The sequence below is a fragment of the Prosthecobacter vanneervenii genome (assembly GCF_014203095.1).
GTDB lineage: Bacteria > Verrucomicrobiota > Verrucomicrobiia > Verrucomicrobiales > Verrucomicrobiaceae > Prosthecobacter > Prosthecobacter vanneervenii.
This window is the reverse complement of sequence record NZ_JACHIG010000007.1, coordinates 285,663-343,333: the sequence shown is the minus strand read 5'-3', so window position 1 is coordinate 343,333 and position 57,671 is coordinate 285,663. Positions and strand designations below refer to the sequence as shown.

The window sequence follows — 57,671 nt, the reverse complement described above, 5'->3', positions numbered from 1 at the left end:
AGCGTGGGCGGTACACCTGCCAACCGGATGATCCATCAGGAATCAAAGCAGCTTTTCATCGGACCTTACATCATCGATGCGGAGCGGCAGGTGCGGGTGATCCCACCGAGCCGGATGCCGGGGAGACTCACCGGCAATGCGCGCCATCTGACCGACCCTGCGGGCAAGATCTACTACGCCACCATGGAAGAGGGGCTGTATGAGGTGGATGTAAAGTCGCTGGAGGTGACCTCATTAATCCGTGACGGCAATCCACTGAAGAAGGACTTCAAGGTGACAACACCGCTGACCAAGCTGGAGTCCCAGCTGCCGGGCTATCATGGCAAGGGGCTGTACTCCAGCCAGGGCCGGTTGATCTATGCCAACAACGGTGACCGCGACAAGCGTGTGCTCACCGACCCCACCACGCCGAGCGGAGCGCTGGGAGAATGGCGCAAGCCTGGCGATGACTGGCTGCTGGTGCGACGCAACCAGTTTACTGAAGTGACCGGTCCCGGCGGCATCCAGGGCAGCGCCCCGGACGCGCCGGTGTGGAGCATTGGCTGGGATGCGAAGTCTCTGATCCTGATGCTGCTCGACGGCGGCAAGTGGCAGTCCTTCCGCCTGCCCAAGGTGAGCCACAGCTACGATGGCGCCCACGGCTGGAACACGGAGTGGCCGCGCATCCGCGACATCGGCGAAGAGGATCTGCTGATGACGATGCACGGCGCGTTCTGGCGCTTTCCTCGCAGCTTCTCCGCCGCCAATACAAACGGCATCCGTGCGCGCAGCGCGTACATCAAGGTGATCGGGGACTTCTGCCGCTGGAATGACCGGCTTGTCTTTGGCTGCGATGACTCGGCGAAGTCGGAGTTTCTCAACAAGCGCAAAGTGAAGGGCGGGATCGACAGCGTGGGGCAGTCGCAGTCAAACCTGTGGTTCACCAGCCCCGAGACCCCGGGGAATCTGGGTCCTGCACATGCCAGCGGCGCGGTTTGGCTGCATGAAAGTGTGACGGCAGGCGATGTGGCCGATCCTTTCCTGGTCGCTGGCTGGAAGCACCGCAGCCTGTGGCGCGTGGATCATGCCGCAGGCACCGCAGTGCGCGAGGACATCAGCGGCGATGCCGAGTGGCTGAAGATGACAGCCCAGAAGGACAGCAAGGACATGAGCGTGGTGATCACGCTGACAAACGGCGACGCACGCGGCACGGAGGCGGATGCGATGTTTGAGGGCGTGGCACGCATCGAAGATGACCAGACGCAGACGGGCATTTTCCGTGCAAGAGGGGAGAACAAACGGACGCTGAGCTTTGCCGCCGATGCGGGCTATTATGAACTGGATGCGGAGCTGAAGCTGCGCCGTGTGGAGGATGCCAAGACCGAGGAGTTTGTGAAAACGAAGGTGGCCATCCCGCAGCGCGTGATCACGCTGGATGAGGCCAGTGTGCTGGTGGTGGATGATCGTGGCCGCCGCTGGCGCCTGCCACGTGCCAGCAAGGCGTATGACAGCGCCACCAACGCCGGTCTGCTGCGCGTGTGCCGCGAGGTGGCCACCGAGCGCGACATGCTGAATGTGTGCGGCACGTTTTTTGAGCTGCCTGCAGAAAATGCCGAAGGCTTTGCAAAGATCCGGCCCATCTCCTCCCATAACCTACGCGTGACCGACTATGGCGGCTACCGGGGGCTGTTTCTCATGAGCGGTATCAAGCCGGACGCACCTGCTGGAGAGCACATCCTGCGCAGTGACGATGGCAAGGCCGCCCTGTGGGCTGGAGCCGTGGATGACCTGTGGAAGCTGGGCAAGCCACGCGGCGAAGGCGGCCCTTGGCTGAAGACCAAGGTCAAGGCCGGGCAGCCGAGCGATCCCTACCTGCTGTGGGGCTACGACAAACGAACGCTGACCCTGAGCCAGAGCGGCGCAAAGTCTGCAACGCTCAGGGTGGAGCTGGACCTGACCGGAACGGGTCTGTGGGTCAGGTATCACGAGGCAAAAGTGGAGGCAGGAGCCAAGCTCAAGCTGGAGTTCCAACCAGAGGTTCAGGCACGCTGGCTGCGTGTGACTGCTGATGCGGCGTGCACGGCGACGGCTCAACTGCGATACGATTGACCCTTCAGTCAGTCTCAACTCTACGACTGACCGCCAAGTTCCGCCGCGGCTTTTTCGAAGTTGCCAGCAAATTGATGATAAAAAAATTCATCGCATCCGGGGGCGGAGGTGTCACACTTGTCGCACCCCAACCCCACCATGCCTGCTACCTTTGGACAGATGCTGACCGCTGCGCGTGAAAAGCGCGGTCTGACCATCGAGGATGCCGCGCACGAGACTCGCATCCCGGCGCAGCGTCTGCGCTATCTGGAGTCAGGAAACATCGCTGCATTTGGCAGCATGACCTATGCGCGTTCGTTCATCCGCCAGTACAGCGAATTTCTCGAGGTGGACTCCACCTCCATGCTGGAAGGCCTGCCCGAGGGAGTACTGGGAGGAGAGCGTGATTACCGCTATCTGACCCAATCTCAGGGGCAGTGGCTGCGCGAGCGCGAAAAGCCCGTGGAACGCATCACAGCGCCTGCATCACGACGCGTCCGATCCATTAAATCTCCGCTGCCAGCAGGGATCGCGGTGTTTGTGGTTGTGCTGGCTGGAACCGCGATGTGGGGACACCACATGGCGGAAATGCGACGCAAAGTGGATCCTGCAGCACTGAAAGCCCTGCCAGTGGAAGATGTAGCCCCTGCCGCAGAAACCGCCTCCAAGGAAGGAATGGCGGACTTGAAAGCCAGGCATGTAAGCTTACCGGTAAAGAAGACGCCCTCCGTAAATTGAACTGCCATGTCCGAACCCGCCTCCCTTCCCTCCAAAGCCCCGTGGTGGCTCGAAACGCTGCTGTGGTCCCTCGGCATGGTGATTGCCGTGGGCGTGGCGGCTTACATGAATGAAACCGTACGCGAGGTGGTGGCACAGGGCCTGGGCTATTTCTTTGGATTTTTGTCCACTCCTTTCATCCTGGAGGCCTCCACCGCCCTGGTGGGACTTTGCATTGTTCTCATCATCAACAGCCGCCGCATCGAGCGCGAAGGAGACGGCTGGGTGATGATGGAGGTGAAAGACACCACACCTGCCGCCGGTGAATCCGGCCAAGAGCCTGACGTTGCGGACAAAGCATCGCAGACCTGAATGTAGCTGGCCTTTGGAGCGTTGATGTTTCACCTTTCGGCACCGCTCCGAAAGTGAACTGAACGCCCGAATGATCACCGCTCTGCCGAACGCCCAAACTCCACCCGCGAAGCACGGGCTGCGTGTGGTGGCTGCGGGCAAATTTCTACAGCTAAGTGACGGAACACCGCACATGCTGCGGGGAGTGAGCTACGGGCCATTCAAGCCCAACTCACGTGGCGAACCCTTTCCAGAAGATGACCAGCTGGCCAAAGACTTGCGCCACATCGCGGGGCTGGGATTTAACACCGTGCGACTGTATGAAGTGCCGACCGATGCCGTGCTGCGAGAGGCCGAGTCGCATGAGCTGCGGCTGATGGTGGGCATCCCGTGGAGCGAGCATGTGGACTTTCTGGCAGACAGGACGCTCTGCCGTGAGATCGAGGCCCGGGTGGCCTCAGCCTGTGCCCGACTGCGAGAGCATTCATGCATCACGGCTTTTCTGGTGGGAAATGAGATCGAGAAGACGCTCGTGCGCTGGATGAAACCCCGGCGGGTGCGGGCCTTCATCGAAAAGCTCATCGACACCGCGCGGAGCAACGCACCGCATACTCTGGTGAGCTATGCCACCTATCCCTCCACCGGCTATCTGGTGCCGAGGAATGCGGACTTTCTGGCGGTGAATGTGTACCTGGAGACGGCGGACGCCTTCCGCGCCTGCCTGTCACAACTGCAAAATCTGGCGGGGCACCAGCCTCTGATCCTCACCGAGCACGGGCTGGATGTGGCGGCGCATGGCGTGGAGCGGCAGGCTGAGACGCTGCGCTGGCAGCATGAATACCTGCAGCGCAGCGGCTGCGCGGGAAGCGTGTGGTTTTCCTACACCGACGAATGGTACCGTGGCGGGCGCGAGGTGACTGACTGGCAGTTTGGCCTTGTGGATCATGGAAGAAATGAGCGTGCCGCCTGCACCGTGCTGCGTGGTTTGCCCAGCCTCATGCCTGCACCCGATGTGCCTCCGCGCATCTCAGTGGTGATCTGCACGCGGAACGGCGCAGCCACTTTGAGTGCATGCCTGAGCTCGATGTCCGAGCTGCGCTACCCGGATTATGAAGTGCTGTTGATCGATGACGGGTCGCGGCAGCGGATCGCGGAGATCGCCAAAAGTTTCCCTCAAGTACGCTACCACTATCAGGAGCATGCGGGACTGAGCGTGGCTCGCAACACGGGCGCACGGCTGGCTAGCGGGAGCATCATCGCCTACACGGATGACGACTGCCTGGCACACCCGGACTGGCTGCTGCACCTGAGCCATGCGTTTACCGATGAAAACGTGGCAGCAGCAGGCGGGCCAAACATCCCGCCGCCGCCGCGCAACCGCATCGAGCGCGTGGTGGCCGCTGCCCCGGGAGCTCCGGCGCATGTGCTGCTGGACGACACAGAGGCCGAGCACCTGCCAGGATGCAATCTGGCCATCCGCAAAGAGGCGCTGGAACTGGTGGGCGGCTTTCAGGAAGAATTCAGAACGGCGGGCGATGATGTGGACATCTGCTGGCGGCTGCGCGAGACGGGGCGCAGGCTGGTGTTTGTACCAGGAGCGATGGTCTGGCATCACCGCCGCTTCAGCGTCCGCGCATATCTGACACAGCAGCATGGCTATGGCCGCGCTGAGGCGCTGCTGATGAAGAAGCACCCGGAGCGCTTTGGCTATCTGGGCGGCGCGCGCTGGCGCGGGGGCATCTATGGAGATCAAAATCCGGCGGATCATCCAGTGGAAGGCAGCATCTTTCATGGGCCGTATGGGCTGGGGGCATTTCAGGTGATTTATGCCTCCTCCAGCTTCCGCTGGTGGGAATGGCTGACAGGCGTGCTGTGGCCCGCTCTGCTGATGCTGGCGCTCGTCTTCCACCAGCCATGGCTGGCGCTGGGTGTGCTGGCCTTTGCCTGCTGGGCGGCATGGCAGGTGAGCGTGCGCAATGCGGCTGCGTCAGGCATCCATGGCGTGGCCAACCGGCTGCTTCTGTGGTGGCTGAGCTTTCTGCAGCCCGTGGTACGCGAGTGGGCACGGCTGCGCGGCATGCTGACGCTGGGCGCCAGACCCAGCCGGCATCCGCTGCTGCCAGACATCATTCCTCCGGTGAGGCCGCATAAGATCACCTTTAGCCTGGGTACGCTGCGCTTCTGGAGTGAAGACGGTGTGGGCCGCGAGCAGTGGCTGAATGAAATGCGCAAGTCCTTCCGCACGGCACATGTGATCTTCCGTGAGGATGATGGGTGGCGGTGGTTTGACTTTGAGGCCTGGCCCTGGGCGGAGGTTTCTCGGGCGTATATGAGCGTGACAGAATTTCATTCCGAGGGCCGCTGCCTCACTCGGGTGAAGCTGCTGCTGCGCATCCGACGCAGTCTGGGCTGGCATCTCATTCTGTGGCTGATCGTGGCGGCCATCCTGATGGCAGCGGGTCTGCACTCGCTGCTGGTGCTGGGACTGCTGGCGACTCTCGGCTTTGTGCTGCTGGTGCCTCTGGGTGTATGGTATGTGCGCCGGGAGATGCTCAGCATGACGCGTGCCGCAGCCATCAAAGCTGGAATGACGGAAATGCGCTAGCGCCTGAGAACTTTGGCAGCCGCCAGCCAGAGCAGGACCGGGACGATGGCGCTGAGGGCGAAAGCCCACGCGGGCTCGCTCTGACCCAGATGCCCGATGCCCGCAAAGACAAAACCGGTGGGCAGCGAGCCGCAGGCCAGCGCCGGCAAAAAGACGCGCCAGCGCATGCGGGCCAGCCCTGCCAGGCAGGCGATGGCCTCCGGCAGCACAGGCATCCAGCGCGAAAGCGCGACCAGCCAGCCGCCGCGCTGCTCAAAGACTTCTTCTCCTTTGCGCAGTCCATCCTCGCCCGCGATCCAGCGCGCAGCACCCCGGCCCAGCCAGCGGCACGCGGCATAGGCGATGATGCCAGAGAGCATGGAGCCAGCGGCGCTGATCAATCCGCCCAGCCACCAGCCATACATCCAGCCCAAGGCCGACATCACCACGGTGGAGGGCACTGGCAGAAAGATGTCTGCGATGAGCAGTACGATGCCCGCAGCCCAGGCCCAGGATCCATAACCTTCCATCCACGCACGGGCTCCTTTGAGGCTGAAGGCCTGATCAAACTGCGCCCCCCAGATCATAAAAGGCACAATGATTCCCGCCAGGATGACAAGGATCAGGATAAGGAGCGAGCGGCTGCCATGGGTCATACGGACTAACACAGCAGGCAATCAGCCTCAGGGCAAGAGCGGCGCGGCTTTCTCCACCATTCCGGCCTCGCGCTGCCCGGAGCCCCGGCGGTGGATGTCGCCGATGTCCGCGCGGGCTTTTTCCGCGAGCTGGGTGAGACGCTGAACCACGTCCGGATGCTGCGTGGAGACCTCGTTCTGCTCGCTGACATCGTGACGCACATCATACAAGGCCAGCGGTGAGGTTTCGGGCTTTCGGCTGAGGTTTTTGAATTTGCCATCCAGCGGCAGGTAGAGCTTCCACTCTCCCGCACGCACCGCCTGCAGCTGATCCATGTGATAGTAAAAGAAGCCGTCGGCATCCCAGGGCGAAGTGGTTTTGGCGGCGTCGAATAGAATGGCGGAGATGTTGTGGCCGTCGATTTTGTGCGGCGGGAGACTGCTGCCCACGATGCTGGCCAGCGTGGGCAGCAGGTCCATGGTGGAGCAGAGCGCGTCATTCACGGCACCAGCGGCAATTTTACCCGGCCAGCGCATCACGCATGGCATGCGCATGGCACCCTCGGAGGTATCGTAGCCAGCACCTCGATAAGGGGCATTGCTGCCCTGAGGAGGATTACGCCTGACGGCACCGTTGTCAGATGTCCAAATGACGAGGGTATTATCGGCGATCTTCAGCCTCTCCAGCGCGGCTATGATCTGGCCGGTGCTCCAGTCCAGCTCCTCCACGGAGTCGCCGTAGTCACCATTGGCGCTTTTGCCCCGAAAACCCTCGCTCGAAAAAGGATGGCCGGTGGAGCCGGGCATGGTGTGCGGCAGGTAGAGGAAAAAGGGCGATGCAGCATGCTGCTCGATGAAGCGCACGGCCTCTTCAGTGCAGCGCTTCACCAGGTGGTCGCGGTCAGCGGGCGCTTCGATCACCTTTTCTCCGCGCATGAGGGGAAGGTCGGGCCACACGTCCGGCTTTCTGTCCTTCGTCATGTCATCGCTGTAGGGGATGCCGAAAAAGTCATCAAAGCCCTGCTTCGTGGGCAGAAAGGCGGGCTGATCCCCCAGATGCCATTTGCCGATGCACATGGTGGCGTAATCCGCGCTTTTCAGAATCTCCGCGATGGTGACCTCGTCAGGATTGAGCCCCTTGTGTGCCAGCGGCTGCAGCACAGCGCCGCCGGTGTCGCTCACGTGCATGCCCACACGGCGCGGGTAGCAGCCCGTCATCAAGGCAGCACGGCTGGGCGTGCAGACACCGCTGGCCACATAGAAGCTGGTGAACTTGGTGCCCTCCGCCGCGAGACGATCCACATGCGGCGTTCGGTGCAGCTTTGAGCCGTAGCAGCCAAGATCGCCGCTGCCAAAGTTGTCTACAAAGATGACAATGACATTCGGCTTCGCGGCAAAGGCGCTGAGGGAGAACAGCAGTAGAAGGCACAGTGTTTTCATGGCACTGGTGCCTCCCAGACTACCACACCCATGTGATAGTGATCGCACTCGGGCGCGGACTTGGAATAGTAAGCCGTGATGATCTTTCCATTCGCAAGCTGAATGCTGGAAGGATAGCCGCAGTCACTCACCTCGCTGCGGGCGAGGCGGACGGGGGCGCTCCAGGTTTTGCCGTCATCACTGCTGAACTTGGCGCAGACGCCGTGGCGTCCTTCGATGCGGACCCCGTAGCTGAGGAGGAGGCGTTTGTCAGCGAGACGGGTGAGGTGGCCGTTGATCTCGTTGCGTTCGGTGACTTTAAGCGGCTGGCCCCAGGTGGCGCCATCGTCATCGCTGCGGAAGAGCTCCATCTGCGTGGTGCGGGCGGCGGCGAGCCAGCTTTTGCCGCCGAGAGGAAAGATGTCCGTCTCATTATGAGTGGGGCCAATGATGGACTGGGGCTTCCAGGTGAGGCCGTCATCATCGCTGCGGAAACACCAGGAGCGCCAGGATTTAGTTTTGAAAGACTTGGTCGGATCGGCGATCTGGCCCTGATAGCAGGAGGTGCGCAGAATGCCATCCTGAGCGATCCAGATGTCGCCAAAGGGGATGTGCTCGGTCCACTCATCTGACTCGGTCGCAGGAAAAGAATCGCTCTTGCTCCAGGTGCGTCCGGCGTCCTTGGATCGCATGATCCAGCTGCGCAGCACGGCATCGCGGAACGGGATTTGCTTGGGCCTGTTGGGCTGCTTCAGATTGGTCCATCCAGAGCAGAGCACGAGGAGGTCGCCATTCTTCGCCAGTCCTGCCGCATGGTTCATGCGGATGGTGTCCGGTTCATGCTGGGTGACGGTGCTGCGCTTTTCCCACTTGAGGCCATCGCTGCTGGCATAGCAGTCCACATCTCCCTGCAGGGTTCCATGACCGGGCTGATTGAAAAGGATGGCGATGAGGCTGCCATCCGGCATCAGCGTGAGGTTTGGCCAGGCGCAGACATTTTCCACGGCCACCACGCGCCGCAGCCCCACAGGCTCCGCCTCCTCAGCAGCGAGAGAAGCGAATGGGAACGTGAAAAGGCATGCTGCGGTGAAGAAAAGTTTCATGCCTCCCTCAAACGCCGCAATTGTGGTGTTCATTGCGGACGCTCAGCCACCATCAGCCGTGTGAAGGGGCCGTCGCTCACATTGTAGTAAATGCGGCGGCTGTCGGCGCTGAAGATGGGATGCGGGTGATTGCGCCGCCAGGATTTGGCCCCGCCATTCTGGGCAAAGCTGTGCAGCAAGACCCATTTGCCGCCGCACATGTCGGCGACCATGACGCCCCATTCGTCGCCTTTGCCGCCAGCATTGCGGCTCATGCCATCGGTGACCATGAGCGTGCCGTCTGGACTCACGGAAGGATGCGTGCCGCTAAGGTTCGGCACATCCTTGAGACGGGTGTATCGCGCTGGATTGTCAGAGATGTCGAAGCTGATGTTTCCCACCTCAAAGATGTGCTTTGAATCAGGCGTCCAGGCTGGATGACCCCATTGATTGCGCTGCCAGACGCACGCGCTTTTTTCAGTGTCATAGACCACCGTGCCCTGGCGATGGCTGGCGCCGCTGGACATGTAGTTGTCTCCACCATTGCCGGCAGCGACTTTAAAAAAGGCCTTCTTCAAATCGGGACTGAGCACGGGAAAGAAAACAGAGCAGGGCTTGCCTGCGAACTCCTTCTGCAGCCAGTCGCCGTATTTGGACTCGACCTCGCTGATCTTGGCATAGGTGGTGGTCTTGCCGGTGGCGGCGTCCCAGACTTCGAGGTCGCGATATGGCCCCGGATTCCAATGGCAGCCATACATGGGCAGCAGATCGCCCTCCGGCCTGCCGAAGCCGACCTGATGATCTTCGGCGACGATCGTCCTGGCCAGCGTGGCCACATCGACCACGACGACGCGCCATTTTTTGTCGATGACTTCATGATAAGCCACACGCTTCCCGCCAGACAGCCACTGCTGGCAGGCCACACGGTGGGCGTCCTCGGTGTGGATGTTGTCAGCCAGCACCGTCTCCTTGCCCGTGGCACGCTCGATCATGCGGACCTCCCCCACCTGGCCTTTGGGATCGGTGGAGGTGAAAAGCAGCACGTGCCTGCCGTCCGGGCTTTCAGGATTGGTGAGATAGTAGCTGTGCGTAGTGTGCCGGCCCTCCACGACGGACACCGGCTTGATGACAACATCCTTGGACCACGCGGCGACGGGGTCGGCATCTTCTCCATAGGCAAGAAAGCAGGTCAGCAAAAAGGTGATGGCAATGCGGAGGGTTGGCATATGGGACTGAACGATATCAGCGACCTGGCTTGATCATCAAATGAAGGCGGTCGTTTCATCAAACACGTCGGATTAAGGAAATCGCGTTGAACTGCGTCTGCTTCCTGCTCTTGGTAGCGACCGATGGTTCACACTCTCCGTCGCCTCCTGCTGGGCATCTTTTTGATCATGGCCGCTGCCAGCGTGCTGCTGCTGTCCGACCTCGGGTCGCGCGTGAAAAGCACGACGGCACCCAAGCCGGGTCGGACCATGCGCGTGGCGCTGCTTCAGCATGCCTCCCAGGCGATCCTGGACCAAGGGCGTGAAGGCATGATCAAGGGGCTGAAGGATCAAGGCTGGGAGCAGGGCAAAAACCTGGAGCTCAAGCTATACAACGCCGAGGGCGACAATGCGGTGTCACAGACCATCGCCAAAGAGATGGCCGGTGGCGGCTATGATCTTCTGATGACGATCAGCACGGTGTCTCTGCAGGCGGTGGCAAACGCCAACAAGGCGGGTGGCACGCCGCATGTGTTTGCGCTGGTGTCAGACCCCTCGGTGGCAGGCGTGGGCGTGAGCAAGACCAACCCGCTGGAGCATCCGGCGCATCTCGCAGGCTTTGGCACGATGCAGCCGATCTCACAGGCGTTCAAAGCCGCACGCGAGATGAACCCCGCCTTGAAAAAAGTGGGCGTCGTGTGGAATGCAGCAGAGGCCAACTCCGAGGCGCAGGTGAAGCTGGCGCGTGTGGTTTGCAAAGATCTGGGCATCGAGCTGATAGAATCCACGGTGGACAATTCCTCCGGCGTCGCCGAGGCGGCGTCGGCTCTGGTGGCACGCGGTGCGGAGGCCCTGTGGATGGGTGGTGATGTGACAGTGATGACTGCCGCCGAAAGCCTGATCGCCACCGCCAGAAAAGGCGGCGTGCCTGCCTTCACCGTCATTCCCCCAAATGTGAAAAAGGGCGCGCTGTTTGATCTGGGTGCAGACTACCTCGAAGTGGGCCGTCTGGCAGGCAGCCTCGCGGGCGAAGTGCTCAATGGCCGCAAGCCGGGCAGCGTGCCCATCGTCAATGTGATGCCTGAGATGCTGGCGGTGAATGCACAGGCGACCCAGGGATTGAAAGGATCATGGAAGATCCCGGAAGAGATGGTGAAGCGCGCGAAGATCGCCATTGATGCAAACGGCGTGGAGCATGTGGCCGCAGCCGCTGAGGTGCCAAACCCCAAAGGGAAAAAGTGGAAAATCGCCATCGTGAACTACATCGAGTCCGGCCCCTCCGAAGACACCTCTGCCGGCATGAAGGCTGCATGGAAGCGCAGCAAGCTGGTGGAGGGCAAGGACTACACCGTCAGCTATCGCTGCGCGCAGGGGGACATCGCCTCCCTGAGCGGCATCTTTGACGCGGTGCTGACGGAGAATGCCGACATCATCGTACCGCTCTCCACACCCTCCCTGCAAACAGCCGTGCAAAAGGTAAAGCAGACGCCCGTGGTGTTCTCGCTGATCGCCAATCCCATCGTCGCAGGCGCAGGAAAAAGCTACACGGACCATCTGCCCAACATCACCGGCGTATCCGTACTGGCTCCGGTGGAGGAGGCGATGGCGATGATCCTGAAAAACTTCCCACAGTACAAAAGACTCGGCACGCTGTTCTGCCCGGCGGAGGCAAACTCCGTCGATCTGAAAGAATCCTTTGAAAAGCTCTGCAAAGACCACGGCCTCACCCTCGAATGCGTGGCGGTGAACACTTCCAGCGACTTGGCCGATGCGGCTCTCTCTCTTGTGTCACGGCCCATTGATGCGGTGGTGCAGATCTCCGACAACCTGAGCAGCACCGGATTCAATGCGATCACCAAGGCGGCGCGTCAGACGCAGAAGCCGCTCATCAGCCTGAACAGCACCACCGTCCCGCTGGGCGCGGCGATTGCCATGGGCCGCGACTACTACAATACAGGCGAAGTCACGGTGGAGATGATCGAGCGTGTGATCCGTGGCGAGGATGTGGCAAAGATGCCCTTCATCCTGCCGCCGCGTGTGTTTTTCAGCACCAGCCCAGCCAATGCCGCCGCCGTGGGCATGACCCTGCCGCTGGAACTGCTCAAGCAGGCGGACAAAGTGAACCAGTGACTCATGGAAATCTCCCGCCAAACTTCCGGTGATCTGATCATCCTGCGCCTCGCGGGGCGGCTGGATGCCAACTGGTGCAACCACGTGGAATCCGCGCTCTCCGCCACCGTGCGCGACGGCGAGCACCGCCTGCATCTGGACATGAGCGCGGTCAGCTACATCAGCTCCGCAGGCATCCGCGTGCTGCTGGCCTGCCACAAGCAGCTGCGCGCCATCAACGGTCTCTTTGGCGTCATCCGTCCATCTGAGGCGGTGCGCTCGGTGCTGGAGCTTTCCGGTTTGCAGATGCTCATCACCTCGGAGACCGTCGCAGCAGCCACCGAGGATGCCGGTAAAAAGCTGGCATCTCCAAGCGCAGCGTATGAGCTCTTCCCGCTCGGGGGCAGCGGCATGAAAATCGAGACCGTGGGCGAGCCCGCAACGCTGGCCCGTGGCTGCGGCGGCGCACAGCCTACCACAAGACGCTTCGATGCAGCCACGGTGGCGCTCGGCGTGGGCGCACTGGGCGGCAGCTTCGCCGAAAACGCCGCGCGCTGTGGCGAACTGCTGGCGGTGGCAGGTGTGGCGGCCTTCCAGCCTGCGGACGGCTCCAGCCGCCCTGACTTCATGCTGAGTGAAGGTGCTCTCGTTCCAGAAGGGCAGCTCGTGCTCGGCCTGTCCGCTCAGGGTTCCTTCAGCTCCCTGCTGCGCTTTGAGGCCAATGACGAAGACCGTCGCAGCGGCCTCACCGAGCTGATGCAGACGGCGCTGGAATCCAGCGGTGCAAACGCAGCGGTGGTCGTGGCGGTGACAGAGACGGCGGGGCTCGTCGGCGCGTCTTTGCGTCAGTCTCCGGCATCTGAAGCAGGCGCAGCGAATGAGCGCTTCGGCTTTCCGCAGATCCGCGACTGGCTTTCCTTCACCAGCGAGCGGTCGTTCCGAGACAGCACCTCGCTCGTAGTCGGCGTGATCGCCAGGCCGGGTTCTGCTTTTGACGCACTGCTGCGTCCGTTGGCTCGTGGCACGGATCTGCTGGGCCATCTGCATGCGGCGGTCTTTCCCTACCGCCCGCTTCGCAAGGGGCGCATCGATTTGCAGCCTGCTGTGACGAGCCTCTTCGACGGGCAGGCTCTTCAGAGCGTGCTGCACCTGATCTCCGATCCGCGTGGATTCAACGGCGCAGGCGAAAGCGAATTCTACCGCGGCGCCGTCTGGACAGCACCCATCATCACCTGACGCATGACTCTTCTCATTGGCGCATTGATCATCGGCCTCAACCTGGCGCTTTTGGCGCTGGGGGTTCTGGTGTCGTTTCGCATCTTTTCTATGCCAGACATCACCACAGACGGCTCCATCACACTCGGCGCGGCCATCGCAGCGGTGCTGCTGGTCAAAGGAGTGAACCCGCTGCTGGCCACGATGGCGGGCGCGCTGGGCGGCGCTGCAGCAGGCGCGGTCACGGGCGTGCTGCACACCAAGTTCAAGATCAACTCGCTGCTCTCCGGCATTCTGGTGATGACCGCGCTGTACTCGGTCAACCTGCACATCATGGGTCGCAGCAATGTGCCGCTGATGCAGGCCACCACGCTGGCGAGCTACGGCGAGAGGCTTGGCGAATGGCTAGCAGGCGGGAAAACCATCCACATCCTCGGCTGGCCGGTGGCTGCGGCGGATGCAGCGGTGCTCTTCCTGGCGCTCGTCTTCAGCTCCGCCGCTGGCGCTGCGATGTTCGCCTTCTTCCGCACGCAGATTGGCACCGCCATGCGTGCCACGGGCGACAACGCCCAGATGATCCGCGCGCTGGGTGCCAATGTGGAGGGCAACATCATCCTCGGCCTGGCGCTCTCAAACGGCTTTGTGGCCCTCTCCGGCGCGCTGCTGGCGCAGTACCAGGGCTTTGCAGACGCGCAGATGGGCATCGGCATGGTGGTGTGGGGGTTGGCCAGCGTGATCATCGGCGAGGCGCTGACAGGCACACGCAGCCTCGGCATGAATATCATCGGCGCGATCATGGGCTCGGTGCTGTTCCGCCTGCTCGTCGCCATCGCGCTGCGCTGGGGCTTGAACCCAAACGACCTCAAGCTCATCACCGCGCTGTTTGTTTTTGCAGCGCTCGTGCTGCCCGGCTTCATCGAACGCTGCAAACGCAGGCCCACCTCCGCCACCTGACCCGCCATGCTCGCGCTTTCCGGCATCCGCAAAACTTTCCACACCGGCACGGTCAATGAAGTCCGCGCGCTGCGGGGTGTGGACCTGACCATCGAGCCCGGCTCGTTTGTGATCGTGCTCGGCATGAACGGCTCGGGCAAATCCACGCTGCTGAACGCGGTGGCGGGTTCCTTCTATGTCGATGAAGGCAGCATCGAGCTCGCAGGGCATGACGTGACAAAATGGCCGGAGCACAAGCGTGCGCGGCTGATTGGTCGCGTGTTTCAAAATCCCTTCAGCGGCACTGCACCGACGATGTCCATCGCTGAAAACTTTGCGCTCGCCTGCAGACGCGGGCAGTCACGCGGCCTGGGCTGGGCCCTGGCTCCGAATCTCATGCAGCCGCTGCGCGAGCGCATCGCCACCCTGAAGATGGGTCTTGAAGACCGGCTGGACAACGCCATCGGCTCCCTCTCCGGCGGCCAGCGTCAGGCGCTGACCCTGCTGATGGCCACGTGGCTGAAGCCCGAACTTCTTCTGCTGGATGAGCACACGGCGGCACTGGACCCCAAGAGCGCGGACCAGGTCATTCAGCTCAGCGATGAAGTGATCCAACGCGACAAGCTGACCACGCTGATGGTCACGCACTCGATGCAGCAGGCCGTGAGCCTGGGCGATCGCATCATCATGATGCACCGCGGGCAGGTGCTGCATGACATCCGTGGCGCAGAGAAAAAGCGCCTGCGGCCCGAGGATCTGCTGGACCGCTTTGACGAGGTTCGCCGCCGCGAGCTGCTGGATGAAAGCGCCGCCGCCATACTCAACGAGCTCTACATCTAATACCGCTGTGCCTGCGCCAACACAGAGCCTCACCATCGCCGCAGATCTCGCCGAGCTGGCACGGGTGATGACGATGATCGATGACTTCAGCACCCGCATGAGCATCGGCGCGACGGATGTCTCCGCGCTGCATCTGGCGCTGGAGGAGATCGTCACGAATGTGATCACGCATGGTTATCAGGGAAACGCCACGCGCTCGCTGAGCGTGCAGATCGAAGCCTTGGCCGCAGACCGCATCCGCGCCTCCGTGACCGATGCCGCCCCTGCCTACAATCCGCTGGCCAGACCCGAGGTTAACACCAGCCTTCCGCTGGAAGCACGGCCTGTGGGCGGGCTGGGCGTGCATCTGGTGCGGAAGCTGATGGACGTGTGTTTTTATGAGCACCGCGACGGACAGAATATATTCACCATTGAACGCCAGCTGGGACGTGCCGCCGGAGCCGCAGCCAGCATGAGCATCGCGGCCTCCAGACTGGCTGCCTCTGCCACGCTGACTCTCAGCGGCCGCCTGGATGGCCTCTCCAGCCCTGATCTGGAGCGGCTGGTCAGCGCGCTGATCACCTCGGGCGTGCGAACGCTCACGTTTGATCTATCGAGCTTGGACTACGTGAGCAGCGCCGGCCTGCGCATCTTTATCATCGCCGCAAAGAAGCTCAAGGCAGGTGGAGGAGAAGCACGCTTCACAGACCTCTCCCCCGCCGTGCACGAGGTCTTCCAAATTTCAGGGCTGCTCACAGCACTCGGCGTAGCGCCACGAGCGTGATGTCATCCGCCTGCGGTGCCTCGGCCTGATGCGCGAGCACCGCCGAAACGACACGCTGCACGAGCTGCGCGCTGCCAGACACAGCACCACCTGCCAGACACTGCTGGATGCCTGCACTGCCAAAGAGGGCATCCTTCGGATCCTGTGCCTCCGACACTCCGTCTGAATACACGAGCAGCGTTTCATGCAGTGCCAGCTTGCGCTGCTGCGTGGCATACACCGTCTCTTCAAACACACCCAGCGGCGCGGCGCGCGGCCCCTCCAGCCAGGCAAGGTCACCTGCGTCTGAAATGACGGCAGCCAGCGGATGCCCGGCATTAGCCCAGGTTAAATCTCCAGTGGCTGGATCAAAAAAGACCGCACAGGCAGTGACAAATTGCATGGTTTCATTGCGCTCGCACAGCAAGCGGTTCACCTGCGCCAGCAGCTCTCCGGGATCGCGCACCTCTCGTGCGAGAGTGCGTACTGCCATTGCCGCCAGGGCCATGAAGACAGCGGCAGACACCCCCTTCCCTGACACATCTCCCACAAGAGTGAAGAAACGCCCGTCCGGCAGGAAGAAGCCATCATAGAGATCACCGCCCGCCTCGCGTGCCGGTTGGATGAAGGAGGCAAAGTCCACTCGCTGCTGTTCAGCAGTGGTGAGCGGTGGCGGCAGCAAACTGAATTGAATCTGCCCCGCAATTCGCAGCTCGCTCTCGATGGCCTCACGCGCGGCGGTCTGCTGCTGCAGCGCGGCGATGTGCTCCTGCAAGCGGTCCGCCAGAAACTCCATGGCCTGCGCCACAGAGCCCACCTCATCGCTGCGCAGCGCCTCTTTGGCCACGCCAGAACGGTCCCAGCCGGTGGAGGAAAAATCGCTGGCTGCCAGACCGCGCAACGCATGCGCGAGGCGGGCCAGCGGCTGCTTGAGCTCCATGTTGCTGAAGACCACGCGCTCGGAGATGAGCGAGGCCACATGCCGGTGCAGCGCCACGGCCAGCTGCGGATGCAGGCTCTCCGCTTCTCGCAGCCGGGCCGCAGTCAGACGCCACAGCTTGACCGCACTGACCGCCTCCACCGTGGCAGTTCGCGGCTCGGAACGATACAGCGCCATCTCTCCCAAAAACTGCCCGGGCCCCAGCCTGCGCAGTTCGGCACGTCCCGCACCCTCCACCTCCAGCACCACCGCCAGCGTGCCTGACTCGATGAGAAACATCGCATCAGCAGCATCTCCCTTGCGAAACAGCACCTCTCCAGGCGCGAGCGTGAGCGTGTCCATGAACTCGATCCAGACACTCTGCTCAGACGCATCAGGCGCAAACGCAGCCAGTGATGCGGCAAGTGTGGAAGACAGGGCGGGAGTCACACCCATGTTTTCTCACGCCACCGCCCCCGCTGCAACCAGCGATGCAGCCGATGAAGGTCTATTCACGCCAGTAGAGCGACTCCTTGGGCACGGTGTATTTGACATCCAGCTCCGGAGTCTGGATGACCTCGCCCTTTCGATAGAGCGACTCTACGGCGGCAATCAGCACGCCCGAGGTCAGCAGCGTGCGCTCCACAGGATAAGGCGCACGATTCTCCAAAATCATGTCCTCAATATGATGAATCAGCGGATTGAAAAAGTCCGCCGTCGTGGAGCTGGATCCCGGCATAGGCAGAAACATCTGGCAGGAGGTAATTTGCCCGGTTTCGCTGTTGAGTCCCGCGTAGTTGAAGTCGCGCACCGGCAGCATGAAGAGCGTCGTATGGAAGCCGTCGCGATGCTCGATGAAGTAGGCAAAGGCATCCGGGAAAACCTTGCGCGCCCAGTCAAAGCTGACGGGCTCCAGCGGATACCCCTCCACAGGCCACGTGCGGCTGCGGGAGAGGGCAGCGGCTAGCAGGCGCTGCGTGTTCTTCCGCGTGGCCGCATGCGCCCACATTTTTTCTCCGCGCAGGGCCAGTACACTTTTGACGCCCACCTCGCCATCACGGCGGCGCTCAGACATGCACTGCGCCGTTTCGAGACCGTGGTAGTCGTATTTCTCGATGCCGCCGTAGCCGACTGCCACGCTCTCCGAGAGCGGCGTACCCCATGGAATGTCCACCGCAGGCAGGCGTCGCGTTACAGGCAATGAAGAACCCGCCAGGAAGGCAAAGCTGAGCCGCTTCGCATCGGCCACCATCTCGGTGCACTTGCTCCATTCGGTGGAGAGATGCTTGTCGTTGAAGACCGGCACGCTGCGACCGCTGGCCTCGAAGACTTTGACGATCTCTTTGAAGAATTCGTAGCGCGGGTAAAGCGTCTGCCCTTTTTCGTTTTCAGGATACTGGCCGTGTTCCCCGATGAGGACGACTCCATCCACAGCCAGCTTCCCGGTGCCAAGGGTCAGCGCTTCAGCGATGCTCGAATAAATGGGGATGTGGTAGCGCTCCGAACGCCCCCTCGCGAGGTCGGTCTCAGGAAATTGTGCAACATAGAGCGAGACGAGATCCGTGCGCGGCGGCAGCCACTCTCCCGCCCAGACATAGCCAATGGCAAGGCGGTCCACGAAGTGCATCGCATGCGAGTTCTTGAACATCACCGTGGCGATGAGCGCGATCTTTTTGCGGCCAGTTGCTGGAGCAGCATGGGCGGCGGCCGCTGCGGCAGCGCCTGCCATGAGAAAGGAACGACGGGTCCAGGATAGGGTGCTCATGAGGAGGATGAAGGTGTGTCAGATTTGCTTTCCCAAAACAGCCACAGCGGTACCACCGCGATGAGCGGCAGGCAGGAGGCCAGCATCAGCCCTTGATCAAACGAGTGCGTACGATCCGCCAGCCTGCCAAAGAACTGCTGCGCCTGCGCTGGCAGCATCCAGGCCACGACTCCAGCGATGCCGGTGATCTTCCCCTGATGCCGTCCCGACAGATCCTGCGTGAAGGCATGATAAAGCGGGAACACCCCCAGTGCACCGGCTCCCGCGAGCATGAAGACCGCCAGCAGGCCCCAGCCATGCGCCAGCCACGGCGTGAGAGCGCAAGAAACACAAAGCAGCCCACAACTAGCAAAAACGATCACGCGTGCGGCATGCACAGACATCCGGCCACGCCCCAGCCAAACAGCGAGCGCCCCAGCGCCAATGCAGCCGACATCCGTGGCAAGATACCACGCCGAGGTGAACCACAGCGTCTCCGCCTCAGAATAGCCACGCCCTTCCTGCAGAATTTTCGGCAACCATGCCCGCAGAATCTGCCAGGTGGTGTTGATGCAGGCGATGACCACAAAGACGATCAGCATGCGCCGGATAAAGACCGGGCTCCAAATTCCCGCGCCTTCTGCTTGCGCTGACTTCTCATCCCGCCCAGGCGCAGGCAGATCCGCACTGCGCACCAGCGCAAACCACAGCACCAGCCAGCCAAAACCGGTGATTCCCACGACCTGGAAAGCTGTGCGCCAGCTGCTGAGCTCGGACGTCATGAGCGCGCTCATGATCAACGGCGTGATGATGGCACCCACCGAGGTGCCGCTCTGCAGCACGCTGTTGCCAAAGGAGCGCTCCCGGGCGTCCAGCAGCGCACGCGTGGTACGTATGCCGCAGGGCCAGTGACCAGCCTCAAAGAAACCCAACGCCATGCGGCACCACAGCAGCTCCTGCTCAGTGTGCACAAAGCCCGTCGCCAGCCCGGCCAGCGACCACATCGTCAGCACGATGGCATACAGCCAGCGCACGGAAAAACGATCCGCCGCCCAGCCGAAGACGATAGACCCCGCCGCAAAGGCGTAGGCAAAGACAGCCTCAATGTGTCCATACTGCTCCTGCGAAAGACGGAACTCCTTCGTGATGCGCACCGCCGCGTTCGCCAGCGTCTGGCGGTCCATGTAATTGATGGCCGAGGCCAGCAGCAGCAGACCGCAGATGGTCCACTTCCAGACCGCCGAACGATGGAGTGGGTTCGGTGCGGCGGTCATGCGGGATGAGTGCTGAGCAAAAGACTAGGCCAGCAGTTGATCCACCACCTTCGCGCCCTGGTTGTCCGTCAGCGAGGCGGCGAGGCCGTTGCGCTTGTAGGTGAGCTTGGTGTGGTCGAGACCGAAGGTCTTGAGCAGCGTGGCGTGGTAGTCGTAGTGCTTCACTTCGTCGATGATGGCCTTGTGTCCAAATTCATCGGTCTCGCCATGCACGTAGCCTTTTTTGAAGCCGCCACCGGCCATCCACATGCTGAAACCGTAGGTGTTGTGGTCGCGGCCCCACTTCTCGCGTCCGGCGTCGTTTTGCAGCACCGGCAGGCGGCCCATCTCACCGCCCCAGTGGACGACGGTGGTGTCCAGCAGACCGCGTTGCTTGAGGTCGATGAGCAGCGCCGCACTGGGCTGATCGGTCGCCTCGCAGTTTTTTGGCAGGGCGGTGATGAGAGAGCCGTGCTGGTCCCACGACTGCCCGGCATTGAGCACCTGCACGTAGCGCACACCACGCTCCACCAGACGGCGCGCGATGATGCAGCGCGTGGCGTAGTCCTTGGTGATCGGATTGTCCACGCCGTAAAGTTTCCGGACGTACTCTGGTTCCTTCGAAATATCGAGCGCCTCCTTGGCAGCGGTCTGCATCTTGGCGGCGAGTTCGTAGCTGGAGATGCGCGCCTGCAGGTCGAGCTCACCAGGATGAGCCGAGAGGTGGTCCTCATTGAAAGCCCGCAGCAGATCGAGCTGGCGTTTCTGTGGCGCACCTGCAAGCGAGGCAGGAGGATCGAGATTGAGAATGCGCGGCTCCGTGGCGCGCACCAGCGTGCCCTGAAAGAGCGCGGGCAGCCAGCCATTGGTAAAATGCTCACCGCTGAAGGTGGGCAGACCACCGGGATGAGAGAGCACCATGTAGGCGGGCAGTTCATCCGTCTCGCTGCCCAGACCGTAGGTGAGCCAGGAGCCCAGCGCAGGGCGGCCCGCGGTGATGCGTCCCGCATTCATGGCATAGAGACCCTGCGCATGATTGCTCACACCGGAGGTCATGGAGCGGATGAGCGTGATCTCATCCACCACCTTGCTCAGGTTTGGCAGCAGCTCGCTGATCTCCATGCCACATTGCCCCTGTTTGGCAAACTTCCACGGCGAGCCAAAGCACTTCGAGGAAGCCTGCGCGAGGTTGTCATACTTGATCTCTCCAGGAAATTTCTGCCCGTGATACTTGGTGAGCATCGGCTTGGGATCAAAGAGATCCATCTGCGAAGGCCCACCCATCATGAAGAGGGAGATCATGGCCTTGGCGCGCGGCTCAAAGTGCGGCTTTTTCGGCGTGAGGTCGTACCGTGTCTCGCCCGTGATGCTCTCAGGCTTCACTGGGGCGGCGAGCAGGCCGTCCCGCTCAAGCAGCGAGGCGAGCGCCAGCGTGCCGAGGCTGTAGCCATTGGCGTGCAGGAAATGACGGCGGGAGCAGAGCTGGGGGCGGTTCATTATTCGACGTAGAGAAAGCGGTTTGAGCTGCAGAGGATCTGGCAGAAGCTGGCCATGGCCTCCTGCGGCGGATTGGGCACGACACCTTTCGGATGCTGGATGTCGTGATGATACTGCGTGAGCGCCTTGGTCTGCTCATCCAGGTAGGCGATGCCACGGGTCACATCGGCCTGCGACGCGGGCTTGCCAAAAAGCAGCTCCCACACGCGCTTGATCTGCTCCACACGGTTGCCAGGTGCCGCAGCCTCCAGCCGGTCTGCCAGACGGCGCGAGCTGTCGAGCACGAAGGTGTCATTCATGAGCAGCAACGACTGCGGTGCCACGGTGGTCTGTGCACGTAGCTCGCAGTTGGGCGTCATGATCGGCGCATCAAAGGTATCTAGAACGGTGACTGGCTTGCTGCGGCGCACCTGCACGTATATGGAGCGGCGGAAATCATCCGCACCACCGGGATCGACCTTGTTCACGGTGATGGTGCTCTTGTCGATGCCCGTGATGACTCGCCCCTGGGCATCGCGGCCGATGCCGCTGGGCGGGCCATAGCTTGACTGCACCAGCGTGCCGGTGACGGCCAGCATGGAGTCCCGCAGCGTCTCAGCATCGAGACGGCGCAGCTTGAAACGCGCGTAGAACCTGTTTTCGAGATCAGCCTGCAGCGAGGCCTGATTCACAGAAGACTGGCGGTACGCGCTGCTCAGGAGAATGAGGCGATGCAGAGGCTTGAGCTTCCAGCCGCTTTTCACAAACTCATCAGCCAGGTAGTCGAGCAGCTCCGGATGTGTGGGCAGCTCGCCCTGGCGGCCAAAATCTCCCGGCGTGTTCACGATGCCGCGGCCCATGTGGTTCATCCAGAAGCGGTTCACCAGCACACGTGCCGTGAGCGGATGCTTGCCGCTGGTCAGCCACTGCGCATAGGCCAAACGTCGGCCGCTGGATCCGCTGCTCACGGGCACCGGCTTGAAGGGCTCGATCTGCGGACTGGCCAGGATGCTGAGCTCTCCCGGAGTCAGCGCCTGCTTGGGCTGATCATGATCACCACGATTGAAAAGCTTGGTCGCCGGCACCTGCCCCTTCACTTCCGTCAGCGCCATCACAAAGCCCTCGACCGGTTTCGTGTCCCGCAGCTTTTTGGCCTCGGCCATCTTCGCGTCCACGATGTCCTGCTTCTTCTGATCGTAGAGATTCAGCGAATATGTGGCGAGCGCGGAGGGATATTTTTTGATCAGCGCTTTCTGCTCCGGCGTCTGCTTGGCCACAGGCGTGTCACGAGCCACCCGGAAGGCGGCCTGCTCGGCCTCGGGCACCTTCTTGATCTCGACCTCAAAGATCTCATCCAGGAACTTTTTGCTCATCGCGCGGGCTTCAGCCTCGATCTCCTTGGCCTTCACCTCGATCTCGGCGGCCTTGGCGCGCTCCTGCGGAGAATAGAGGGAGTAAAGGCGCTGAGCGGGCGCACGCCAGGCCTCCCAGTTGTAGGCAGGATCCAGCACGGCGCGCAGGCGGTAGTAGTCCACCTGGGTGATGGGGTCATAGCGGTGGTCATGGCACTGCGCGCAGGCCACTGTCAGTCCCATGAGCGACGAGGTCATGACCTTCATCTGCTCCGCGATGACCTGGTTCTTGGCCAGCTTGGCATCATCCGGTGCGTCCCCGGTGCCATCCGGAGCCATGCGCAGGAAGGCGGTGGCGATGAGCTGGTCGGTGCGATGCGGGTCCAGCACCGCCTGCTGGTAGTCTGCGTGCGTGGCGCCTGCCAGTTCATCTCCGGCCAGCTGCTCCTGGATAAACTCATCCCAGGGCTTGTCCGCATTCATGGCACGGATGACGTAGTCGCGGTAGCGCCAGGCCTGCGGGCGCACTGAGTCGGCCTCGGAGTAGCCGTTGGAGTCGGCGTAGCCCACCACATCCAGCCAGTGGCGCGCCCAGCGCTCGCCGTAGTTCTTGGAGGCCAGCAGCCGTTCCACCAGCTGCTCATAGGCCAGCGAAGATTGGTCATTCACAAAGGCCTCCACCTCCTGCGGCGTTGGCAGCAGGCCGGTGAGGTCCAGCGTCACGCGGCGGATCAGCGTGCGGCGGTCGGCCTCAGGCGCAAAGCTGAGCCCCTGCTTGGTCATCGACTTCAGCAGAAAGGCATCCACCGGCGTGCGCACCTTGCGGTTGTCCACGTCCTTGGGCACGGCGGGGCGCTTCACAGGCTGGAAGGCCCAGTATTCACGGTCATCGTCCGAAATAATCGGTCCCGGCGCGAGCGCCATCGGCTCCGGCTTGGCCGTCTTCGCACCCTGCGCGATCCATTTTTCGATGGTCTCCAGCTCCGCCGCGGAGAGCTGCTTGCCCTTCTTGGGCATCTCGCCGTTTTTGATCAGGCGCACGAGCTCGCTCTGCTCCGGATGCCCGGCCACGACGACCTGGCTGCCTCCATCCAGCTTCTGATCCATGAAGCGGCGCAGGCGTAGGTCCACACCGCCCTCTGGCTTTTCCTCCTCGCCATGGCAGTGGGTGCAGTGCGCCTTGACGATGGGGCGCACGTCTTTTTCAAACCTGAGCACACGCTCCGCACCGCGAGCGGTCACGGCGAGGGCGGAAAAAAGAACAACAGACGTCAGCTTCATCAGGGGGTGGCAAACCTACGCCCCCAGTGAGCCCGTTTTTGCCACCATTTCACTCAGGGCATGGTCACACGCAGCCGGATAAAGCGCCATGAGGACGCCGTACTGGCCACATTGTCACGCACGACCTTCATGCCAGCCGGGCTGCCGCCTGGAGTCACATCGGTGGTGTCGGTGGTCCAGGTCACCAGGTCTCCGGAGACTTCGGGAATGCACGTCACACCGCTCTGCTGGCTCGTGTAGGTCATTTCGAGATGAGATCCATTCAGCCGGCTGGTGGGAGCATTGGCCGAGGCCGCATTCCCTGGCAGACTGCCAAGCGCATATTCCACCAAATTCGCCAGCCCATCGTTGTCCGCGTCTCCAGCAGGTGCGGCCGTGGGCGCATTCGCTCCCGCCGCCCCCAGATTGGTGTAAAGCCAGGCGTTGAAAGGTGTCTCATTGATCGTGAGCGTCGCAGTCGTGGCGCCGCCCAGGCTGGCATACAGCGGGCTGCTCAGTGTGACGCTGAGGTTTTTGCTCGCTCCAATAGTCGCGGTATTGGCCACCGGGATGCTGATCGTTTTCGGCGCGGTATCGCCATCCAGCCAGCTCAGCAGACCGCTGACAGCGGTGTAGTCGGCACCAGCAGTAGCGATACCATTGGCGGTCGTGTAGCTCACCGTCGCAGGGCCCGTGCTGCCGCCGGTGCGCGTCACGGTCAGTGATGCGGTGCCTGCATTTTTCTGTGCTATGGCGCTGGGGCTGGCATGCTGCACGGCACCGGGCGGGTTGTTGCCCTTCCAGAAGTTCAGCAGATCAACGAGAGCCTGAGGGGCATTGGTCGGCACGCCGAGATTGTTGGCCTGATCCTTGGTGTTTACCCCATGGCACACCGCGCAGGTGCGCACCTCGCCGGGGGCAAAGTTGACCCAGTAGCGCTCCTTGATCACGCTCTTGGTCCCGGTGCCGTCCATGAGATGCCAGCTCACTGCGCGCCGCGCGGGCACCACCGCCGCCCACGAGCCATCCGTCCCCAGCTTCACCGCACCGCTGGGTGTCCCCTGCACCGTCGGCATTTCAGACAGGTTTTGGTGCAGCGGCATCGGCATGATGCGCCTCCCCGGCCAGCCACCAGCAGGCAAACCTGCAGGCTGGTAGCCACGGATGGCATCTGACTGCAGGATCTGCAGATAGCCGATGTCATAGATCTTATCCCCATTTTGATACGTGGAAGACAGCGTCTGCGTGGAGGACCATGAGACCTTCAGATTGAAAGGCTGCTGCTTGTCGGCGGCGTCACGGTGGGTGGAGTTGCGGTTTACCACCACGGCCAGGTTGCGCGTCTTGAGATAATTCTGAAACGTCGGCGCGTGCACGCCCACGGAGTCAAACACGCCCTGCTCCACACTGGCGATGGCGCTGTTTAGCTGCGCCGGTTTTGACGCGCTGCGGTTCAGCACCTCCACGGGGTCCAGCTCCCACAACGGCGCGCCCGAGTAAGTCAGCGTCTGCCCGTTCGCGATGTAGCTGAGGCTCACATTCGCCGGCGACGTGGGATTGTTGGAAGTATCCGCCACATACGTCGCGCCAGACAGGATCAGCATGCGCAGCCTGAAGCTATAGCGCGACTTCGGACTCGTGGCCGTACCGGAGTTGTTGTCATACTGGTCCGCCAGCGTGTGCACCGCCAGCAGCGTCCCGTCGCTCAGCGGCGTGGGATTGCGGTAAATGCTCACCGGCGAGCCCAGCGGTGATTGCCCCAGCGCGGTGTTCGGCACATTCACAAACGGAGTCACGAGATTCAGCGTCAGTGAATCCGGATTGGTGCTGATGCCCAGATCATAGCTCAGCAGCGAGCCTGCTGAGTGCGTGCCAAACTCCGGAATGCTCGTGGCGTAAAATCGGCCCGGCGTCACCGGATCTTCGACCACATTAAACATGTGCACCGTACGGTTGCCGGTGGCCGTCGAGTTCACCAGCACAGGATCGTCCGTGAAGCTCTTGGTGAAGCTGGGGCTGATCTCATGTCTGCCCGCATGATTTTGCACTTCATGGCTGGAGCCGTCCTCGCGGCACTCCCACGGGAAGAACTGGTTGAAGGCAAGCCCGTTGATGTTCACTCCGGCGGCGAGTGCGGTCTTGTCAAAATTTCGCGGCTCAGGGTAGTTGTTGTAGGTCGCGTAGTTGGCCGTGGTGCCTGCGGTGTAGCCGGAGTTGGCCGCTTCACTGTCATAGGTCCGGTTCCCGTTGCTGGTCTGCGTCCACGTTTCCCCAATGCTCGTGTTCGGCACACGGTCATAGGTGGCGAAGACATCGCGGGAGAGGTGGTCCCACTGCACAAAGATGACGCGCCCTGCGCTGTCGATAAAGGGCGAAAACGCCCCGGATGGCGTGTGCACGATCTGCACCAGCTCGTTGCCATTCGCACGGTCCAGACGCCACAGCCCCGTGTTCGTCGGCTGGGACAGGTATTCATCCAACTGCGGATAAAGCGCGGCATCAAGATTGCGCGGAGCATCGGAGACAAAGATGATGCGGTCCTGCGTGTCGTAGCAGGCATAGACGTTGTTGTAGTTGGTCGGCTGCCCGCTCACCAGCGTGATCACGGGCGTCTGGCCTGAGGCAAAGTTGGTGATCTCGTACAGCTGCCAGTGAAACACCGTGGTGTCGGAGGTGGATGTGGGTGCGCCCACCACCATGGCAAAGATGGCCTTCGTCCCGCTCCAATGCATGAAGGGGTGCGCCACCGCGATGCTGCTGGCCCCTTGGAATCCGGTGGCGTTAAAGTTGGCGTCCACCGCACCGCCATAGCCGGCGGCATTGGTCAGATTGCGTCGGGTGCCATTCGCATACCGGATCCACAGTGCACCGCCACGAGGCGCGTTTTCCGGCGTCGCCTGCGGATTCTGCATCGCACTGGCGATGCTCATGCGCGTCAGTGTGATGTCATGATTGCTGCTGCTCAGAATCTCATCCGGCACCGGAACCTGCGTGACGTAGAGCACGTCCTTGTTCAGGGTTCCGGCGAAAACTGTGGCGCTGAACGCGACCCATGCAGCGAGGATTTTTATCATGGATAATCTCCATAATGTCATACTCCCGGCTGGCTGTCACGCCAGCTCTAAACTTCACCACTCCACCCAAAGTCCCTACTCCACCGCCACTTTGATCACGACTTTGAAGACCTGCTCTGGCTTGTCCCATTCGATGCATGGCGCGTGCGCGTCCTGCGGATAGAGAATGGCAAAATGCCCGCCGCTCATGTGCAGCGGAGTCACATCAGGAATCAGCTTCCACAACGCAGCTTCTTTTTCCTCATTGTAGGCCATCGTCTCCTCCTTCATCGCCGCCAGCGGTGCCCAGAGAATGGTCTCGCGCCCGCTGTGGATGAACTGGATGTCGATATACTTCCGGTGCGCCTCAAACTTGGCTTTGTCCATCGTCTTGGTCTCATAGGTCTGCACCAGCGCAAAGCAGTGATCGCCATCAATGTCAAAGCGCCCCAGCGGCTGCGTGCCGTCCACCGTGCGTAGATAGGCAAAGGCCTTGGCAAAACGCGAATTGAGAGACTCGTAGCGGGCGGAGTTGTCGAGGGTGTCGAGGATCATGAGACCGGCACTTAACCAGTCACTTCGCGCTGAGCAACTCGGCAATCGTCTCCCGCATGACCTTTTCGCTCTCCGGTGCCGCGAAGGCCTGGGTGGGTTCGTAGCCACCTTCGGCAAAGGATTTTTCCAGTGGGATATAACCCGGCGCGCCGTCACCGTAGCTCGCGGTGGCCACAAAGCCATCCGGACGCTGCTGCTGTGCATAGAGCTGATACTCCAGAAAGCTTTCTCCCGGGAGGTGCAGCAGGCAGACATCATCACCCAGATGCAAACTGGTGAACTGGATCGGCACACCAGCAGCGCACTGCCGGATAAAGCCCACGCGCAGTGCCGCGCTGATACGAGTGGCGGCTGCGGTGGCGGGGTTCTCCGCCACCTTAAGCATGCGCTTCTCAGGAAACTCGGGATTGGGCAGCAGCAGCACCGGCCGCGCACGCCACTCAATCTTGGCAAGAGGACGGCGCTGCGGCTTGTCTTCGGAAGCCACCATGGCGGCATGGATGTTTTCCCCCAACCGCACCCGGGCCTCTTTGCTGGCATCGTTGTACTTCCCGGCAGCGATGTTGCCGCCGCAGCCGGTGAAGTACACATGCGGCACGCCATCATCCTGCGTGCGGCGCTCGCGGGCCGTGCCCACGAAGTCATACGTCACCATGCCATCGCCATAGTAGCTCATGGGATGAGTGGCGTAGTAATGCAGCACAGCCAGCTTCTTTTCACCGTTCCAAAAGCTGACCGTCTTGAGCATCGGATCGATCAACCCCTCGGGCAGATCTCGCATGGCGGCGTCCTTGGTGGAGCTCAGGCGCATCTTGGCCACCTTGCCGTCAGGCCCCATAATGCGGCGGTTGGAGGCCACCTGCTGCACCGCAGCCTGCCCTGTTGCGATGTGGGTGACCGGCTGCGGATTTTTCACCGCAGCCTCGATGCTGGCCGCCACACCCTGCAAAGCACGCTCCGCCCATGGGATGTCCAATACCGCCGGCGGTGCGAGACACCCCGCCAGCAGCTCATGCGCCGCCGCATCACCGATCGGTGCATTGTGCTGATGCAGGCTGTGCACCGCCACGCGCTCCTGCGTTGTACCTGCAGCCCGCGCCAGCACCTCACGCCAGTGCACATGATCCCCGGCCCGGATCTCGCACCAGTCCACCGCACAGAGCACCACCGGCTTTTCATCGCTCAAAATCACCACCCCCAGGGCCAGCAGTGGCTCGCTCACCCCCGCCACCGGTTTCACCAGCCCCCCGCACAACGGCGCCCCCACAGGCGGCGTGACATCTGCACGAAAGGTCGCCAGCTTCAGCGGCGCAGCAAACGCTGGAAGCACCAGCAAGAAGAAGAGGATGACGAGCTTGTACATGTCTGTCCCTACCTACGGGTCAAAGAGACAAAGCTCGCGCGGGATCGCGGATTTCATCACTCCACCTCGCCAATTGATTCAGCCGGGCAGCCGCCAAGTGCATCCATGCAAAGCTGGATTTCCTCCTCGGTTACAGGCTGGCGGAAAACGAAGCTCTGCCCGATGTCGTCATCGCGACGGAAGAAATCGGGTGCCAGGTTGCGGCAGAGGTCGCAATCAGTGCAGCTGTTATCGACGTAGAAACGGCCGGGGGCATTTTGCGGGAGACGGTCTTCGATGTTTGGCATGGGTGAACGCGGGGTTGTCCGCGTCCCTGCTTTCGCATGTCCATGTATTTGCGTGAAATGCATTAAAATCAGGTATTATTGCATTTGATGCAACAATACCTCACCCGAAAGCCTTTCGATCTGTACGCCCTGCATCTGTTTCACCTCGTCGCCAGACACCGCAGCTTCACACGGGCGGCACGCGAAGCCGGGCTGTCACAAAGCGCGCTCACCCGACAGATGCAGTCTTTGGAGGAGCGTCTTGGCCTGACATTGATCAACCGCACAACGAGGTCAGTTGAGATCACTGAGGCGGGACTCTTTCTCGCGGCGGAAGCCACACGACTGATTGGCGGCGTATCATCAGCACTGGATGGTCTGCAGGCGGAGTTTGGCTCCGCGCGTCCTGAGATCCGTGTGAGCGTCTCGCGGACGCTGGCCATGGCTCACATGCCCGGGCTTTTTCACGCCAACCACCAGCGCCACCCCGAGGTGATATGCCGCGTGAGCTACAATGCCAGCAGCGCCATCCTCACGGCCTTGGAAGCTGGGGAGATAGATATTGGCGTCCTGTGCCCGCCTTCACCATTGCCGGACTCCATCAAGGTCACCCATCGCTTCAAAGACGCATTTGAACTGATCGCCCCTGCGTCCGTTGCAGCCAAAGCTCCGATCAAAAGAGCCGCCTCATTCAAGCTTTGGCTGGCCGCGCAGTCCTGGCTTCACATCGCGCCAGAAACAAACACCGGAAGAAACCTGCGCCGCTGGCTCAAGCGCCAGCAGCTCAACCTCCCGCCAGCGATGGAACTGGACAGCTTCGACCTCATCATTAACCTCGTCGCCTCCGGTTTCGGTCTCGCCTTTGTGCCTCGCCGCGCGCTCGCACTTTATAGAAGAAAAGAATCCATCGTCACACTGCCATTTCCTGAGCGTTTTGAACGCGATCTCGTGGCAGTGACGCGCACGCACCGCAAACTGCCACGCCATGTCGGTCAATTTGTGGAGAATATCTTGTTTTAGCAGCCGCCCCACCGTGTGGAGATGCCATATTTGACGATGCACCACAACGCCCGCACCCCATCACGCCAGCCGACTTTTTTGCCTTCAGCGTAGGTGCGGCCATGGTAAGAGATGGGCACCTCGTATACACGTACCCGGAGCGCCGCGACACGGGCTGCGAGCTCGGGCTCGACACCGAAACGCTGCTCACAAATGGTCATGCCGGCGACCACTTCACGGCGGAAGAGCTTCGGCCCCACCTCCACGTCGCTGAGGTTCAGACCGGTGAAGCAATTGGAAAAAAAGGTGATGAGCGCATTGCCCACAGCGTGCCAGAAATACAGCACGCGATGCGCGCCACCGCCGAGGAAACGCGAACCAAAAACGACATCCGCCCGCCCCTGCAACAGCGGCCGCAGCAACGCCTCGTAGTCTTCGGGGTCGTATTCCAGATCGGCATCCTGAACAACCACGATGTCCCCGGTGGCGCAGGCAAAGCCGGTGCGCAGAGCGGCTCCTTTGCCTAAATTGCGCGGATGGCGCTGCAGCCGCAGACGCGGCTCGGAGGCCATCCTGCGTTCCACCTCAGCGGCGGTGGCATCCGAGGAGCCGTCATCGACCACAATGACCTCGGTCACGGCAGGCTGGCGCAGTACACGCTCCAAGCAGGCGCCGATGCAAAAAGCCTCGTTGAAGGCAGGCATGATCACGCTCACACTCCTTGCGGCGTGCTTCAGATCATGGTTCGCGCCAGACGGGTGCATAGGAGAGATGATCACCTATCGGAGTGGCTGGGAAAGTCAAATCAACGCCTGCAGATGTCATGGTTGCCTGAGGCACTGCCCGGCTCCATGATCCGCGCCGACTTGACCCAGAGCATCAGCGCATGACCAGCCTTCCTACAGCCCCCTGCCAGAACCGCCGCATGGCCTGGCTGTGGCCGCTGGCATGGCTGACAGCACTGGTAATTCGCTTGATTTACTTCTGGCAGATTCACGACACCGAGCTGGCCCAGGCACTGCTGGGAGATGCCGAAGTCTATGACGCCTGGGCAAGGCGAATTGCAGCCGGTGCGTGGATGGGGGACAGGGTGTTTTACCAGGCTCCGCTGTATCCATACTTTCTCGGCGTGATTTATGCCCTGGGCGGGCACAGCCTGGTGCTGGTGCGTCTGGTGCAGATCGTGGCAGGAGCTTTCTCGTGCGTTTTTCTGGGAATGGCGGCGGAGCATTTCATCTCACGCAGGGCGGGCCTCATCGCAGCTGCATTGATGGCAGCATGTCCCACATTGATCTTTTTCGACTGCCTGATTCAGAAATCTGTGCTGGATGTGTTCTTTCTGTCAGTGGTTTTGCTGATGGCTGCAAAAGCCGCACATCAGAAGCAGGCTCTGCAGTGGCTCTGTCTGGGAGCATCCATAGGACTGCTGACGCTGACACGCGAAAACGCACTGGTGATGCTACCGCTCCTGCTGGCCTGGGCATGGCAGCACGCCCGGAGACGTGCGCTGCTGCTGGTGCTGGCAGGCACGGCGTGCGTGCTGCTGCCAGTGGCGATGCGCAATCAACTGGTGGGAGGGGAGTTTCATCTGACCACGTCGCAAATGGGGCCGAACTTTTACATCGGCAACAATGCCCATGCCAACGGTGGCTACCAGCCGCTGGTGCCCATGCATGGCCATGCCCAGCATGAGCAAACAGATGCCGTGGAGCTGGCTGAACGTGAAACTGGACGCAAGCTCACGGCGGGAGAGGTCTCAAATTTCTGGATGACCAAAAGCCTGAACTTCATCCGCGCAGAGCCCTGGCCATGGGTGAAGCTGATGGCGCGCAAGTGGCTTCTCGTCTGGAATGCGCACGAGCTGGGCGACACTGAAGAACAGAGCGCCTACGCCGAGCATTCGTCACTGCTGAGATGGCTGTCCGTGTTTCTGCATTTTGGTGTGCTCTGCCCGCTGGCGTCGCTGGGTGCCGTATGGCTGTGGCCGCGCCGCCGTGAGCTGTGGATCTTCCCCGCCGTGGCACTGACCTATGCCGCCAGTGTGGCCGCATTTTATGTCTTCGCCCGGTACCGGCTGCCGCTTGTCCCGGTCGCTATTCTGCTGGCCGCAGGAGGCATCGCCGGGATCCGCGATCATATCCGCCGGCCCGTCCCAGCATCAACATGGAAGGGCCTGGCGGTGCTGCTCGCAACCGCCGTGCTGGTGAACTGGCCCGTGACGTCCGGCCAGACGGAAGGCATGGTCACGCTGCAAAATCTCGGCGGCTACTTTGTCGAGCAGAGAGAATTTGAACGCGCCATCGCCAACTATGAGAAAGTGCTGAAGCATGTGCCTGACTCCTTGGAAGCACACGCAGGCATGGGCAGTGCACTGCTGGAGCTGAAACGAGTGCACGAGGCAGTTCCGCACTTCGAAAAAGCGCTGCAACTGAACCCGAAACTGGCCGATCTGGAAAACAACCTGGGCAATGCACTGGCCGCACTAGGCAGACAGTCGGCGGCGCTGGAGCACTTTGAAAAAGCGCTGCTGCTCAAGCCGGGCTCCGCCGAGATCTGCTACAACCTCGGGAACAGCCTGCTGCAGATGAGACGCATCGCCGAAGCCGTGGCGATGTATGAGAAGTCAGTCCAGATTGATTCTGAGTTCGCCGAATCGCACAACAACCTTGGCTCCCTGCTCTTCCAGATGGGCAGGCCTGAGGAGGCTCTGCATCATTTCCGCAGCTGTGTGGCCCTGCGGCCCAAAGCGGCCGGCGCCCACGCAAATCTCGGAGTGGTGCTGTCAAAGACCGGTCATCCGGCAGAGGCCGTGCGTGAGTATGAAACAGCCCTGGAGGCAGATCCGGCGCAGACGGCTGCTATGAGCAATCTTGCCTGGATCCTCGCCACATGCCCCGACCCTGCGGTGCGCAACGGCACCCGTGCCGTGGAGCTCGCGTCCAAGGCTGATGACATCACCCAGCATGCCAGCCCGGATGTATTGCGCACGCTGGCTGCAGCACTGGCGGAAACCGGCCGCTTCCCGGAAGCCCGGCAAACCATCAACACAGCCATCAATCTGCTGGAATCCCAGGGAAACCATGGTCTGGCCGAAGCGCTGAAAAGTGAGCGCGAGTGGTATCAGGCTGGAAGGCCTTTCCGAGAGATGCCTTAAAATCGCGAAACTCTCACTGGCGGCAATTTATGTGATGAGCCCTTTGATCACCTGCCCGTGCACATCCGTCAGCCGTCGATCAATGCCATTATGACGAAACGTTAGCTGCGTGTGATCAATCCCCAGCAGATGCATCATCGTGGCGTGAATGTCGTAGCAAGTCGTGGGATTGCTGCGATCCAGCGGCTTGTAGCCCCACTGGTCACTTTCGCCGACGGTCACACCGCCCTGAATACCGCCGCCGCAGAGCCAGTTGGTGAAGACGTAGGGGTTGTGGTCCCTCCCCTTGCCGCCCTGGGTGCTGGGCATGCGGCCAAACTCGGTGGTACAGAGAATGATCGTCTCATCCAACAGCCCGCGCTGTTTCAGGTCGAGGATCAAGGCTGACACCGCTTTCGCCATGCCCCAGGCGAGGGGACCGTGATCGCGCTCCACGTCTTCGTGGCTGTCCCAGTTGCGTCTTGGGAAGCCGTTGTCATTGCCGCTCCAGATCTGCACGAAACGCACCCCGCGCTCCAGCAGGCGGCGTGCGGCCAGGCACTTGCGGCCCATGTAGTCGGCTTCTTCTTCAGCGTTGATCTCGGTGGGCCAGACTTTGCGATGCTCCTGGATGCCATACATCGCCTTCATGGCGTCGGACTCTTTGGAGATGTCCAGTGCCTCCGGTGCAGCCAGCTGCATCTTGGCGGCGAGTTCGTAGCTCTGAATGCGGCTTTCGAGCCGCGAATCCGTCTCGTGCATTGTCAGGTGCCTGCGGTTGAGTTTTTCCAGCAGCGCAAAGCCCTCACGGTCTGACTTTGCGCTGATATACCGCCCGGCCTTGTGCGGAAACAGGTCTGCAATGGGTGTCTCAGCGCCGGGATAAATGATCGTGCCAGCATGCTGCGAGGGCAAAAACGCGCTGTCCCAGTTCTTCGGTCCGTTCGAGGCAAAGCCTCGATGATCCGGCAGCACGACGAAGGTGGGAAGGTTGTCGCTGATAGACCCCAGTGCGTAGCTCACCCAGCAGCCCGCGCCTGGAAAGCCGGGCAGGTTGAATCCCGTGGCCTGCAGCAGCGTGCCTTGCGAGTGCACGCCGGTCTTGCCCACCATGCTGTGCACAAAGGCCATGTCATCGGCACAGGCACCGAGAGGGGCCACGGCATCGCTCAGCATCTTGCCGCTCTGGCCGTAGGGCTTGAAGTCCCACACCGGCTTTTTCCAGGGGCCGAGACCGTTTTGAAAAGCCTCCACCTGCTCGCCAAAGTCAGCATCTTCACCGTGGTGCTTGATCAGGGCGGGCTTGTAATCAAAGAGGTCGATATGGCTGGCCGCGCCCGCCATGAAAAGCTGCACCACGCGTTTGGCCTTTGGCGGCACCACCTGGGAGCGGTGCGTGGTCTCGGCAGCGGCCAGCGAGTGAAACGCGAGCGCGCCAAATCCCTGACCGGAGGTCTGCAGCAGCTGGCGGCGGGTGATCATGGCGTGGAAAGTAACCATGAATACGGCGGGAACGAGCGTGGCTTTGTCACGCAATCGCGCGAGATGTGGCGAGAAGCGGATTGCACAGTCGCGCAGCCGCGCCAAAACGTTACCTAGTTATCCATGTCCGCCTGGTCCCCGCTCCGCAACCGTGTCTTTCGTGCCATGTGGCTGGGCAGCGTGGGGTCCAACATCGGCACCACGATGAATGACACCGCAGCGGTGTGGACGATGACCACCATGACGAGCTCGCCGTACCTCGTCTCCTTGATGCAGACGATGTCCAGCCTGCCGCTCTTCCTGCTGGCCCTGCCCGCTGGAGCCATGGCAGATCTGGTGGACCGCCGCAGGCTCATTCTCTTCGCGCAGACAGGCGCTCTTCTCACCGCCGCAGGCATGGCGCTGCTGGCATGGTATGGCGCGCTGACGCAGACCCTGCTGCTGCTGGCCACATTCCAGCTTGGCGTGGCATCCGCCTTCACCATGCCCGCATGGCAGGCGCTGATTCCGGAGGTGGTGGGCAGAGAGCAGCTTTCAGGCGCGATCGCGCTCAACGGGGTGGGCTACAACATCGCACGCTCTCTGGGGCCCATCCTTGGCGGTCTGCTGCTCGCAGCCGTGGGCCCGGCACCCGTGTTTGCACTGAATGCGCTCTCCTTCATCGCGGTGATCGCGGTGATGTGCACGGGCAGCTACATCGCCACGCCGCGCAGTGCGCAGCAGGAGCAGATGCTCGGTGCCATGGCTGCCGCCCTCCGCTACGCCCGCCATGCCCGCGCCATGCAGGCAGTGCTCTGCCGGGGCGGCATCCACATGTTTGCCGCCGTCGCGCCCGTGGTGCTGCTGCCGGTCATCGTTCATTCGCGCCAGTGGGCTGCCGCAGATTTCGGCATTCTCATGGGCTGCTACGGCGGCGGTGCCATCCTCATGGCCGTGCTGTGGCTGCCGCGACTGCGAGAGCGCTTTTCATTCGATCATGTGCTTTTTGCTGCCAGCATCGTGTCTGCCGCGATGACAGGCATCCTGGCGCTGGTGCCTGGAAAGATCGCCATGGGGCTCGTGCTGGTCGTCACAGGCGCGGCGTGGATCAGCGGCATGAACACCTTCAGCGTCGCCTCCCAAAGCGTCTTCCCCAATTGGGTGCGCGCGCGCAGCTCCGCCATCTATATGGTGGTGATGCAGGGTGCCTTTGCCATCGGCGCGCTCACCTGGGGCCAGCTCACCAGCCAGCTGAATGCGCCCATCACCCTCGGCATCGCGGCGGGCTGCCTGCTCATCAGCGCGCTGCTCGCACGTCTGCTGCCCATCAGCCACGTGGAAAAGCTGGACCTCAATCCCTCCAACCACATGCTGCCTCACAGTGCCTTGACCACCGAGCCCGCCCCCAGCGACGGCCCGGTGCTCATCACCATCGAGTATCATATCGACCCGAAAGACGCCCCGGCCTTTCGAGCCGCCATGCTGCATCTGCGCGAGGTCAGGCTGCGCGATGGCGCCTTTCGCTGCTCTCTCTTTGCAGATCTGGAAGATCCCACGCATTTCCGCGAAACCTTCCTCGTCGGCTCCTGGGCCGAGCATCTGCGGCAGCATGAACGTGCCACCATGGAGGATCAGCGGATCGAGCAGGCGGTGCAGAGCTTTCACAAAGGAGCGGAACCGCCTCGCGTGAAGCACCTCCTCATGGTCAACCTGCGGGACATGAAGCCGTAGAGGCATGCAAGGGCAGATAAATGCGAATTTATCCCGACACTCCTCGTTCGTTCATCTTCCGCCGCATAAATCTGGCGACAACCACCTCCCCGCCATGAAGACGCGCCTCCTCCTGCTCCTGCTGCTTTCGGCCAGCCCGCTGCATGCAGACCCACAGCTTACCTCCTGGTTCACCGCCAATTCCGGACAATACGCCCGCATCTATCAAAGCACGGCAGATCAGACCACAGGCACCACCTCCACCACCTGGAGCCGCGGCTCGGGCACGCAGTCCAGCCCGACCTACGCCGATGTCAGTGAGATCAGCTACTCCAGCAGCTGGGTGTACATCCGCACCACGGGGCTGGCCTCCCACATCATGGGGCCATGGTACATTGATTCGGCAAAGACCACCAACTTCCCCAATTTTCCCTCCAATACAGCCACGATCTACCGCATTCCACGTTCTCCCACGATCCCGGGCACCAAGACCAGCACCGGCCTGGGGGCCACAGGCCGCATGGTCAATGGGGTGTCCATGTTCGACTCCCGCGATGCTTTCTCCTATGTGAACGCCAGCGCCACCGATGCCACCCCGACCAACGGCCTGACAGGCGACGGCATTTGGAACCGCGATGGCTGGTTCAATGAAGGCGTGACCTTTGACCCGGCGCTGGCTCATCAGGCTGGCAACAACTACCACTACCACGCGCACCCTATCGCTCTGCGCTATCAGCTCGGCGACCATGTGGACTACAATGCCGCCACCAACACCTACACCGAGAGTGCCGCCACGCCGACCAAACACTCGCCCATCCTCTCCTGGGCGGCGGACGGGCTGCCCATCTACGGTCCCTACGGTTACTCGGACCCCACCAACGCCGCCAGCGGAGTACGCCGCATGGTTTCCGGTTTCACTTTGAGGGATGGGACCAATGGCACCACCGCCATCACCGTGCGCCAGGTCCTGCCTCTCTGGGCCCAACGCATCCAGGGAAAAACCACGCTCACCAGCTCGCAGTACGGTCCTGCTGTAAACACCACCTACGCGCTTGGCCACTACATCGAGGATTTCGACTATCGTGGCGATCTGGGCCAAGTGCAGACCACGGGCTCGACCGTGCGCGATTTTGACCTCAATGAGCAGAATGTGCGCTTCTGTGTGACTCCGGAATACCCCTCCGGCACCTGGGCCTACTTCACCACCATCAAATCCGACGGCACGCCCCTCTACCCCTACACCACCGGGCGTCAGTACTACGGCAGCCCTACGGGCGGCGCGGTCACGAGCATCACCGAAACCGTGACGACCTACTGGCGCGGCGGCCCGAATAAAACGGACACGCTGAATTCGCCCGCCATCAGCGGCAGCGATGTCACCATCAGCTGGAGCGGCATCGAAGGTGGAAACTACACCGTGCAGAGCAGCCCGGACGTCACCACCTGGAGCACCGTCGCCTCAGGCACACTCAACGGAAGCGCCAACGGCCAGAGCACCGACACTGGCGGCGCGGGAAACGGCCGCCGCTTTTACCGGATCACCCGCGCAGCGGCGCTCGCCAGCTTTGACAGCACCGGCTTCAACTACACCGCCCCGCCCTCCGCGCCGAGTGTGACAACCAGCGCCGCCTCAGGAGTAGGAAGCACATCCGCAACACTGAATGGCAGTGTCAATCCCAACAGCTCCAGCACCACCGTGACCTTTGAATACGGTCTCGACACCAGCTACGGCAGCACCGCCACCGCCTCCCAGTCGCCCGTGACTGGCAGCACTGCCACGAGCGTGAGCGCTGCCATCAGCGGCCTCAGCAACAGCACCACCTACCATTATCGCGTCAAAGGCGTGAACAGCCTGGGCACCACCTATGGGGCCGACACCACCTTCACCACCAGTGCCTCAGGCAGCGGCACCGCCAATGCACCTGGTGGCACGGTGACGCGCGGCACTACCGTGACTGTGACCATCACCCTGCCGACGACTCCACCGCAGCCGCCCGCCAATCTCATCCCCACCAGTGTCACGCTGGCAGGAAGCATTAGCGGCACCAGCATCTCCCGTCCGGCGCAGGGCACGGTGATCGCCACCTTTGTGATACCAGCCGGCGCCTCCACTGGAGCGCAGAACATCGTGGTCACATTCAATCCCAATCCGACCTACACGATGACAGGTGCGCTGACGATCAACTGACGCGCAAATCATCTGGGCCCTGCGATGGTCCATGGCATCCAGTAGGACTGCACCATGACCAGCAGGCCCATCAGCACCGCCAGAGCGATGCTGTGCCAGAAGACCGCACGCAGCACGGTGCCTGCATCGGGGCTGCCCGGATGACCTCCCGTGGCCACGCTGGCCACCACGATGCTCTGCGCGTCGATCATTTTCCCCATCACACCGCCGGAGCTGTTCGCAGCCACCATGAGCGGAGGTGAGAGGTGCAGCTGCTGTGCGGTGACCTGCTGCAGATTGCCAAAAAGCACATTGGAGGACGTATCGCTGCCTGTGAGTGCCACGCCGAGCCAGCCGATGAGCGGGGAGAAAAACGGAAAAAGCACGCCCGTGCCAGCCAGCATGAGTCCCATCGTGGTATCTGTGCCCGAATACCGCGTGGTGTATCCCAGCGCGAGCATCAGTGCGATGGTGAGCAGCGAGGTGCGCACGCGCCACAGGCAACGAAGATAAATCCCGACAAGGGACGAAAGACTGACGCCGAGCAGCAGGCCGGAAACCGTGCCCGCCAGCAGCAGTGCAGTGCCGGTGGCGGAGAGGTAGTTGAAGGTGAAGGCGGCTTTCTCAGGCTCGGGCTTGGGCACCACGGGCGGCATCTTCTGCACCGACAGATGCAGCGGCGCCACTGGCGTGATCGGGGCCTGCCAGGTGCTGTGGGGCTTGGTGCCTGGCCTGTAGCCATTGAGCATCTCTTTTGCGAACGGCGTGGTCCACAAGCCCACAAAAATGGAAAGCATGATCCACGGTGTCCATGCACGGAAGGGGCGCTCGCTTTTCACCACCTGCTGGTTTTCAGATGCAGAAGAGCGCGGCCTCCAGAAACGCAGCAAGATCACCATGGCAGCCATCGAAAGCAGCCCTGCGGCGATGTCCACGAGCCATGGGCCATGGAAGTTGGAAACCAGAAACTGCACGGTGCCGAAGGTGCCGCCACAGACCAGACAGGCGGGCCAGACCTCCACCATGCCACGCCAGCCCACCTGCGCCGCCACCAGCCAAAACGGCACGATGAAGGAAAAGATCGTCAAATGCAGACCCACGATGGCACTGAGGACATGGAGATCCAGACCGGTGACATCCGAGAGCGTGGTGAGCGGGATGCCGAGAGAGCCAAACGCCACCGGGGCGGTGTTGCCGATGAGCGCGAGCTTGGCCGCCTCCAGCGGTTTGAAGCCCAGACCGATCAGCATCGCACCTGTGATGGCCACAGGTGCACCAAAGCCCGCACAGCCCTCGACGAAGGCACCAAAGGCAAACGCGATCAGCAGCGCCTGGATGCGCTTGTCTCCGGCCAGTCCGGCAATCTGCTTTTTCAGCACCTCAAACTGCCCCGTCTCCACCGAGATCTGATAGATGAAGATGGCATTCAGCACGATCCAGCCAATGGGAAAAAGGCCAAACACCGCTCCCAGTCCGCTGGCGGTGAGCGCCAGCTGTGCTGGCATGTGAAAGACAAAGACCGCCACTAGCAATGCCATGACCAGACCCGCAAAGGCTGCGATGTGCGCCCGCACATGCCAGAAGGCCAGCAGGCCGAGCAGCGTCACCACAGGCAATGCGGCCACCAGCGACGAGAGCACCAGATTGCCAAGAGGGTCGTAGTTTTGAGACCAGGTCATAAAGGGAAAGAAAAGAGAATCACGGAGCGGCGGGAGCGCATGTTGCACCTCGATGCAGCAAGGCGGCTTTTTCAGATGCAGGCGCAGCAGAGTCAAACAAACAATCTAGCGCCTCAGGAATCAGCAGGCTGCCTGGAAATTCACGGAGTTCTGAGCTGTGCGTCCAGATGCAGATGAAACCAATCAGATGCCAGCTTGGTGGCTTCTTCAAACTTCTCCTTGTACACGCCGTAATGGCCGATGCCTTCGAGCACGTGGTATTCACTCTTCACGAGGTTTTTCTGCAGGAGCTGGAAGGCGCGGCGGCCATTTTCCTCATTGCTCATGAGCTCCTCCTTTTCGGCCACGATGATCATCGTGGGCGCGCTGATTTTTCCAGCGGCTTCAACCGCATTATAACCAAGCCCCTTGGCGGGATTGGCGCGCATCTGCGCATAAACGGCCATTTTACCGCCAAGCTTCCCGGTTTCGATCGGCACGGGCTCCGTCTCGCCACGTGCCTGTTTCACCGCGAGGTCGTTGGCATACTTCTGAGCTGACTGCGGGCGGCCGCCGCCCATGCCGGGCACCTGGGAGACGACACATTTCACTCTCGGGTCATTTCCTGCCACCCAGACCACCAAACCACCGCCATAGCTCGTGCCAAACAACCCGATGCGCTCCTTGTCCACACAGGGCTCGCCCATGAGGAAGCTGATGGCGCAGCGGATGTCGAGCGTCTGGTCTGCCATGTCCATCTGCCAGCGCACGGGCCGGGCTTTAACCGTGACCGTGCCGTCGGCGTCCGCTTTGGGCATGGGTTCAGGAAGCGTGAGCTTGCAGTCGCTCTCTCCCCAGCCGCGATAGTCGAACGCGAGCACGACGAAGCCCTCTTTGACAAAGCGTTTGGCGTAGAGGGCTCCGTTGCCCTTCTTGACACCACCGGTTCCGGCACAGAAGAGCACGGTGGCACGCTTTTCGCCTTCTTTGAGATCACGCGGCACATACAAGTCCCCCGCCATGCGGGTGCCGTCGCTCCAGATGGTGACGTGGCGGATTTCGGCATCCAGCTGCTGCGCGTGCAGACAACAGGCAAAGGAAGCGACAATCAGTGCAAGGAGGTGCAGTCTCATGGCGGTGGGTGCATGGAACGTCTTCGCCGCACCAGCCTATCAAGCGACTCAATCCACAAAGCTAAATTCGTTCAGGTTCAAAATGACGCGGCAGGTGTTTTCCAGGCCCTCGCGCCGGGAGTATTCGAGCAGCTGCGCGAGCTCATCCGCAGCGGGGCTGCGGGAGAGGGCCAGCACAAATGCGCGCTCCACCTGCGCCGCCATCTCATTCCTTTCCTTGGCCACTCGTTCAGCCAGATGCCTGGCCATGACGACGACGAGCCCGTTGTTCATCATCGCCAGCGCCTGCAGCGGGCTGAGGGATTCATTGCGTTTTTCCACCCGCATGGAGGGATCGGCACAATCCAGCGTGGTCATGAAGGGCTGCTGCTGGCTGCGCACGATGAAGCGGTAGATGCTGCGCCGCCAGGACTTCGGGTCTTCGGGATCGTGAAGCTGATACTCGTAATGCGGGCTGTGCTGCGGCTTTTCGATGATGAAGTCCTGAAAGCTTGGTCCGCCCATCGTGAGATCCAGTTTACCGCTGACAGAGAGGATCGAATCACGAATCGACTCTGCATCCAACTTGCGGCGGTTTTGGTGCGACAAGAAGACGTTGTTTGCATCCGCAGACTCTGATTTGTCCGAAGACTGCCGGTAAGTGGCGCTCATGACGATGAGCTTGTGCAGCTTCTTCAAGCTGCCGCCGAGATCGTCGCGGAAAGTGACCGCGAGCCAGTCGAGCAGCTCCGGATGGCTGGGCCTGCCGCCCATGCGGCCAAAGTCATTGGCGGTATCAACGAGACCACGACCGAAGTGATGCTGCCACACGCGGTTCACGATGCTGCGCCATGTCAGCGCGTTGTTCTTGCTGCTGATCCAGCGCGCCAGTGCCGCACGGCGCGCGGATTCGCCTTCTCCTGCCATCTGATACGCATCATGAAAAGCTCCGCTGAGCGCGGCGATGCTCTGCGGCCCGACCTCCTTGGCAGGCTGCTTGATGTCTCCACGCTTGAGCACCTGGATGACGCGGGGCTTTCCACTTTCGCCACCTGTGCCTTTGAATGCGCCGGTGCCGGTGTGGATGGCACCTGCATAGACCTTGCCTGGCTTGGGAAGTTTGGCGATCTCAGCATCTACAGTGCTGCGTTCTTTGCGCAGTTCCTGCAACTGCTGGCGTGTGGCTGCATCTGCCTGCGCGAGCATCAGGACATCGCGCTCGCGGATGAGGCGTTGTTTGTCCTCCAGCGTGCGGGCCTGCGGGGCGATGCCATCGGTAAGGTTGACCTTACGCCAGCGCGGCGCGGCCTCGATGCTGTCCAATGCCGTGACCTGCTTTCCTGCGGCGAGATTGGGGCCGTTTTTCGCGGCATAGACCTCCATTTCCGAAAGTGCGAAGATGTAGTCGTCCTTGCGCTCGGCCAGCTTCACGGCTGTGACGCGCACATACCTGCCTTTGGCGCCATCATCTTCCGCCGTGCCGGTTTCAAAGGGCGTGAGGCCGGGGTTTTTAAAATCGTTCATGAAGGTGGCGTCGTGCCTGCGCCAGATGAGCGTGACGCCGGTTTTGAATTCAGGGTCGTCGCTGGCCTCAATCTTGAAACGCACGGGGAATCCGAACCCGGCACCGATGCCGCCGAAGTCGTCGTAGCAGGGCTTCAGCACGATGCGCTGAATTTCCATGCTGCTGCCGAGGTCCACCTGCACCCACTTGACGGTGTTTTGCTCCTTCACGATGGCGCTGTGATATCCAAAATCCGGCTTGGCATTCGGATTGGCACTGGAGGCTTTGTCAGCCGCGCCGTCGATGCGCTTGGAGAGTGCGGTGTAGGCTTCACCCGCTTTCTGTTTGAGCGGCTCTTCCAGCGCCTTGATGTCTGCCACGATCTTCTGCCGCCTGCCATCCAGAGCCATGTAACGACGCATGGAGTCATCATCGGGATAATAATTCACCTCCGTGCGGTCGATGGCGGCGAAGACGGCCTGGAGGGAGTAATAGTCCTCCTGCGTGATGGGGTCGAACTTGTGATTATGACACTGCGCGCAACCGACGGTGAGCGAGCAGAAGGTGCCCAGAGTATTCTGCACCATGTCATCCCGGTCCAGATGGCGCGCGATTTTGCCATCCAGTTTCGTTTCCGGCACTTCCGCATGACCGATGAGATCCCATGGTCCGGCGGAGATGAAGCCGAGCGCGGTGATGCCGTCCGTGGTGCCGGGGTAGAGCGCATCTCCGGCGATCTGCTCCTCGATGAACCGGGTGTAGGGCTTGTCGCTGTTCAGCGCACGAATGACGTAATCGCGGTAGGGCCAGGCATTCAGACGCGGCTTATCCTTGTCGTAGCCATGAGTTTCACCGTAGTGCACGAGATCGAGCCAATGACGCGCCCAGCGCTCGCCATAGCGTGGTGATGCCAGCAGATCATCCACCAGCTTTTCATAGGGCAGTGTTTCATACCGCGTCACCTCCTCGGGTGAAGGAGGCAGCCCGGTGAGATCAAAGTAAAGGCGGCGGATGAGCGTGCGAGCATCCGCTTCTGGAGCTTGTTTAAAACCGTGTTCGTCGAGCTTGGCACGAATGAAATCGTCGATGCATGCAGGAGAGTGATTTGTTGTCAACGGCTTGAAGCTCCACCAGTCCAGGCGGTTCTCCACCTGGGCCACATCCACACCCTCGGGCCACACCGCACCTTCGTCGATCCAGCGCTTGAGCAGATCGATCTCTGCGCTGCTCAGTTTCTCCTTCGGCGGCATGGTGGTCTTTTCATCCATGCCGCTGACGAATTGAAAAAGCGGGCTCTCAGCGCTTTTGCCGGGAATGATGTTGGGGGCGTGCTCCTCGCCGCCGGTTAGGGCCACAGACCTGATGTCGAGCCGGTAGTCGTTCTTTTGCTTTTTGCTGCCATGACATTCATAGCAGTGCTTTTCGAAGATGGGCCGCACCTCGCGCACAAAATCGACCGCGCTGGCAGGAACGGCCGCTGAGATGACGATGAGGGCAAGGAAACGCATGTGCAGGATATACGATGCACGAGGGAGCTTTTCATGCCACGCGAGCGCGGGACAGTCAGACCAGCCCCTCTTTGAGAGCCTTGGCCACGGCGCCGGTGCGGGTGTTGACCTCCAGCTTCTCGTAAATGCGGCGGAGGTAGGTGTCCACGGTGTGCACGCTGAGGCTCAACCTGTCGGCGATTTCCTTTTTGATGAGTCCTGTGGTCATGAGCTGCAGGATCTCCTTTTCGCGGTCACTGAGGCCGTAGTCGCGCTGTTTGGGTGCAAGTTTGGAAAACATGTCCAGCACGCGGCGGGCGATGCGGGGATTCATGGGGGAGCCGCCTGCGAGGGCATCGCGCACGGCCTGGGTGATGTCGGCTCCGCTGCTGGTCTTGAGCAGGTAGCCGGCAGCTCCGGCGCAGATGGCCTGGAAGACTTTGTCGTCGTCCTCGAAGACGGTGAGGATGACGACGAGGGTCTTGGGTGCGCGCTCTTTGATAAGGCGGATGGCATCGAGACCGCTCATGCCGGGAAGGCCGACATCGAGGAGGATCAAGTCGGGGGCGTTTGATTCAGAAAGTGCGGCGAGGAGCTTTTCGCAGGAATCGAAATCGAGGGGGCACTGCAGGTTGGATTCGGTGGCAAGGAGACGCACGAGAGTGCGCCTGAAGGAAGCGTGGTCTTCGACGATCCAAAGGGTGCTCATGAGAAATCGGCCTCCAGGGTGATGCAGGTGCCTTGGCCGGGACTGCTGGTGATCTGCAAGGTGCCGCCAAGGACGGTGGCGCGGTGGTGGAGATTGGCGAGGCCGTTTCCTGCGGTGATGGCGGCGGAATCGAAGCCGCAGCCGTCGTCTTCAATGCGGAGATGGAAGTGTTTTGCCTTCCAGTTCACTTCGATGCGCACTTTTGCAGCATGGGCATGACGGGTGATGTTGTGCACGGCTTCACGGAAGAGGAGGAAGACCTGGCGGTGGAATTCGAGTGACGCGGTGGTGGATTCGCTGCTGCTGGGTGCATCGAGCTGCCAGTCGATGTCTTTGAGCAAGGATGCAGCGCTTTGGCGCATGGCCTCAACGAGGCTGGCAAGGGGAGGAAGATCGCCCTCGCGGACGAGCCAGATGATGCCGCGCATGGACTCGGCGGCCTCTCCGGCGAGGCGGTGGATTTCCTGAAGGGAGTCGGAGGGAGGGCCGTCTCGCAGCGCCAGCTCTGACATGAGGCGGATGCTGCCGAGGTGGCTGCCGATTTCGTCATGGAGGTCGCGGGAGATGCGGTGGCGCAGAGATTCCATCTCCTGCTGGCGGGAGCGGCGGGAACGCAGCCATGCGAGCCAGGCGGTAAGAATGGCGAGGCCTAAGACGCTGCCGCCAAGCCATGCGGTGCGCTGGTATGCGATGGCAAGCGCCTGGGTGCGCTGTGTTTCCAAGGCGGTGAGTTCGTCGGTGATCTGGCGGCGCTGAGAAAGCGCTGCGAGCCAGGTGGATTCATCCACCAGCGCGCCGGTGCTGCTGCGTGCGTCGATAAGGCCAGTGCGGGTCCAGGATGCGGTGATGGTGTCGTCTGAGCTCGTGACGGCGGAGTTGAGCGCGATGTTGCTACCATGGGCAAAAGCCTGCAGCTCTGCGAGTGCGAAGACGAAGTCGCCGCTGCGCTCCCAGAGATGCGTGGCGGTGACGCGGATGGTCTGAACACGCAGGCCGGGGCACTGAAAAGCAACGGGGGTGTCTGCGGGATTGGGGAAGTCGGCGGAGGTGGTGTCGAAGATGGTTTTGCCATCGGCTTCCACTTTGAAGCGACGGGGGAAGCCGAAGCCGGAGCGCTCGGGGTAGTCGCGGGGATGGGCGGGGATGAGGCGGATCTCGTCGATGGCGTGTGGTGCGCCCAGATCCACCTGAGTCCATTTGGTGGTCTCTGCGGTGGTGGAGATGCCGCTGTGCCAGCCGTTGCCATTGATTTCATCGGGATGCACTGGGAGGCCCAGTGAGTATGCGCCGTCCACCAGATGACGGGGGGACCAGGTGGGGAGGGTTTCGACGGAGTTGGGGGCGAGGACCTGGGCGTGGAGGGCAACGTTGCGGCCGCCGCTGAAGACCAAGAGCTCGCCGAGGCAGAAGATGTAGCGGCGGGTGCCGTGAGGCTGGGCGGCGAGGGTGGTGGCGGTGAAGCGGATGTGGCGTGCTTTGATGCCATGAGCTGCCACGAACCATGGCGCGGGTGAGGGCGGATTATTGTCGGAGAAATGGTCTAATAATGTGTCGGATTCGGCAAAAAGGGGGTCGTTTGAGGCGTCGATACGGAAGCGGCGGGGGAAGCCGTAGGAGTCGACCACGCCGAGCATGGCGGGGATGACGACGACTGAGTCGAGCGGGTATTCGGCCCCGAGGTCTATCTGGACCCACCGGATGGAATCGGCATGGGGAGCAAGGCCGCTGTGGAAGCCAGCGTGCTCCAGGGGCTGGGGGGCGGGAAGAGCGGGGAGTTTTGAGAGCGCGGTCTGGAGCTCGTGCTGGCGGTGATCCAGGGTGGAGAGCTGGGGATTCAGCCATGACCATGGAGCACCGGTGGCGAGAATGGATGCGAGGATGAGCAGGGCTGGTTTCAAAGGGGTGACCATTCCTGACAATGGGACGAGTGCAAGGCACGTGAAGGCGGGACAGGGTCTATTTAAAAACGGATTGCCTGACTGTAGTTTTAGCAGCTCTCCTGGCTTCCGGAGTAGACCAGGCGAAGACGCAGTGGGGTAAGGAAGCTGGACGACCCCCTCCTCCAGAGAGTTGAGATGCGCGGAGTATTTGGAAGCAGAGAGGGTGATGGGTTGCGCGAGCCGCACAGAGGACTGTGCGGACCACTATGCTGGCGCATGGGCGGCGCCCCCATGGACGTGCTACGCGGTTTGAATAGCCAGATTGTTATTCCGTTGGACCTCGGGGGATCTGCCGAGACAGGTAGCATCTGAAGTTTTAATGTCACCGCTACGCGGTTTCCTCTTGATGAAGTTACCGCGGGCCGGCACCCACAGCCATGGTTGTGGCAGCCCGCCGGACATTGTTTATAGTGATAACATGAGTACTTCGTGGTATTTCATGGTGCTCTTTTGGACGCACGTAAGTTGCATGTGTTACAGAGGCGACGAGCTGTAGATTACTGAGATTTCAGGGTGATGCGGAGCGTTCCTTGTTCCACAGGAACAAGGCTACTTTGGTCCTAGCTCGGAAGGCTGTGTGGAGTGTGATGGAGATTGTTTGAAGGGCTGGGGAATTGGGGAGCGCTGACCGACAGACAGGAGTGTCTGTCGTACTTCCATGCGCTGGCCTGGGGGGGTATGGCTGTGTCAGGTCAGGCCTGAGATGGTGCCGGTGCTGGAGCCGAATTGGTTGGACTCGACGCCGAGGCGGTGGAGGAGGGAGAGGAAGAGGTTGCTGAGGGGGAGGTTGGTGTCGCGTTTGAAGGCGAGGTGCTGGCCGTGTTTGAAGCCGCCGCCGGCGAGGAGGATGGGGAGGTTGGTGTTGTCGTGGGTGTTGGCGTCTCCCATGTTGCTGCCGAAGAGGACCATGGTGCGGTCGAGGAGGCGGGCGTCGTCTTCCTTTTTGGAGGCGAGGGTTTGGATGAGCTTTTTGAAGAGGCGCATCTGCTCAAGGTCGGCTTCGGCGAGCTGGCGTACTTTTTCCTCGGCCTGGCCGTGATGGCTGAGGCCGTGGTAGCCTTCTGTGGTGTTGTCAGCGCCGGGAAGATGGAAGGCGGGCGTGGCGAAGGCATCGACCATGAGGGTGACGATGCGGGTGGAGTCGGACTCGAAGGCGAGCTGTGCCATGGAGAGCATGAGGTCGAGCTTTTCGAAGATGAGTTTTTTGTCGCGGATGTCTTCGGGCTCGGGCTGGGTGGCGACGGGCTTGGGCTTGAGCTCCCATTCGCGGGCGGTGAGGAGGCGCTCTTCGACTTCGCGGACGGAGGTGAGGTATTGATCGAGGCGTGCGCGGTCGGTGCTGCCGAGGTCGCGGCTGAGGCGCTTGGTTTGATCGAGAAGGGTGTCGAGAATGCTGCCGCGTTCGTCGAGCTGCTGGAGTTGTTTTTTGACAGCGGCGGGATCGCCCTGAACGAACATGCGGCGGAAGAGGGCGGGGGCGCTGTCTTCAGCGGGGAGGAGGACGCCGTCGCGAGTCCAGGAGAGGCTGCGGTTGGCTTTGTCGATGTTGACGCCGAGATTGAGTGTTGGATAGCGAGTCTGCTGGCCGAGTTTTTCGGCGATGTATTGATCGAGGGAGATTTGATTGCGGAAGCCGCTCTTGGTGGGGCCGCGTGCGGCGGTGAGGAAGCAGTTCTCCGCGCTGTGGCCGCCGTTGACGTCGGGGTGGGAGAGGCCGCTGAAGAGGGTGAATTCGTTTTTCACCTCGCTGAGCGGAGCGAGCGTTGGTGACAGTTCATAGTCGCGTCCGGTGCTTTTGGGGAAGAAGGGTTTGGGGAGGAAGCCGAGGTTGTTTGAGATGATGAGGAGACGCTGGGGTGGTTTGACCTGAGCGGCGCGGCCGAAGACGGGGTGGAGGTATTCGAGCAATGGCAGGGTGAGAGTCGCCCCTGCGCTTCGCAGGAAGCGGCGCCGGGAGAGGGGTTTGGCGATGTAGGGGGCGTTCATGGGACGATCAGAAAGAGAGATGGGGAAGGAGTCGGATGACAGGTGGTTAACGTGCGCGCAGATGTGCGGCGGGGCGCTTTGCAGACGCTGCTGGTATCCGTTGGGTGCGGCGGAGCGGTGGGTTTGCTTCCCGGTCGGGTGGTGCATAACCCAGGGTCGCCTCGCTTAGGCTCGGCTGACCCTGGGCTGAATTACGCAGCCCCTTTGGGGCTGGTGTGGGGCGGGGCGCTGTGGCGAAGAATGAGATGGGCTGGACGGGTGAGATGGTATTCGCAGCGAGAAGGCGATCATGCAGTTCTTTTGGGACAGGTGTACAGCGAGGCGCTGTTGCGAAGAACAGTATCTGCCAAACAGGTGTCGTTTGGATTGCAGCGAACGGGCCCAAGGCGCGGCGACGGAAGAAGGATTTGATGATGCGTGAACCGTTCATACTTGAGTTAAGCATTTTGTTTGGTCCCGCACGGACAGGTAGAAGAGAGGATTCCGCCGCGTTCACGGTACAGATCTGGTTCAGCTATGTCGAGGCGCCAAAAAACGCAGTCGTTTACAGGCAGGTGTTCGAGGATGTGGCCGATATCACGGCTGCTGGCATAAACGCTTCCGGTGGGGCCTGTGGGTGCTTGCAAATGAAAAGCGATAAAGATGGAGAGCCCGCATGGGAATAGGAATGACCAGTATTCGCATGGGCAAGGTTCATTATCGTTCTCGTCCATCACCCTGTGTGGGAGTCCAAAACGGGTCACCATTTCTTCATAGGAAAGCTGGAAGGCAATCAGCGGATAATGGTCTGGATAAAATGGGGGTGCTCGTTCAGCTTCGATTTTCACAGGACGCAGAGGTTTAGTGATTCGTGTTCTTGCTTCAGCAACGTGTTGGAGAACCGGCTCTGTGGTTACATTGAGTGCTTTCAGTGAAAAGCGGAGCGGGAGGGAGATAGCGGAGTGCCGCACAGGGGACTGTGCGGACCACTATGCTGGCGCACTTGCGGTAATCCTGGAGCTTTTGACATCGGGGTGGAAAAAGGTGGTCCTTTTTGGGGATGCTCGGGATCTTTTCAAAGACTGCCAAGGAAGATGGGGCTTTGGATGAGGGCGTGGAGGAGGTCGCGGATGGGGTAGTTGTTTTTGGCGCAGGAGTTGAGGAGGGATTCGATTTGGGGGCGGTCGGAGAAGCGGACGGGGGTGCCGGTGGCGTAGAGGGTGAACTGGTGGAGGAGATTGCGGGCGAGCTGGCGGGGATTGGCGGCGAGGAGGGTTTTGAGGTCGTTGATGTTCTTGAAGGTACGGCCGTCGAGGAGCTTTCCATTGGTGTCCACGGGGGAGGCGATGGTGTAACTGAAGGTGTGGCCAGCGCGGTCGATGCCGGTGATGCGTTCTCCTTCTTCGAGGCCGCGATAGTGGGTGCGCCAGCCACCGAGGATGTCGAAGTTTTCAAGGGCGAGGCCGACGGGATCGAAACGGGCGTGGCATCCGGCGCAGGTTTTGGATTTGGTGTGAAGGGCGAGGAGATCGCGGATGGTTTTGGCTCCGCGAATGTCGGGCTCGACGGCGGGGACGCTGGCGGGTGGTGGTGGAGGTGGCTGGCCGATGAGGCGCTCCATGACCCAGGCGCCACGGACGACGGGCGAGGTGGTGGTGCCGTTGGCGCTGACTTTCAAAACGGCGGCCTGAGTGAGGAGGCCGCCGAGGGGGCTGTCTTTGGGCAAGGAGACCTTGCGCATGGCGGAACCCGTGAGTGGTGGAAGCTGGTAGTGGGTGGAGAGACGGTCATTGGCGAAGACGAAATCTGACTGCACCAGCACGCTGGCGGGCAGGTTGTCGCGGATCATGGCGGTGAAGAAGGTGCGGGTCTCGCGCTCCATGCTTTCGACGAGGTATTCGTCGAAGCGGTATTCAGGGAAGAGGCGGATGTCGGGATCGTCGCGGCGGATGTGGCGGAGATTGAGCCAGCAGTCGGTGAAGTTTTTGACGAAGCGGTCAAAGCCGGGGCTGGCGATGAGGCGTTCGGTTTCGGAGCGGAGGACCTGGGGATCGCGCAGCTTTTTGTTTTGCGCGAGGTCCATGAGCTGGGCGTCAGGACGTGAGTTGGTGAGGAAGTGAGAGAGGCGGGAGGCGATGGCGAAGTGGTCGTCCGCCTTGATGGGCTCGCGCACGTAGATGAAATCTCCGGAGGCGAGGAAGGCTTTGTAGCCTGCGAGCATGGCCTCGGCGAAGGGCACGTTTTTGGCGAGCTGGGCCTGGATGAGGGAGTCGAAGAGTTTCAAATCTTCTTCGGGGACGGGCTCGCGGGAGGCGAGTGTGACGAAGCGGCGGAGGAGGCGTTTGGCTTCTTGCTGTGGATCTTGGGGTTTGGGCTGGATGCCGAGGTCGTCAAAGAGGACATGATGTGAGGCTGGCGGCCAGGTTTGGGATTCGATGGGGCCTTCGATTTCCAGCCACTGCACGGCGAGGCCGGGCTGGCCGCCCTCTGGGAACGGTGGGTAGCGGTAGGAGGGAGCGGAGCCGTTGGGGTTCATGGCCAGCGGCATGGGGAGGCCAAGGAGGCTGTACTCGATGGCTTCGCCTGCGCGCAGACGGACGGTGGTTTCGTAAACGCGCTTTTCGGGCTGGATGTCGATGATGCCGCCGGAGTCGTGGACTTCATTGATGATGTCCACGCCCGCAGGTTTGCGGGTGCGGAAGGTCATGGGCAGGGGCTGCGTGGCCGGGGTGATGACGAAGCCGGGCTGCTGAAGGACGGCGCGGGCGGAGAAGCGGACTTTGTAGTTGCCGGTGCGTTTGGCGGTGAAGTGTTTGGGAGTGCCGAGGTAGGGCCAGCTTGCAGAGCGGAAGAGGGCCATCTCGATGGTGTCGTCTTTAGCGAGGTCCTTTTCGGTGGGCTCGTTTTTGCCTTTGTCTTTGTCTTTTTTGCCTCTGAACTCCATGGCCTTGTTGTCGCGGGCGAAGAACATGGCCTCGCGGTTGCCGAAGGTGCCAGTGCCGGGGAAGAGATCTGTGCCGACGGCGCGGTATTTGATCATGGGCGGTGGCGCTGGCTCGGTGGTCATGGCGGCGTGCAGCGCAGCCTCTGCGGCGTCGAGGTAGGCGACGAGCTGGACGCGGGACATGTCGAGCATGTCGGTAGTCTTGTTGAAGCGGTGGCCTTCGCGGTCTTCGGGGAGGATGTCACGGATATCGAGGTCGGGGAGCTGGAGGATGTCGCGGAGGTTCTGCTCGTACTCATCACGATTGAGTCGGCGGAGCGGGCCGCGACCGTGGGCGAGGATGTCTGCGTGATCGACGGTGGTGATGGAGGTGGCGAGCGATTGGACGAGGGCAGTGCGCTCGGACTGTGGGAGGTCTTCGGCTTTGGGGGGCATCTCGCCTTTTTCGACGCGGTCGTGGATGCGGATCCAGCGGTCGCGGGTGGAGGAGTCTTTGAGATCAAAGGGGAGAGCGGTGAGATCGAGGCCGCCTTTGGTGGTGTCCTTGTCGTGGCATTCGATGCAGCGCTGCTCGATCTGCGTGGGAGCGGTTTGGGCGTGCGCGAGGATGGAGGAGAGCATGAGGACGGCAAGCATGCGCGGAAGACGCATGGGACGAGCCTGGGCTCTGCAGAGACAGGGGGAAGGCATGGGGGAATGGGGGCGCTGAGGTTTACAAAGCGCGAGGGGGGAATCTGTCAGGGTGTGTGGCAAGGACGCGCACAACGATGTATCTAAAATGCACCTGGTGGAGTGGTGCTGCCGAAAGCGGGCGAGAATGGTAAAATGATTGGGGGTAGATTCATTTTACGGGGCCTTGAATTGGAAATGGCGATGAGGACGCGGTGGGGCGTGGGGGCGTGGGGGAGCGGCAGGGACGTGCGGCCGGAGCCGATGTGGACATCGGCGCTCCCAGTAAAGAGCAAGTGGCGTAAGGCGGCTGTGGCGCGTGGGAGAGTGGCAGGGACATGCGAAAGCGCCGGAGGACCGGCGCACTCCAGGACGCTGTCGCGCGCTGCGGAATCTATAGGCTATTTCTTGTCGGCGGAGATGAGGATCTCTTCGAGGACGCGGCCGTCGGGATTGGGGAGCTGGAGGCCCATGAGTTTGGCGATGGTGGGGGCGACGTCGAGATTGGCCATGCGGTCGAGGACGATGCCTTTTTTGATGCCGCGGCCGCTGGCGATGAAGATGCCGTCGAGCTCGGGGTCGGTGTTGGGGTAGCCGTGGGTGCCGGCGTAGTTGACGGAAGGGGTGACGGTGGCGTCTCCGCCAGCGTCGTTTTTGAAGGCATAGCCGGCTTTGGGGTAGAGGACGAGGTCTCCCATGCCCTGGTTTTCCTCGGGGGTGGGCATGCCGAGGGTGTGGCCGTCTGTGCCGTCGATGACGCGATCAACGCCTTCGACTTTGGCGAACATTTCTTTGAGCTTGGGCAGGAGCTCGGCCTTGCGGGCGGGATTGGTGACATAGACGAAGGCCATGCCGCCCTGGGTCATGGAGTAGGCATCGCAGGTGGTAATGGTGGGGCCGAGGCCCTGGGCGAGCCCGGCTTTCTTGAGCTCGACATTGGGGAGGATGATTTTCGAAACTTTTTTGAAGCCGTGATCGGTGGCGATGATGAAGGTGGTGCTGTCGCGCAGGCCGCTGTCTTCGACGGCTTTGACGAGATCTCCCACAAGGCGGTCGGCGTAGGCGAGGGCGGTGTAACTGGCGGAGGAGCCGGGGCCGTAGGTGTGGTGGGTGGAGTCGGTATTCAGGGTGTGGTAGAGGAGGAGATTGGGCTTGTGGGTTTTGAAGATGTGGATGGCGGCCTTGGTCCACATGTTGTCGAGGAAGGTGACGCTTTTGCGCTGGGGGCCGAGCTGCATCCAGGTGATGTGCTCAGGCTTGATCTCGCCGGCGGCGATCATTTCTTTTTCGACTTTGCCTTCGAGCTCGGGGAGCTCGGCGAAGCTCCAGTCAATGGTCTTGGCCTTGGTGACGGCGACCCAGTCTGACTCGGCGGTGGTGAGTCCGGCATCGTGGGCGACATCATAGAGAGTGGGGGCATGAACGAGCCTGGTTTTGTCTGCCCACTGCTCGATCTTGGGCGGCTTGTTGTCGCCCTGGCGGACGAGGAGGCCATTGAAGAGGACGCCGTGTTTGCGGGGCTCGACACCGGTGACGAGAGTGGTGTGATTGATCCAGGTGATGGAGGGATTGCTGACGGTCATGGCCTTGGTGCTGGCACCTTCGGCGGCTAGCCTGCGGAGATTGGGGATCTGCAGGGATTCATCGTTCCAAAGCCAGGCGGGGAAGCCGTCGAGACTGATGAGGATGACGTGCTGGTCTTTGGGATCGGCGGACGGTGACTTGGAGCAGGAAGTCAGCGTGCGAACGATGATGATGCTGATGACGAGCAGGAAACAAAATTTCATTTGGGGCGAAGGGTTACGGATGCTTGTGTCGTTTGCTTTCTCCCTCATGAAGTCTGCTGTACTTTTCCTTCTTGCCGCCATGTCCGCCCATGCTGTCGAAATTGTTGCTCATCGCGGGTTTTCCGCGCGTGCGCCGGAGAACACGCTGGGGGCGTTTGAGCTGGCGTGGAAGAACGGTACGGATGCGTGTGAGCTGGATGTGTACCTGACGGCCGATGGCAAGACAGCCGTGATTCATGACAAGGACACGAAGCGCACCACGGGCGTGAAGCTGGATGTGGCGACGACGAAACAGGCGGAGCTGACGGCGCTGGATGCGGGAACGTGGAAGGGCAAGGAGTGGGCGAGTGAGAAGATCCCAACGCTGGAGCAGGCGCTGGCGACGATGCCGAAGGGGAAGCAGCGTTTCTTCATTGAGGTGAAGTGCGGGGCGGAGATCGTGCCGGAGCTGAAGCGGATTTTGGAACCGATGAAGGACCGTGCGGCGCAGCTGGCGATCATTGCGTTTAAGCGAGATGCAGCGGCGGAGTCGAAGAAGGCGATGCCGTGGGTGAAGGTGTACCGGCTGGCGTCTGGTAAGACGAAGGAGAAGAAGCCGACGGATCTGACGCAGCTGATCGCGGACACGAAGGCGGACAAGCTGGACGGGCTGGACCTGGGAGTGGCGGATTTTCCGTGGGATGCGGCGATGGTGAAGCAGATCCGCGATGCGGGCTTCGGGCTTTATGTGTGGACGGTGAACAAGCCTGCGGATGTGAAGCGGTTTGCGGCGCTGGGGGTGGATGGGATCACGACAGATGATCCGGTGATGGTGAGGGAGGCGCTGGGGGAACCCTAAAAATTACGGGGTGGGGATTTCCAGCTGTTTGCAGATGGCGCGAGCAGTGTTGTCCTTCACTTCACGGTGGCGAGGCACGCTGGTGATCTTCCGGTTCGTCGGATTCCACCAGATGGAATGACTGCCACCTTCTCGATACAACTGGCAGCCATGCCCGCGCAGATGCCGCTCAAGATCAGCGAGCTTCATGCGGCAAGTTCGAGCGAGCGCTTGAGACTGGCTGGGCTGCGTGTTTGATCTGAAAGCTCACGCTGGCATTCAAGCACGAGCTTTAAAGCTTCCATGAGATTGCTTTCCGCTTCTTCGATGGTCTCGCCTTCGGAAATAGCGGCAGGGATTTCCTCCACCCAGCAGGTGAAGCCACCCTCGGCGGCAGGTTCATACACGGCGGTCAGATTCATGAGGTAAGAATAACGGCTAAGGCGGGACATTTCAACGCCAGACCTACATTCGGATGCTAGCCGGCAAAGCCATGAGGGACTTTGTTCTGTTCTTTTGGAATCGACATGAGGAATGAGCAAGAGAATGATTGTGGGCCGATGATGCAAACGCGAATGGACGCGAATAACCGCGAATTTTGATGAATGGCGGTGGGTATGAAGGTGATGATGGTGAGATGAGCAGTGAGTCTGAATGTGGGGTGACTGGAAGGTAATGGGTGCAGGGAGGAAAGATCGTGCTATCTCAACGGCCCCCTTTATGTCTCCGATCACTCCTGCTGTTATTTCTGCCAAAGACCTGCGCCTGCAATTTGGGCTGCAGCAGGTTTTTAATGATGCGACGATGAGCATCCATGAAGGGGAGAAGCTGGGGCTGGTGGGACGCAATGGGTGTGGGAAGACGAGCCTGATGCGGATCCTGGCGGGGACGGAGAAGCCGGACAGCGGGACGATCTCGCGGAGGAACGGGATCATTGTGAGCCATCTGGCGCAGGAGTTTACGCTGGATGAGGAGGCGAGCGTGCTGGACAACGTGCGCTCAGGAGCGGCGGCGCTGCTGGACATGGTGGCGCGGTATGAAAGCGGCGACTACAAGGGGGACCAGGAGGCGGAGCTGCTGCACCAGATTCAACTGCATGATGGCTGGGGTGTGGAGACGCGGATCAGCACGGCGATGAATGAGCTGGGGGTGCCGGCGGCGGACCGGACTGTGAAGGGGCTCTCGGGTGGTGAGAAGAGGCGTGTGGCGCTGGCGCGTGCGCTGGTGGCGCAGCCGGATCTGCTGCTGCTGGATGAGCCGACGAACCATCTGGATGCGGAGTCGATCGAGTGGCTGGAGATTTTCCTGCGTGAGTTTACCGGGGCGGTGCTGTTTGTGACGCATGACCGGTACTTTTTGGACCGGGTGGCGACGCGGATCATCGAGATCGATGACAGCCGGATTTACAGTCATCCGGGGAACTACAGCGACTTTCTGGAGAGCAAGGCGATCCGCGAGAGTGTGGAGGCGAACTCGGAGAGGCGGCGGCAGAGCTTTCTGCGGCATGAGCTGGAGTTTGTGCGGGCGGGTGTGAGCGCGCGGAGGACGAAGCAACGCTCGCGTCTGGATGAGTATGCACGTGTGGCGGCGATGGATGCGCCGGAGGAGGAGCTGGTGATGGATCTCATTATTCCGCCGGCGGCACCGCTGGCGAACACGATCATCGATGCGACGGACATCGGGGCGTGTGTGAATGACCGGTGGCTTTTCAGCCACCTGAACCTGAGCTTTGAAGCGGGGACGTGCACGGGGATCATCGGCCGCAACGGGCTGGGCAAGACGACGCTGCTGCGGATGCTGATGGGCGAGCAGGAGCCGACGGAGGGCAAGGTGGTCATCGGCAAGCGGACGGTGTTTAACTATGTGGACCAACAGAGGCTGCTGCTGAATCCTGAGAACAGTGTGATGGAGGAGGTGGCGGGGCCGAACTCGGAGTTTGTGCAGTTTGGACCGGAGAAGCTGCATGTGCGTACCTATCTGCGGCGGTTTCTTTTCACCGATGAACGCGCGACGATGCGGGTGAAGGAGCTGAGCGGCGGTGAGCAGAGCCGCGTGCTGCTGGCGAAGATCCTGCGACGCGGCGGGAACTTTTTGATTTTGGATGAGCCGACGAATGATCTGGACCTGCAGACGATGCGAGTGCTGGAGGAGGCGATTCTTTCTTTTAAAGGCTGCGTGCTGGTGGTGAGCCATGACCGGTATTTCCTGGACCGGGTGTGCGACCGGCTGATCGCGTTTGAGGGACAGGGGCGCATCCATGAATGCGCGGGGAACTACAGCTACTACCAGGAGAAGCGCGCGGCGAAGGCGGCAGCGGAACTGGCGATGGTGCAAGCGCCGGTGAAGAAGGAGAAGCCGGCAGCGGCGGGCAACGCGAAGCCGAAGAAGATGTCGCAGAAGGAGCAGCGTGAGCTGGCGGAGGTGGAGGCGGCGATGGCGACGCTGGAGGGAGAGATCGCGGCGATGGAG

General features: G+C 61.4%; 41 protein-coding genes (2 of these 41 cut by a window edge). 15 read left to right on the top strand and 26 right to left on the bottom strand.

The genetic code is table 11. From position 1 onward, the window contains the following. The 4 genes from HNQ65_RS17330 to HNQ65_RS17315 all read left to right on the top strand — a co-directional run. Positions 1–2,088, top strand: partial view of a hypothetical protein gene (locus tag HNQ65_RS17330; protein ID WP_184341219.1) — the 3' portion only. It extends 249 nt beyond the left edge of the window; 2,088 of the gene's 2,337 nt are visible here — the last part of the coding sequence; its start codon lies off the left edge, out of view; it ends in the stop codon at positions 2,086–2,088. Between the two features lie 138 nt (positions 2,089–2,226). Then, the gene (locus HNQ65_RS17325; RefSeq protein ID WP_184341217.1) at positions 2,227–2,805 is read left to right on the top strand and encodes a helix-turn-helix domain-containing protein; all 579 of its coding nucleotides are present in this window, start codon (positions 2,227–2,229) and stop codon (positions 2,803–2,805) included. A gap of 6 nt (positions 2,806–2,811) precedes the next feature. After that, on the top strand, positions 2,812–3,156 hold the full coding sequence (locus HNQ65_RS17320) for a hypothetical protein (protein ID WP_184341215.1): 345 nt from the start codon (positions 2,812–2,814) through the stop codon (positions 3,154–3,156). A 70-nt stretch (positions 3,157–3,226) separates the two neighbouring features. Further along, a complete protein-coding gene (locus tag HNQ65_RS17315) occupies positions 3,227–5,740 on the top strand; it encodes a glycosyltransferase family 2 protein (RefSeq protein ID WP_184341213.1) in 2,514 nt (837 codons plus the stop codon). On the opposite strand, the gene HNQ65_RS17310 is transcribed toward HNQ65_RS17315, so the two are convergent. The 4 genes from HNQ65_RS17310 to HNQ65_RS17295 are packed head-to-tail and all read right to left on the bottom strand — an operon-like array spanning position 5,737 to position 10,081. Continuing rightward, the gene (locus HNQ65_RS17310) at positions 5,737–6,375 is read right to left on the bottom strand and encodes a TVP38/TMEM64 family protein (RefSeq protein ID WP_184341211.1); all 639 of its coding nucleotides are present in this window, start codon (positions 6,373–6,375) and stop codon (positions 5,737–5,739) included. The two genes, HNQ65_RS17315 and HNQ65_RS17310, sit on opposite strands and share 4 nt — an antisense overlap. 27 nt (positions 6,376–6,402) lie before the next feature. Next, positions 6,403–7,794, bottom strand: a complete 1,392-nt coding sequence (locus HNQ65_RS17305) for a sulfatase family protein (protein ID WP_184341209.1) — start codon at positions 7,792–7,794, stop codon at positions 6,403–6,405. Further along, positions 7,791–8,909, bottom strand: a complete 1,119-nt coding sequence (locus HNQ65_RS17300; protein ID WP_184341208.1) for a sialidase family protein — start codon at positions 8,907–8,909, stop codon at positions 7,791–7,793. Before HNQ65_RS17300 ends, HNQ65_RS17305 begins: the two co-directional genes overlap by 4 nt. Next, a complete protein-coding gene (locus tag HNQ65_RS17295; RefSeq protein ID WP_184341206.1) occupies positions 8,906–10,081 on the bottom strand; it encodes a TolB-like translocation protein in 1,176 nt (391 codons plus the stop codon). Before HNQ65_RS17295 ends, HNQ65_RS17300 begins: the two co-directional genes overlap by 4 nt. 123 nt (positions 10,082–10,204) lie before the next feature. Here HNQ65_RS17295 and HNQ65_RS17290 point away from each other — a divergent pair, with 123 nt between their 5' ends. The 5 genes from HNQ65_RS17290 to HNQ65_RS26585 are packed head-to-tail and all read left to right on the top strand — an operon-like array spanning position 10,205 to position 15,920. Beyond that, entirely contained in the window at positions 10,205–12,190 is a 1,986-nt protein-coding gene (locus HNQ65_RS17290) for an ABC transporter substrate-binding protein (RefSeq protein ID WP_184341203.1), read from the top strand. Positions 12,191–12,193: 3 nt separating this feature from the next. Continuing rightward, complete coding sequence (locus HNQ65_RS17285) at positions 12,194–13,405, top strand: STAS domain-containing protein (RefSeq protein WP_184341201.1); 1,212 nt, start codon at positions 12,194–12,196, stop codon at positions 13,403–13,405. Between the two features lie 3 nt (positions 13,406–13,408). Next, positions 13,409–14,338 (top strand): ABC transporter permease, encoded by a 930-nt coding sequence (locus HNQ65_RS17280; RefSeq protein WP_184341199.1) that lies wholly within the window; start codon positions 13,409–13,411, stop codon positions 14,336–14,338. 6 nt (positions 14,339–14,344) lie between these two features. Continuing rightward, positions 14,345–15,157, top strand: a complete 813-nt coding sequence (locus HNQ65_RS17275) for an ABC transporter ATP-binding protein (RefSeq protein ID WP_184341197.1) — start codon at positions 14,345–14,347, stop codon at positions 15,155–15,157. A gap of 7 nt (positions 15,158–15,164) precedes the next feature. After that, positions 15,165–15,920 carry an anti-sigma factor antagonist gene (locus tag HNQ65_RS26585; RefSeq protein WP_221306201.1) on the top strand — a complete coding sequence of 252 codons (756 nt, stop codon included), beginning with the start codon at positions 15,165–15,167 and terminating at the stop codon, positions 15,918–15,920. Here the strand turns inward: HNQ65_RS26585 and HNQ65_RS17260 are convergent. From HNQ65_RS17260 to HNQ65_RS17220, 9 genes are all read right to left on the bottom strand, one after another. Continuing rightward, on the bottom strand, positions 15,889–17,274 hold the full coding sequence (locus HNQ65_RS17260; protein WP_184341195.1) for a PP2C family protein-serine/threonine phosphatase: 1,386 nt from the start codon (positions 17,272–17,274) through the stop codon (positions 15,889–15,891). The two genes, HNQ65_RS26585 and HNQ65_RS17260, sit on opposite strands and share 32 nt — an antisense overlap. Before the next feature lie 52 nt (positions 17,275–17,326). Beyond that, entirely contained in the window at positions 17,327–18,583 is a 1,257-nt protein-coding gene (locus HNQ65_RS17255; protein WP_221306200.1) for a hypothetical protein, read from the bottom strand. Then, positions 18,580–19,836, bottom strand: a complete 1,257-nt coding sequence (locus tag HNQ65_RS17250; protein ID WP_184341192.1) for an MFS transporter — start codon at positions 19,834–19,836, stop codon at positions 18,580–18,582. Before HNQ65_RS17250 ends, HNQ65_RS17255 begins: the two co-directional genes overlap by 4 nt. Before the next feature lie 24 nt (positions 19,837–19,860). Next, positions 19,861–21,312 (bottom strand): DUF1501 domain-containing protein, encoded by a 1,452-nt coding sequence (locus tag HNQ65_RS17245; RefSeq protein ID WP_184341190.1) that lies wholly within the window; start codon positions 21,310–21,312, stop codon positions 19,861–19,863. After that, entirely contained in the window at positions 21,312–23,924 is a 2,613-nt protein-coding gene (locus HNQ65_RS17240) for a PSD1 and planctomycete cytochrome C domain-containing protein (protein ID WP_184341188.1), read from the bottom strand. The genes HNQ65_RS17245 and HNQ65_RS17240 overlap by 1 nt, the downstream gene beginning before the upstream one ends. Before the next feature lie 53 nt (positions 23,925–23,977). Beyond that, a complete protein-coding gene (locus HNQ65_RS17235; protein ID WP_184341186.1) occupies positions 23,978–26,977 on the bottom strand; it encodes a Calx-beta domain-containing protein in 3,000 nt (999 codons plus the stop codon). Positions 26,978–27,052: 75 nt separating this feature from the next. After that, positions 27,053–27,511, bottom strand: coding sequence for a YhcH/YjgK/YiaL family protein (locus HNQ65_RS17230; protein ID WP_184341184.1), 459 nt, complete (start codon positions 27,509–27,511; stop codon positions 27,053–27,055). A gap of 19 nt (positions 27,512–27,530) precedes the next feature. Further along, positions 27,531–28,874 carry a hypothetical protein gene (locus HNQ65_RS17225; protein WP_184341182.1) on the bottom strand — a complete coding sequence of 448 codons (1,344 nt, stop codon included), beginning with the start codon at positions 28,872–28,874 and terminating at the stop codon, positions 27,531–27,533. A 56-nt stretch (positions 28,875–28,930) separates the two neighbouring features. After that, positions 28,931–29,161 carry a ferredoxin gene (locus tag HNQ65_RS17220; RefSeq protein ID WP_184341180.1) on the bottom strand — a complete coding sequence of 77 codons (231 nt, stop codon included), beginning with the start codon at positions 29,159–29,161 and terminating at the stop codon, positions 28,931–28,933. 87 nt (positions 29,162–29,248) lie between these two features. On the opposite strand from HNQ65_RS17220, the gene HNQ65_RS17215 reads away from it, so the two are divergent. After that, on the top strand, positions 29,249–30,160 hold the full coding sequence (locus HNQ65_RS17215) for a LysR family transcriptional regulator (RefSeq protein ID WP_184341178.1): 912 nt from the start codon (positions 29,249–29,251) through the stop codon (positions 30,158–30,160). Here the strand turns inward: HNQ65_RS17215 and HNQ65_RS17210 are convergent. Then, positions 30,157–30,918, bottom strand: a complete 762-nt coding sequence (locus tag HNQ65_RS17210; RefSeq protein ID WP_343076568.1) for a glycosyltransferase family 2 protein — start codon at positions 30,916–30,918, stop codon at positions 30,157–30,159. The genes HNQ65_RS17215 and HNQ65_RS17210 overlap by 4 nt on opposite strands. Positions 30,919–31,025: 107 nt before the next feature. Here HNQ65_RS17210 and HNQ65_RS17205 point away from each other — a divergent pair, with 107 nt between their 5' ends. After that, positions 31,026–33,293: a tetratricopeptide repeat protein gene (locus HNQ65_RS17205; RefSeq protein WP_184341175.1), complete on the top strand. Its 2,268-nt coding sequence runs from the start codon at positions 31,026–31,028 to the stop codon at positions 33,291–33,293. A 27-nt stretch (positions 33,294–33,320) separates the two neighbouring features. Here HNQ65_RS17205 and HNQ65_RS17200 read toward each other — a convergent pair whose 3' ends face one another. Further along, the gene (locus tag HNQ65_RS17200) at positions 33,321–34,754 is read right to left on the bottom strand and encodes a DUF1501 domain-containing protein (RefSeq protein ID WP_184341173.1); all 1,434 of its coding nucleotides are present in this window, start codon (positions 34,752–34,754) and stop codon (positions 33,321–33,323) included. A gap of 123 nt (positions 34,755–34,877) precedes the next feature. On the opposite strand from HNQ65_RS17200, the gene HNQ65_RS17195 reads away from it, so the two are divergent. After that, positions 34,878–36,464, top strand: a complete 1,587-nt coding sequence (locus HNQ65_RS17195; protein ID WP_184341171.1) for an MFS transporter — start codon at positions 34,878–34,880, stop codon at positions 36,462–36,464. Positions 36,465–36,558: 94 nt separating this feature from the next. Continuing rightward, entirely contained in the window at positions 36,559–38,631 is a 2,073-nt protein-coding gene (locus tag HNQ65_RS17190) for a YHYH protein (protein WP_221306198.1), read from the top strand. An 8-nt stretch (positions 38,632–38,639) separates the two neighbouring features. Here HNQ65_RS17190 and HNQ65_RS17185 read toward each other — a convergent pair whose 3' ends face one another. From HNQ65_RS17185 to HNQ65_RS17145, 9 genes are all read right to left on the bottom strand, one after another. Continuing rightward, positions 38,640–40,289 carry an L-lactate permease gene (locus HNQ65_RS17185; RefSeq protein WP_184341169.1) on the bottom strand — a complete coding sequence of 550 codons (1,650 nt, stop codon included), beginning with the start codon at positions 40,287–40,289 and terminating at the stop codon, positions 38,640–38,642. Positions 40,290–40,429: 140 nt separating this feature from the next. After that, positions 40,430–41,401 carry an alpha/beta hydrolase gene (locus tag HNQ65_RS17180; protein ID WP_184341167.1) on the bottom strand — a complete coding sequence of 324 codons (972 nt, stop codon included), beginning with the start codon at positions 41,399–41,401 and terminating at the stop codon, positions 40,430–40,432. Between the two features lie 48 nt (positions 41,402–41,449). Continuing rightward, the gene (locus tag HNQ65_RS17175; protein ID WP_184341165.1) at positions 41,450–44,392 is read right to left on the bottom strand and encodes a DUF1553 domain-containing protein; all 2,943 of its coding nucleotides are present in this window, start codon (positions 44,390–44,392) and stop codon (positions 41,450–41,452) included. A 55-nt stretch (positions 44,393–44,447) separates the two neighbouring features. After that, complete coding sequence (locus tag HNQ65_RS17170; RefSeq protein WP_184341163.1) at positions 44,448–45,080, bottom strand: response regulator transcription factor; 633 nt, start codon at positions 45,078–45,080, stop codon at positions 44,448–44,450. Then, the gene (locus tag HNQ65_RS17165; protein WP_184341161.1) at positions 45,077–46,978 is read right to left on the bottom strand and encodes an ATP-binding protein; all 1,902 of its coding nucleotides are present in this window, start codon (positions 46,976–46,978) and stop codon (positions 45,077–45,079) included. The genes HNQ65_RS17170 and HNQ65_RS17165 overlap by 4 nt, the downstream gene beginning before the upstream one ends. Before the next feature lie 729 nt (positions 46,979–47,707). Continuing rightward, positions 47,708–49,006, bottom strand: a complete 1,299-nt coding sequence (locus tag HNQ65_RS17160) for a DUF1552 domain-containing protein (protein WP_184341159.1) — start codon at positions 49,004–49,006, stop codon at positions 47,708–47,710. A 437-nt stretch (positions 49,007–49,443) separates the two neighbouring features. Continuing rightward, a complete protein-coding gene (locus HNQ65_RS17155; RefSeq protein WP_184341157.1) occupies positions 49,444–49,833 on the bottom strand; it encodes a hypothetical protein in 390 nt (129 codons plus the stop codon). Between the two features lie 227 nt (positions 49,834–50,060). Next, positions 50,061–52,565 carry a DUF1592 domain-containing protein gene (locus HNQ65_RS17150; protein WP_246438351.1) on the bottom strand — a complete coding sequence of 835 codons (2,505 nt, stop codon included), beginning with the start codon at positions 52,563–52,565 and terminating at the stop codon, positions 50,061–50,063. Between the two features lie 434 nt (positions 52,566–52,999). Continuing rightward, the gene (locus tag HNQ65_RS17145; RefSeq protein ID WP_184341153.1) at positions 53,000–54,385 is read right to left on the bottom strand and encodes an alkaline phosphatase family protein; all 1,386 of its coding nucleotides are present in this window, start codon (positions 54,383–54,385) and stop codon (positions 53,000–53,002) included. A gap of 46 nt (positions 54,386–54,431) precedes the next feature. On the opposite strand from HNQ65_RS17145, the gene HNQ65_RS17140 reads away from it, so the two are divergent. After that, complete coding sequence (locus HNQ65_RS17140) at positions 54,432–55,223, top strand: glycerophosphodiester phosphodiesterase (protein WP_184341151.1); 792 nt, start codon at positions 54,432–54,434, stop codon at positions 55,221–55,223. A gap of 3 nt (positions 55,224–55,226) precedes the next feature. Here the strand turns inward: HNQ65_RS17140 and HNQ65_RS17135 are convergent, their stop codons facing one another. Together HNQ65_RS17135 and HNQ65_RS17130 are read right to left on the bottom strand one after the other, a co-directional pair. After that, a complete protein-coding gene (locus HNQ65_RS17135; protein ID WP_184341149.1) occupies positions 55,227–55,412 on the bottom strand; it encodes a type II toxin-antitoxin system HicA family toxin in 186 nt (61 codons plus the stop codon). Beyond that, entirely contained in the window at positions 55,409–55,624 is a 216-nt protein-coding gene (locus HNQ65_RS17130; protein WP_184341147.1) for a type II toxin-antitoxin system HicB family antitoxin, read from the bottom strand. The genes HNQ65_RS17135 and HNQ65_RS17130 overlap by 4 nt, the downstream gene beginning before the upstream one ends. Positions 55,625–55,922: 298 nt before the next feature. Here HNQ65_RS17130 and HNQ65_RS17125 point away from each other — a divergent pair, with 298 nt between their 5' ends. Then, positions 55,923–57,671 carry the 5' portion of an ABC-F family ATP-binding cassette domain-containing protein gene (locus tag HNQ65_RS17125; protein ID WP_184341145.1) on the top strand. The gene runs 150 nt beyond the window's last position, so 1,749 of the gene's 1,899 nt are visible here — the first part of the coding sequence; the start codon lies at positions 55,923–55,925; its stop codon lies beyond the right edge, outside the window.

What these genes read in the sequence shown, in the direction of transcription:
- HNQ65_RS17325 (WP_184341217.1), top strand. Translation starts at nt 2,227, where the DNA reads ATGCCTGCTACCTTTGGACAGATGCTGACCGCTGCGCGTGAAAAGCGC.
- HNQ65_RS17320 (WP_184341215.1), top strand. Translation starts at nt 2,812, where the DNA reads ATGTCCGAACCCGCCTCCCTTCCCTCCAAAGCCCCGTGGTGGCTCGAA.
- HNQ65_RS17315 (WP_184341213.1), top strand. Translation starts at nt 3,227, where the DNA reads ATGATCACCGCTCTGCCGAACGCCCAAACTCCACCCGCGAAGCACGGG.
- HNQ65_RS17310 (WP_184341211.1), bottom strand. Translation starts at nt 6,375, where the DNA reads ATGACCCATGGCAGCCGCTCGCTCCTTATCCTGATCCTTGTCATCCTG.
- HNQ65_RS17305 (WP_184341209.1), bottom strand. Translation starts at nt 7,794, where the DNA reads ATGAAAACACTGTGCCTTCTACTGCTGTTCTCCCTCAGCGCCTTTGCC.
- HNQ65_RS17300 (WP_184341208.1), bottom strand. Translation starts at nt 8,909, where the DNA reads ATGAACACCACAATTGCGGCGTTTGAGGGAGGCATGAAACTTTTCTTC.
- HNQ65_RS17295 (WP_184341206.1), bottom strand. Translation starts at nt 10,081, where the DNA reads ATGCCAACCCTCCGCATTGCCATCACCTTTTTGCTGACCTGCTTTCTT.
- HNQ65_RS17290 (WP_184341203.1), top strand. Translation starts at nt 10,205, where the DNA reads ATGGTTCACACTCTCCGTCGCCTCCTGCTGGGCATCTTTTTGATCATG.
- HNQ65_RS17285 (WP_184341201.1), top strand. Translation starts at nt 12,194, where the DNA reads ATGGAAATCTCCCGCCAAACTTCCGGTGATCTGATCATCCTGCGCCTC.
- HNQ65_RS17280 (WP_184341199.1), top strand. Translation starts at nt 13,409, where the DNA reads ATGACTCTTCTCATTGGCGCATTGATCATCGGCCTCAACCTGGCGCTT.
- HNQ65_RS17275 (WP_184341197.1), top strand. Translation starts at nt 14,345, where the DNA reads ATGCTCGCGCTTTCCGGCATCCGCAAAACTTTCCACACCGGCACGGTC.
- HNQ65_RS17260 (WP_184341195.1), bottom strand. Translation starts at nt 17,274, where the DNA reads ATGGGTGTGACTCCCGCCCTGTCTTCCACACTTGCCGCATCACTGGCT.
- HNQ65_RS17255 (WP_221306200.1), bottom strand. Translation starts at nt 18,583, where the DNA reads ATGAGCACCCTATCCTGGACCCGTCGTTCCTTTCTCATGGCAGGCGCT.
- HNQ65_RS17250 (WP_184341192.1), bottom strand. Translation starts at nt 19,836, where the DNA reads ATGACCGCCGCACCGAACCCACTCCATCGTTCGGCGGTCTGGAAGTGG.
- HNQ65_RS17245 (WP_184341190.1), bottom strand. Translation starts at nt 21,312, where the DNA reads ATGAACCGCCCCCAGCTCTGCTCCCGCCGTCATTTCCTGCACGCCAAT.
- HNQ65_RS17240 (WP_184341188.1), bottom strand. Translation starts at nt 23,924, where the DNA reads ATGAAGCTGACGTCTGTTGTTCTTTTTTCCGCCCTCGCCGTGACCGCT.
- HNQ65_RS17235 (WP_184341186.1), bottom strand. Translation starts at nt 26,977, where the DNA reads ATGATAAAAATCCTCGCTGCATGGGTCGCGTTCAGCGCCACAGTTTTC.
- HNQ65_RS17230 (WP_184341184.1), bottom strand. Translation starts at nt 27,511, where the DNA reads ATGATCCTCGACACCCTCGACAACTCCGCCCGCTACGAGTCTCTCAAT.
- HNQ65_RS17225 (WP_184341182.1), bottom strand. Translation starts at nt 28,874, where the DNA reads ATGTACAAGCTCGTCATCCTCTTCTTCTTGCTGGTGCTTCCAGCGTTT.
- HNQ65_RS17220 (WP_184341180.1), bottom strand. Translation starts at nt 29,161, where the DNA reads ATGCCAAACATCGAAGACCGTCTCCCGCAAAATGCCCCCGGCCGTTTC.
- HNQ65_RS17215 (WP_184341178.1), top strand. Translation starts at nt 29,249, where the DNA reads ATGCAACAATACCTCACCCGAAAGCCTTTCGATCTGTACGCCCTGCAT.
- HNQ65_RS17205 (WP_184341175.1), top strand. Translation starts at nt 31,026, where the DNA reads ATGACCAGCCTTCCTACAGCCCCCTGCCAGAACCGCCGCATGGCCTGG.
- HNQ65_RS17200 (WP_184341173.1), bottom strand. Translation starts at nt 34,754, where the DNA reads ATGATCACCCGCCGCCAGCTGCTGCAGACCTCCGGTCAGGGATTTGGC.
- HNQ65_RS17195 (WP_184341171.1), top strand. Translation starts at nt 34,878, where the DNA reads ATGTCCGCCTGGTCCCCGCTCCGCAACCGTGTCTTTCGTGCCATGTGG.
- HNQ65_RS17190 (WP_221306198.1), top strand. Translation starts at nt 36,559, where the DNA reads ATGAAGACGCGCCTCCTCCTGCTCCTGCTGCTTTCGGCCAGCCCGCTG.
- HNQ65_RS17185 (WP_184341169.1), bottom strand. Translation starts at nt 40,289, where the DNA reads ATGACCTGGTCTCAAAACTACGACCCTCTTGGCAATCTGGTGCTCTCG.
- HNQ65_RS17180 (WP_184341167.1), bottom strand. Translation starts at nt 41,401, where the DNA reads ATGAGACTGCACCTCCTTGCACTGATTGTCGCTTCCTTTGCCTGTTGT.
- HNQ65_RS17175 (WP_184341165.1), bottom strand. Translation starts at nt 44,392, where the DNA reads ATGCGTTTCCTTGCCCTCATCGTCATCTCAGCGGCCGTTCCTGCCAGC.
- HNQ65_RS17170 (WP_184341163.1), bottom strand. Translation starts at nt 45,080, where the DNA reads ATGAGCACCCTTTGGATCGTCGAAGACCACGCTTCCTTCAGGCGCACT.
- HNQ65_RS17160 (WP_184341159.1), bottom strand. Translation starts at nt 49,006, where the DNA reads ATGAACGCCCCCTACATCGCCAAACCCCTCTCCCGGCGCCGCTTCCTG.
- HNQ65_RS17150 (WP_246438351.1), bottom strand. Translation starts at nt 52,565, where the DNA reads ATGCTTGCCGTCCTCATGCTCTCCTCCATCCTCGCGCACGCCCAAACC.
- HNQ65_RS17145 (WP_184341153.1), bottom strand. Translation starts at nt 54,385, where the DNA reads ATGAAATTTTGTTTCCTGCTCGTCATCAGCATCATCATCGTTCGCACG.
- HNQ65_RS17140 (WP_184341151.1), top strand. Translation starts at nt 54,432, where the DNA reads ATGAAGTCTGCTGTACTTTTCCTTCTTGCCGCCATGTCCGCCCATGCT.
- HNQ65_RS17135 (WP_184341149.1), bottom strand. Translation starts at nt 55,412, where the DNA reads ATGAAGCTCGCTGATCTTGAGCGGCATCTGCGCGGGCATGGCTGCCAG.
- HNQ65_RS17130 (WP_184341147.1), bottom strand. Translation starts at nt 55,624, where the DNA reads ATGAATCTGACCGCCGTGTATGAACCTGCCGCCGAGGGTGGCTTCACC.